General features: G+C 70.6%; 49 protein-coding genes, 1 pseudogene and 2 CRISPR repeat arrays (2 of these 52 cut by a window edge). Of the genes and pseudogenes, 26 read left to right on the top strand and 24 right to left on the bottom strand.

Annotated features, from left to right (window positions below; genetic code table 11):
* From ACIQNU_RS01575 to iolC, 6 genes and pseudogenes are all read right to left on the bottom strand, one after another.
* Positions 1-832, bottom strand: partial view of an ABC transporter permease gene (locus tag ACIQNU_RS01575; protein ID WP_401359618.1) — the 5' portion only. The gene continues 38 nt to the left of window position 1, outside the view; only the first 832 of its 870 coding nucleotides appear in the window; it begins with the start codon at positions 830-832; its stop codon lies off the left edge, out of view.
* A 76-nt stretch (positions 833-908) separates the two neighbouring features.
* Positions 909-3614 (bottom strand): alpha/beta fold hydrolase, encoded by a 2706-nt coding sequence (locus tag ACIQNU_RS01570; protein ID WP_401359616.1) that lies wholly within the window; start codon positions 3612-3614, stop codon positions 909-911.
* 156 nt (positions 3615-3770) lie between these two features.
* Positions 3771-5207, bottom strand: a complete 1437-nt coding sequence (locus ACIQNU_RS01565) for an APC family permease (RefSeq protein ID WP_401359613.1) — start codon at positions 5205-5207, stop codon at positions 3771-3773.
* 298 nt (positions 5208-5505) lie between these two features.
* Positions 5506-7008 (bottom strand): CoA-acylating methylmalonate-semialdehyde dehydrogenase, encoded by a 1503-nt coding sequence (gene mmsA, locus ACIQNU_RS01560; protein WP_401359610.1) that lies wholly within the window; start codon positions 7006-7008, stop codon positions 5506-5508.
* Positions 7009-7285: 277 nt separating this feature from the next.
* A pseudogene (locus ACIQNU_RS01555) lies at positions 7286-7693 on the bottom strand (5-deoxy-glucuronate isomerase); the annotation flags it as partial.
* Positions 7627-8574, bottom strand: coding sequence for a 5-dehydro-2-deoxygluconokinase (gene iolC, locus ACIQNU_RS01550; protein ID WP_401362359.1), 948 nt, complete (start codon positions 8572-8574; stop codon positions 7627-7629). The gene iolC and the pseudogene ACIQNU_RS01555, both read right to left, overlap by 67 nt.
* 450 nt (positions 8575-9024) lie before the next feature.
* Here iolC and ACIQNU_RS01545 point away from each other — a divergent pair, with 450 nt between their 5' ends.
* The 6 genes from ACIQNU_RS01545 to ACIQNU_RS01520 all read left to right on the top strand — a co-directional run bounded on the left by ACIQNU_RS01545 (position 9025) and on the right by ACIQNU_RS01520 (position 12830).
* Positions 9025-9231 carry a helix-turn-helix transcriptional regulator gene (locus ACIQNU_RS01545; protein ID WP_401359607.1) on the top strand — a complete coding sequence of 69 codons (207 nt, stop codon included), beginning with the start codon at positions 9025-9027 and terminating at the stop codon, positions 9229-9231.
* 183 nt (positions 9232-9414) lie between these two features.
* Complete coding sequence (locus ACIQNU_RS01540) at positions 9415-9726, top strand: hypothetical protein (RefSeq protein WP_401359604.1); 312 nt, start codon at positions 9415-9417, stop codon at positions 9724-9726.
* Positions 9723-10919, top strand: coding sequence for a putative T7SS-secreted protein (locus ACIQNU_RS01535; protein WP_401359601.1), 1197 nt, complete (start codon positions 9723-9725; stop codon positions 10917-10919). Before ACIQNU_RS01540 ends, ACIQNU_RS01535 begins: the two co-directional genes overlap by 4 nt.
* A 29-nt stretch (positions 10920-10948) precedes the next feature.
* A complete protein-coding gene (locus ACIQNU_RS01530) occupies positions 10949-11530 on the top strand; it encodes a hypothetical protein (RefSeq protein WP_401359599.1) in 582 nt (193 codons plus the stop codon).
* Positions 11527-12192 carry a hypothetical protein gene (locus tag ACIQNU_RS01525; protein ID WP_401359597.1) on the top strand — a complete coding sequence of 222 codons (666 nt, stop codon included), beginning with the start codon at positions 11527-11529 and terminating at the stop codon, positions 12190-12192. Before ACIQNU_RS01530 ends, ACIQNU_RS01525 begins: the two co-directional genes overlap by 4 nt.
* The gene (locus ACIQNU_RS01520; RefSeq protein WP_401359594.1) at positions 12189-12830 is read left to right on the top strand and encodes a hypothetical protein; all 642 of its coding nucleotides are present in this window, start codon (positions 12189-12191) and stop codon (positions 12828-12830) included. Before ACIQNU_RS01525 ends, ACIQNU_RS01520 begins: the two co-directional genes overlap by 4 nt.
* Before the next feature lie 17 nt (positions 12831-12847).
* Here ACIQNU_RS01520 and ACIQNU_RS01515 read toward each other — a convergent pair whose 3' ends face one another.
* Together ACIQNU_RS01515 and ACIQNU_RS01510 are read right to left on the bottom strand one after the other, a co-directional pair.
* Positions 12848-13888: a zinc-dependent alcohol dehydrogenase family protein gene (locus ACIQNU_RS01515; RefSeq protein ID WP_401359592.1), complete on the bottom strand. Its 1041-nt coding sequence runs from the start codon at positions 13886-13888 to the stop codon at positions 12848-12850.
* 69 nt (positions 13889-13957) lie between these two features.
* Positions 13958-16183 carry an MMPL family transporter gene (locus ACIQNU_RS01510; protein ID WP_401359591.1) on the bottom strand — a complete coding sequence of 742 codons (2226 nt, stop codon included), beginning with the start codon at positions 16181-16183 and terminating at the stop codon, positions 13958-13960.
* Between the two features lie 368 nt (positions 16184-16551).
* On the opposite strand from ACIQNU_RS01510, the gene ACIQNU_RS01505 reads away from it, so the two are divergent.
* Together ACIQNU_RS01505 and ACIQNU_RS01500 are read left to right on the top strand one after the other, a co-directional pair.
* Positions 16552-17346, top strand: a complete 795-nt coding sequence (locus tag ACIQNU_RS01505; RefSeq protein ID WP_401359589.1) for a TetR/AcrR family transcriptional regulator — start codon at positions 16552-16554, stop codon at positions 17344-17346.
* A gap of 197 nt (positions 17347-17543) precedes the next feature.
* Positions 17544-17822 carry a heavy-metal-associated domain-containing protein gene (locus tag ACIQNU_RS01500; RefSeq protein WP_401359586.1) on the top strand — a complete coding sequence of 93 codons (279 nt, stop codon included), beginning with the start codon at positions 17544-17546 and terminating at the stop codon, positions 17820-17822.
* A 637-nt stretch (positions 17823-18459) separates the two neighbouring features.
* On the opposite strand, the gene ACIQNU_RS01495 is transcribed toward ACIQNU_RS01500, so the two are convergent.
* Together ACIQNU_RS01495 and ACIQNU_RS01490 are read right to left on the bottom strand one after the other, a co-directional pair.
* Positions 18460-19758 (bottom strand): citrate synthase, encoded by a 1299-nt coding sequence (locus tag ACIQNU_RS01495; protein ID WP_401359583.1) that lies wholly within the window; start codon positions 19756-19758, stop codon positions 18460-18462.
* Between the two features lie 297 nt (positions 19759-20055).
* Positions 20056-22284 (bottom strand): ATP-dependent RecD-like DNA helicase, encoded by a 2229-nt coding sequence (locus ACIQNU_RS01490; RefSeq protein WP_401359580.1) that lies wholly within the window; start codon positions 22282-22284, stop codon positions 20056-20058.
* Positions 22285-22440: 156 nt separating this feature from the next.
* Between ACIQNU_RS01490 and ACIQNU_RS01485 the strand changes: the two genes are divergently transcribed.
* The 6 genes from ACIQNU_RS01485 to ACIQNU_RS01460 all read left to right on the top strand — a co-directional run bounded on the left by ACIQNU_RS01485 (position 22441) and on the right by ACIQNU_RS01460 (position 29415).
* Positions 22441-23508: a LacI family DNA-binding transcriptional regulator gene (locus ACIQNU_RS01485; protein ID WP_401359578.1), complete on the top strand. Its 1068-nt coding sequence runs from the start codon at positions 22441-22443 to the stop codon at positions 23506-23508.
* Positions 23505-25163, top strand: a complete 1659-nt coding sequence (locus ACIQNU_RS01480) for a sugar ABC transporter ATP-binding protein (RefSeq protein WP_401359576.1) — start codon at positions 23505-23507, stop codon at positions 25161-25163. The genes ACIQNU_RS01485 and ACIQNU_RS01480 overlap by 4 nt, the downstream gene beginning before the upstream one ends.
* Positions 25153-27108, top strand: coding sequence for a substrate-binding domain-containing protein (locus tag ACIQNU_RS01475; RefSeq protein WP_401359574.1), 1956 nt, complete (start codon positions 25153-25155; stop codon positions 27106-27108). The genes ACIQNU_RS01480 and ACIQNU_RS01475 overlap by 11 nt, the downstream gene beginning before the upstream one ends.
* 157 nt (positions 27109-27265) lie before the next feature.
* A complete protein-coding gene (locus ACIQNU_RS01470) occupies positions 27266-28234 on the top strand; it encodes a ribokinase (RefSeq protein ID WP_401359572.1) in 969 nt (322 codons plus the stop codon).
* Positions 28231-28620 (top strand): D-ribose pyranase, encoded by a 390-nt coding sequence (rbsD, locus tag ACIQNU_RS01465; protein WP_401359570.1) that lies wholly within the window; start codon positions 28231-28233, stop codon positions 28618-28620. Before ACIQNU_RS01470 ends, rbsD begins: the two co-directional genes overlap by 4 nt.
* Before the next feature lie 255 nt (positions 28621-28875).
* On the top strand, positions 28876-29415 hold the full coding sequence (locus tag ACIQNU_RS01460; protein WP_401359568.1) for a DUF937 domain-containing protein: 540 nt from the start codon (positions 28876-28878) through the stop codon (positions 29413-29415).
* Positions 29416-29475: 60 nt separating this feature from the next.
* Here ACIQNU_RS01460 and ACIQNU_RS01455 read toward each other — a convergent pair whose 3' ends face one another.
* The 3 genes from ACIQNU_RS01455 to ACIQNU_RS01445 are packed head-to-tail and all read right to left on the bottom strand — an operon-like array spanning position 29476 to position 32662.
* Complete coding sequence (locus tag ACIQNU_RS01455) at positions 29476-30273, bottom strand: sugar phosphate isomerase/epimerase family protein (RefSeq protein WP_401362356.1); 798 nt, start codon at positions 30271-30273, stop codon at positions 29476-29478.
* Positions 30274-30314: 41 nt separating this feature from the next.
* Entirely contained in the window at positions 30315-31499 is a 1185-nt protein-coding gene (locus tag ACIQNU_RS01450) for a dihydrodipicolinate synthase family protein (RefSeq protein WP_401359565.1), read from the bottom strand.
* Positions 31496-32662 carry a Gfo/Idh/MocA family protein gene (locus ACIQNU_RS01445; RefSeq protein WP_401359563.1) on the bottom strand — a complete coding sequence of 389 codons (1167 nt, stop codon included), beginning with the start codon at positions 32660-32662 and terminating at the stop codon, positions 31496-31498. The genes ACIQNU_RS01450 and ACIQNU_RS01445 overlap by 4 nt, the downstream gene beginning before the upstream one ends.
* A gap of 384 nt (positions 32663-33046) precedes the next feature.
* On the opposite strand from ACIQNU_RS01445, the gene ACIQNU_RS01440 reads away from it, so the two are divergent.
* From ACIQNU_RS01440 to ACIQNU_RS01430, 3 genes are all read left to right on the top strand, one after another.
* Complete coding sequence (locus ACIQNU_RS01440) at positions 33047-34159, top strand: LacI family DNA-binding transcriptional regulator (protein ID WP_401359561.1); 1113 nt, start codon at positions 33047-33049, stop codon at positions 34157-34159.
* Positions 34160-34295: 136 nt separating this feature from the next.
* Positions 34296-35258 (top strand): GNAT family N-acetyltransferase, encoded by a 963-nt coding sequence (locus tag ACIQNU_RS01435; RefSeq protein WP_401359559.1) that lies wholly within the window; start codon positions 34296-34298, stop codon positions 35256-35258.
* A 191-nt stretch (positions 35259-35449) separates the two neighbouring features.
* Positions 35450-36250 (top strand): sugar phosphate isomerase/epimerase family protein, encoded by an 801-nt coding sequence (locus ACIQNU_RS01430; protein WP_401359557.1) that lies wholly within the window; start codon positions 35450-35452, stop codon positions 36248-36250.
* A 222-nt stretch (positions 36251-36472) separates the two neighbouring features.
* On the opposite strand, the gene ACIQNU_RS01425 is transcribed toward ACIQNU_RS01430, so the two are convergent.
* Entirely contained in the window at positions 36473-37417 is a 945-nt protein-coding gene (locus ACIQNU_RS01425; RefSeq protein ID WP_401359554.1) for an EamA family transporter, read from the bottom strand.
* Positions 37418-37538: 121 nt separating this feature from the next.
* Here ACIQNU_RS01425 and ACIQNU_RS01420 point away from each other — a divergent pair, with 121 nt between their 5' ends.
* Positions 37539-38447 carry a LysR family transcriptional regulator gene (locus tag ACIQNU_RS01420; protein WP_401359552.1) on the top strand — a complete coding sequence of 303 codons (909 nt, stop codon included), beginning with the start codon at positions 37539-37541 and terminating at the stop codon, positions 38445-38447.
* A gap of 208 nt (positions 38448-38655) precedes the next feature.
* Entirely contained in the window at positions 38656-40542 is a 1887-nt protein-coding gene (locus tag ACIQNU_RS01415) for a glycoside hydrolase family 3 protein (protein ID WP_401362354.1), read from the top strand.
* A 101-nt stretch (positions 40543-40643) separates the two neighbouring features.
* Here the strand turns inward: ACIQNU_RS01415 and ACIQNU_RS01410 are convergent, their stop codons facing one another.
* Together ACIQNU_RS01410 and ACIQNU_RS01405 are read right to left on the bottom strand one after the other, a co-directional pair.
* Entirely contained in the window at positions 40644-42059 is a 1416-nt protein-coding gene (locus ACIQNU_RS01410) for a S28 family serine protease (RefSeq protein ID WP_401359549.1), read from the bottom strand.
* A 92-nt stretch (positions 42060-42151) separates the two neighbouring features.
* On the bottom strand, positions 42152-42523 hold the full coding sequence (locus ACIQNU_RS01405; RefSeq protein ID WP_401362351.1) for a hypothetical protein: 372 nt from the start codon (positions 42521-42523) through the stop codon (positions 42152-42154).
* A 417-nt stretch (positions 42524-42940) separates the two neighbouring features.
* Here ACIQNU_RS01405 and ACIQNU_RS01400 point away from each other — a divergent pair, with 417 nt between their 5' ends.
* Positions 42941-43477, top strand: a complete 537-nt coding sequence (locus ACIQNU_RS01400) for a hypothetical protein (protein ID WP_401359547.1) — start codon at positions 42941-42943, stop codon at positions 43475-43477.
* Positions 43478-43517: 40 nt separating this feature from the next.
* On the opposite strand, the gene ACIQNU_RS01395 is transcribed toward ACIQNU_RS01400, so the two are convergent.
* From ACIQNU_RS01395 to ACIQNU_RS01370, 6 genes are all read right to left on the bottom strand, one after another.
* Entirely contained in the window at positions 43518-47324 is a 3807-nt protein-coding gene (locus ACIQNU_RS01395; RefSeq protein ID WP_401359544.1) for an ABC transporter ATP-binding protein, read from the bottom strand.
* A gap of 63 nt (positions 47325-47387) precedes the next feature.
* On the bottom strand, positions 47388-48329 hold the full coding sequence (locus ACIQNU_RS01390) for a serine hydrolase (RefSeq protein ID WP_401359542.1): 942 nt from the start codon (positions 48327-48329) through the stop codon (positions 47388-47390).
* Positions 48330-48496: 167 nt separating this feature from the next.
* Complete coding sequence (locus ACIQNU_RS01385; protein WP_401359540.1) at positions 48497-48844, bottom strand: hypothetical protein; 348 nt, start codon at positions 48842-48844, stop codon at positions 48497-48499.
* Positions 48841-49395, bottom strand: coding sequence for a DUF6232 family protein (locus ACIQNU_RS01380; RefSeq protein ID WP_401359538.1), 555 nt, complete (start codon positions 49393-49395; stop codon positions 48841-48843). The genes ACIQNU_RS01385 and ACIQNU_RS01380 overlap by 4 nt, the downstream gene beginning before the upstream one ends.
* A gap of 428 nt (positions 49396-49823) precedes the next feature.
* Positions 49824-50279: a CRISPR direct-repeat array (repeat unit 29 nt; unit sequence GTGGTCCCCGCACGCGCGGGGGTGGTCCC).
* A 76-nt stretch (positions 50280-50355) separates the two neighbouring features.
* On the bottom strand, positions 50356-51006 hold the full coding sequence (locus ACIQNU_RS01375) for a response regulator (protein WP_401359535.1): 651 nt from the start codon (positions 51004-51006) through the stop codon (positions 50356-50358).
* Positions 51003-52229 carry a sensor histidine kinase gene (locus ACIQNU_RS01370; protein ID WP_401359533.1) on the bottom strand — a complete coding sequence of 409 codons (1227 nt, stop codon included), beginning with the start codon at positions 52227-52229 and terminating at the stop codon, positions 51003-51005. Before ACIQNU_RS01370 ends, ACIQNU_RS01375 begins: the two co-directional genes overlap by 4 nt.
* Positions 52230-52361: 132 nt before the next feature.
* Here ACIQNU_RS01370 and ACIQNU_RS01365 point away from each other — a divergent pair, with 132 nt between their 5' ends.
* The 3 genes from ACIQNU_RS01365 to ACIQNU_RS01355 all read left to right on the top strand — a co-directional run bounded on the left by ACIQNU_RS01365 (position 52362) and on the right by ACIQNU_RS01355 (position 54720).
* Positions 52362-53282 (top strand): ABC transporter ATP-binding protein, encoded by a 921-nt coding sequence (locus ACIQNU_RS01365; protein WP_401359531.1) that lies wholly within the window; start codon positions 52362-52364, stop codon positions 53280-53282.
* A complete protein-coding gene (locus ACIQNU_RS01360) occupies positions 53279-54133 on the top strand; it encodes an ABC transporter permease (protein WP_401359528.1) in 855 nt (284 codons plus the stop codon). Before ACIQNU_RS01365 ends, ACIQNU_RS01360 begins: the two co-directional genes overlap by 4 nt.
* A 110-nt stretch (positions 54134-54243) precedes the next feature.
* Positions 54244-54720, top strand: coding sequence for a VOC family protein (locus ACIQNU_RS01355; RefSeq protein WP_401359525.1), 477 nt, complete (start codon positions 54244-54246; stop codon positions 54718-54720).
* Here ACIQNU_RS01355 and ACIQNU_RS01350 read toward each other — a convergent pair.
* Together ACIQNU_RS01350 and ACIQNU_RS01345 are read right to left on the bottom strand one after the other, a co-directional pair.
* On the bottom strand, positions 54717-55499 hold the full coding sequence (locus ACIQNU_RS01350; RefSeq protein ID WP_401359522.1) for a hypothetical protein: 783 nt from the start codon (positions 55497-55499) through the stop codon (positions 54717-54719). The genes ACIQNU_RS01355 and ACIQNU_RS01350 overlap by 4 nt on opposite strands.
* Complete coding sequence (locus ACIQNU_RS01345; RefSeq protein ID WP_401359520.1) at positions 55496-55759, bottom strand: hypothetical protein; 264 nt, start codon at positions 55757-55759, stop codon at positions 55496-55498. Before ACIQNU_RS01345 ends, ACIQNU_RS01350 begins: the two co-directional genes overlap by 4 nt.
* Before the next feature lie 326 nt (positions 55760-56085).
* Here ACIQNU_RS01345 and ACIQNU_RS01340 point away from each other — a divergent pair, with 326 nt between their 5' ends.
* Genes ACIQNU_RS01340 through ACIQNU_RS01330 form a run of 3 tightly spaced genes read left to right on the top strand, consistent with a single transcriptional unit; the run spans position 56086 to position 57354 of the window.
* Positions 56086-56922 (top strand): Scr1 family TA system antitoxin-like transcriptional regulator, encoded by an 837-nt coding sequence (locus ACIQNU_RS01340; RefSeq protein ID WP_401359517.1) that lies wholly within the window; start codon positions 56086-56088, stop codon positions 56920-56922.
* Complete coding sequence (locus ACIQNU_RS01335) at positions 56919-57128, top strand: DUF397 domain-containing protein (RefSeq protein ID WP_401359515.1); 210 nt, start codon at positions 56919-56921, stop codon at positions 57126-57128. The genes ACIQNU_RS01340 and ACIQNU_RS01335 overlap by 4 nt, the downstream gene beginning before the upstream one ends.
* Before the next feature lie 16 nt (positions 57129-57144).
* Positions 57145-57354, top strand: coding sequence for a DUF397 domain-containing protein (locus ACIQNU_RS01330; RefSeq protein WP_401359512.1), 210 nt, complete (start codon positions 57145-57147; stop codon positions 57352-57354).
* 59 nt (positions 57355-57413) lie between these two features.
* A CRISPR array of direct repeats spans positions 57414-57671; the repeat unit is 28 nt; unit sequence GGACCATCCCCGCGCGGGCGGGGAGCAC (it continues 320 nt past the right edge of the window).

The raw sequence follows: 57671 nt of genomic DNA, 5'->3' as shown, positions 1-57671 counted from the left end.
CGAGGGCGAACAGGATGACGGCGTACGTGAGCGAGACCGCCGTGCCCTGGATCATGCCGCCCCATTCGGGTCGGGGCTGGATCGCGTCGGCCCAGGCGAACTGCCAGTGCGCGGGCAGGAAGTCGCGCCAGTCCCCGAGCGCGGTGACGGCGTCCAGGACATTGCCGACGATGGTCAGCCCGACCGCGCCGCCGACCGCGCCGAGCGGGGCGTCCGTCTTGGTGGACAGCCAGAACGCGAGGCCGGCCGTGACGAGTTGGGACACGAAGATGTACCCGATCACGACGACCAGCCGCTGCGCCGCCGTGCCCGCCGGCAGCACACCGCCGGTGGGGATCTCCAAGGGCCCCCAGCCGTACGCCGCCGTGCCGACCGCGAGCGCGACCACCGGCAGCATCACCATCGCGGCGAGGCTCATCCCGAGCGCGACGGTCAGTTTCGACGCGAGAAGCCGGGCCCGGGGCACGGGCGCCGCGAGCAGATACCGCAGCGACGACCAACTCGCCTCGGAGGCGACGGTGTCCCCGCAGAACAGCGCGACCGGGATCACCAGGAGGAAACCCGCCGAGACGAACAGACAGGTCGCCGCGAAGTTGGCGCCGGACGCGGTGGCGGTGTCCATCAGGGTCACGCTGCCGTTGCGCCCGCCGGGCTCGCCGCCGATCGCGAAGGCGGCCACCAGGACGAAAGGCAGCAGGCCCAGGACGGCGGCCATCACGAGGGTCCGGCGCCGCTTGAGCTGCCGGACGGCCTCCACGCGCAGGGGCAGGGTGCCCCGGGCCCGGTAGCCGGGCGCCACCTCGGCGCGGTCCTGCCCAACGAGCGTGCTCATACGCCCTCTCCGATCGAGTGCCGTTCCCGTACGCCATCGCTCCCGGCGGTCCAACACCCCGCCGGGTAAACGGAGTTCACTGTTCCCCGCCGATCAGGGTCAGGAACGCGTCCTCCAGCCGTCGGTGGGGTCCCATCGACACCACCGGGACCTCCAGGCGGACCAGGTCCACGAGGAGGCGCTGGGCGCCGGCGGTCGCGGCCGGGTCGAGGCGGACCAGCAGGTCGCCGTCGGCCCGGACGGCCGTGGCCACGCCGGGCAGCGCGCCGACCTTCTCGACCAGCGGATCGGCGACGGGCGCCGCCAGACCGACCAGCAGGGTGTCCCCGGAGCCGATGATCTCGGCGACCGGTCCCGCCTGGACGAGCCGGCCCCGGTCCATGACCACCAGATGCGTACAGGACTGCTCGACCTCCGCGAGGAGGTGGCTGGAGACGATGACGGTGCGGCCCGCCGCCGCGTACCGGATCATCACCTCGCGCATCTCGCGGATCTGCGGCGGGTCCAGGCCGTTGGTCGGCTCGTCGAGGATCAGCAGGTCCGGCAGGCCGAGCATGGCCTGGGCGATGGCGAGCCGCTGCCGCATGCCCTGCGAATACGTGCGCACCGCGCGCTGGAGGGCGTCGCCGAGTCCGGCGATCTCCAGCGCCTCCTCCATGTGGGCGTCCCCGGCGGGCCGTCCGGTGGCCCGCCAGTACAGCTCCAGGTTCTCCCGGCCCGTCAGATGCGGCAGGAAGCCCGCGCCCTCGACGAAGGAGCCGACCCGGGACAGGACGGGCGCACCGGGCCGGATGGCGTGCCCGAAGACGCGGATCTCACCGGCGTCGGGCCGGATGAGGCCCATGAGCATGCGCAGGGTGGTGGTCTTGCCCGCGCCGTTCGGCCCGAGCAGCCCCAGGACCTGGCCCTTCTCCACGCGGAACGAGAGGTCCCGTACGGCATACCGGTCGGTGGACTTGGCGTACCGCTTGCTCAGGTCGGTGATCTGGAGCGGTACCTCGGCGAGTGCCGGGTCCGGCGCCGGGGTCGCGGTGCGGCGGCGGCCGGTGAGGAGCAGGGCGACCGCGACGGCGAGTCCGGCGAGCGGCAGCCACCACACCCAGGACGGCAGGGGCGCGGCGGCGGTGGTGACGCCGGGCGCGGTGGGGACGGCCAGGTCGCCCTGGACGGAGACGGTGTAGGTCGCGGGCGCCATCGGCGACGCGTACCCGAGGTCGGTCGAGGCGAGGACCAGGCGGAGCCGGTGGCCCTTCTGCACCTCGTGGTCGACGGCGGGCAGGGTCAGGTCGACGTCCTTGCCGTTCTTCGCGCCCTCGACGCGGACCGGGGCGACGAGCTGGGACGGCAGCACTTGTTGGGTGCCGCCCGGCCCGACGTCGTACACCTTGCCGAACAGCACGGCGTCGTCGCTGGTGGAGCGGACATGGACGCGGACGGTCGGCGAGCCGGTGATGCGCAGGTCCTCGGCGAGGGGGGCCGAGTCGAACTTCGCGTACTGGCCGGGGAAGTCGAGTGCGAAACCGATGCCGAGGGAGGAGAGCGAGAGGCCCCCGCCGCTGTCGCCTCCGCCGCCGCCCAGCCCGCCGCCTCCGCCCCCGCCGCCCGCGGCGATTCCGCCGAGCCCGGGGACCGTGGAGATCGCGGGCGGGCTGGCGCCCGCCGGGTTGTCGAAGGTCTGCTCACGGCCGCTGAGCGCGAAGGACCGCGGTCCGCTCTCCAGTCCGGGGTACGTGGAGTCGCTGGCGCCGCGCAGCAAGGTCGCGCCGTCCGTGGAGTCGACGCCTCCGGTACGGGTGATCCGGAACGCGGGTCCCGTGTCGGCGCCCTTGTCGTCCTTGAGATAGCGGTCGAACCAGGAACCGATCCGGTCGTACACCCGGGTCTGCTCCATGTCGCCGCCGTCATGTCCGCCGGAGATCCAGTCGACGTCCACGGGCGCGTCGTTCGCACGGATCGCCTTCGCCATGGCGTCGGCCTGGCCGAGCGGGAACAGGGAGTCGGTCTGGCCCTGGAAGATCAGCGTCGGCACCTTGATGCGGTCGCCGACGGCGGACGGGGAGCGCTCGGTGAGGAGGGCTTTCGCCTGCGGGTCGGGGACGCCGGACTCGGCGACCCGGTCGTACATCCGGCACAGCTCCGGTTCGAACCGGTCGCAGCCGCCACCGCTGTTGATGAACAGCCCCGCCCACGTCTTCTTGAACACGCCCTCGGGGAAGAGGGCGTCGGCGAGGTTCCAGTACGTGATCTGCGGGGCGATGGCGTCGACCCGCTGGTCGTGCCCGGCGGCCAGCAGGGAGATCGCCCCGCCGTAGGACGCTCCGGCGACACCCACGCGCGGGTCGCCCGGGGCGTCGAGCCGGACTTCGGGGCGTCCGGCGAGCCAGTCGATGAGCTTCGAGACGTCGGCGACCTCGCCCTGGGGGTCGTTGAGGCCGATCTTCCCGGTGGAGCGGCCGAATCCGCGCGCCGACCAGGTCAACACCGCGTAGCCGTCGCGCGCGAGGGTCTCCGCCTGCCCCCGGACGTCGTCCTTGCTGCCGCCGAAGCCGTGCCCCAGGAGCACCGCCGGGCGCCGTCCGTCGCCGCCCGCCGTGAAGAACGAGGTGTCGATCCGGGCGCCGCCCGTGTCCAGGGTGCGGTCCTGGCGGTCCACGGGCGGCGCGGTGTCGGAGGCCGCGGCCGTCCAGGTGCCGGCGCCCGCGAGGACGACGACGGCGGCGGCGGAGGCGATCCACCTCCGCCGCCGCCGTGGCCGGGGCAGCCTGGGCATTCGGAGATCCATGTCCCCCACGGTACGGGGGGCCACTGACAACCGGGGCAGCCGCCGGGGTGAACCGGCGGACCTCCCACGGGAGTACGGCCCCCGCACGGCGTACCGCACCCGTGGTACGTGACGGAGTGGCCGCCGGGTATGGCACAGGCCGCGCCGCCGTGAAGATCAGTCCCGGACGTCCTCGGGGATCGACACGAGCCACCGTGTCGCGCGGCGCGGACGCAGGTAGAAGGCCCAGTACAGGGTCGCCACGGCGGTGATCCCGCCGGTCCACAGGAGGTACGTGGCCTCCTGTTGGCTCAGGACGTACGCGAGGACGGCGATCAGCAGGACCGGCAGGGCGGGCCACAGGGGCATGCGCCAGGCCGGCCGGTCGCGGTGCGCGCCGCGCCGGGCGAGCAGCGCGGCGACGGCGACCAGGAGGTACATCGCGGTGACGGAGACGCCGGTGACGCCGTAGAGGGTGTCCAGGTTCACGAAGCACAGGAGGGCGCCGGGGATGCCCACCAGGAGCGTGGCGACCCACGGTGAGCCGAAGCGGCCCAGGCGCGCGAGGGCGTGGTTCACGGGGCGGGGCCAGGCCCGGTCGCGGGCGGACGCGAACAGGACGCGGGAGTTCTGGATGACCATGACGATGCCCGCGTTGATGATCGCGAGGGCGACACAGAGGCTGACGAAGGTGCCGACCGCCGAGTTGCTCCAGGCGGCGACCATGCCGCTGATGTCACCGCCGGTGAGGGCGGCGAGGTCGGGGGCGCCCATGGTGATGGCGATGACCGGCACCAGGATGATCACGGCGGAGATCGCGAGCGTCGCGAGGACGGTACGGGCGACATTGCGGCGCGGGTTCTCCAGCTCCTCGGAGAGGTAGACGGCCGTGGAGAAGCCCTGGGTGACGAAGAGGGCGATGGCGAGTCCGGAGATGATCAGCATCGCGGTGACGGTGTCGGGGCGCCCGTCGGATCCGGCCACCGTCAGATCGACCAGGCTGCCCGCGCCGCGCTCGGAGTGGGCGAAGCCGAGGACGGCGACGACGGCCGCCGCGATCACTTCGAGTACGAGGAAGACGCCGGTGATCCAGGCGTTGGCCCGCAGGTCGAGGAGGCCCGCGAGAGTGGCGAGGAGCATCACGCCGGCGCCGGCGAACGCGGGGTCCAGGTGCACGATCGGGGCGAGGTAGTCCGCGGTGCCCATGGCGATCACCGGGGGCACGATCATCACGACGAGCAGCGACAGGACGAAGACCAGCCAGCCCGCGAGGCGTCCGGCGAGCGTGGACACCATGGCGTACTCGCCGCCCGCGCTGGGGATGAGGGTGCCGAGTTCGGAGTAGCAGAACGCGACGGCGATACAGAGCAGCGAGCCGATCGCGATGGTCAGCGCGGTGGCGGTGCCCAGGCTGCCGAACAGGTCGGGCACGACGACGAACAAGGTCGACGCGGGCGTCACGCAGGACAGCGTGAGCAGGGTGCCGCCGACGACACCGATGGAACGCTTGAGCTTCTGGGGACTGTCCGGGCCCGCGTCGACCGGGGCGCCGGGACCGGCCACGAGGGGGTCGGGCAGGGCGTCCGGGGTGGGGGTGCGAAGCGTGTCCGTCATCGGGTGGTTCCGATCGATTCGTGCGGCAGGTGGTGAGGCGGGAGCGGTATCGCCTCCGGAGGCTGTCGTGAAGGGTGGTGCGTGCTCCCGGCGCCGTCATGGAACCTTGCGGATTCCGAATCGTCAACGGTCCTTCACCTGCGGAATCCGTAGTCGAATGCTCACTGGACTGCCGTACATGGCAGGACTCATCAGGCGGCCCGGCCTCTTCCGGCACTACGGGAACCGCAGCGTATTACCGGAAAATGACCGAGGCCGTCCGGAATACGGACGGCCTCGGCGAGGTGGAACGGGGTGGTCAGTGGTTGCGCGGGAAGCCCAGGTCGACGCCCGTGGGGCCGTCGGCCGGGTCGGGCCAGCGGGTGGTGACGACCTTCCCGCGCGTGTAGAAGTGCGTTCCGTCGTTGCCGTAGATGTGGTGGTCGCCGAAGAGCGAGTCCTTCCAGCCACCGAAGGAGTGGTAGCCGACGGGGACCGGGATCGGCACGTTCACGCCGACCATGCCCGCCTCGATCTCCATCTGGAAGCGGCGGGCCGCGCCGCCGTCCCGGGTGAAGATCGCGGTGCCGTTGCCGAACGGCGAGGCGTTCATCAGGGCGACGCCCTCGTCGTACGTCTCCACGCGCAGCACGCACAGCACGGGGCCGAAGATCTCGTCCCGGTAGGCGTCCGCCGTGGTCGGTACGCGGTCGAGGAGGGACAGGCCGATCCAGTGGCCGTCCTCGTACCCCTCGACGGTGTATCCGGTGCCGTCGAGGACGACCTCGGCGCCCTGGGCCGCCGCGCCGTGCACATAGGAGGCGACCTTGTCGCGGTGCGCGGCGGTGATCAGGGGGCCCATCTCGGACGCCGGGTCGTTGCCGGGACCGATCTTGATCTTCTCGGCGCGCTCGCGGATCTTCTCCACCAGCTCGTCGCCGACGGCGCCGACCGCGACGACCGCCGAGATGGCCATGCAGCGCTCTCCGGCGGACCCGTAGGCCGCCGATACGGCCGCGTCGGCCGCCGCGTCCAGGTCGGCGTCCGGCAGGACCAGCATGTGGTTCTTGGCGCCGCCGAGCGCCTGGACGCGCTTGCCGTTCGCGGAGGCGGTGGTGTGGATGTAGCGGGCGATCGGCGTGGAGCCGACGAAGGAGACGGCCGCGACGTCCGGGTGCTCAAGGAGCCGGTCCACGGCCACCTTGTCGCCGTGCACGACATTGAAGACACCGTCCGGAAGCCCGGCCTCCGCCAGCAGCTCGGCGATCTTCATGGCCGCCGACGGGTCCTTCTCGGACGGCTTCAGGACGAAGGTGTTGCCGCAGGCGATGGCCATCGGGAACATCCACATCGGCACCATGGCCGGGAAGTTGAACGGCGTGATGCCGGCCACCACGCCCAGCGGCTGCCGGATCGAGGACACGTCGACCCGGTTGGACACCTGGGTGGACAGCTCGCCCTTGAGCTGCACGGTGATGCCGCAGGCCAGCTCCACGATCTCCAGACCGCGGGCGACCTCGCCGAGCGCGTCCGAGTGGACCTTGCCGTGCTCGGCGGTGATCAGCTCCGCGATGGCGTCACGGTTGGCGTCGAGCAGCGCGCGGAACCGGAACAGGATGGCGGTGCGCTGGGAGAGGGACGAGGTGCCCCAGGTCGCGTAGGCGGCCTTGGCGGCGGCGACGGCCGCGTCGACCTCCTCGACGTCCGCGAAGGCGACCTGCGTGGTGACGGCACCGGTCGCCGGGTCGGTGACCGGTCCGTACGTCCCCGACGCACCCTCGACGGTCTTCCCACCGATCCAGTGGTTGACGGTCTTCGTCATGACAAGATCCCTACTCTCACAGAAGGCGGCGTCGGGCTGTGACGTGCCGGTCGTACTCCTCGCGGGCCTTGACCGCCGACGGCCGTGTCGCCGTCTCGGCCACGGACTCATCCCACCACGCCGGCGCCGGGGGCGCGCCCGACACTGTGTCTGCCGTTTCGGTCTCCGCGTAGACATATGTGGGACGGTCCGGCGCGTGGCCGTCGGCGTACGCTTTCCGCAGGTGGGGACGGGTCGGCAGCAGCGGGCCGGAACCGGGCGGCAGCCGTACATCGGGACCGGTCCCGGGCGAAGCGGGAACCTCCGGCGCGGGGCCGTAGCGGGCGGGGAGTCGGCGCTCGCACTTCGCTCCTGCCAGGGCGAAGCGGCCTCCCGCACCGGAGGCGATCTGTGCGTGGGCATCGGACGGCACGTACGCGAAGTCACTGGCCTCCGCGAACACGCCGTCCCTGCCCCGCAGTTCGATGATGCCGCCCCCGGTGTGGATCGCACAGCCGCCATTCAGCGGGAGCACAGTGCGTTCGCTGTCACCGGAGGGGCTGGTGTCGTTCATGGTGTTGCCGTGCTTGGTGTTCCCGTGCTTGGTGTTCCCGTACCCAACGGTGACTCGCTCGTGTGTCACCGGACCGCCCCGGCGGCCAGGGCCGCGTCGACCTCCGCCGGGGTCGGCATCGCGGACGAGCACTCCAGGCGCGATGCGACGATGGCGCCCGCCGCGTTCGCGTACCGCATCGTCCGCTCCAGGTCCCAACCGGACAGCAGCCCGTGGCACAGGGCGCCGCCGAACGCGTCGCCCGCGCCGAGTCCGTTGAGCACCTCGACCGGCAGCGGCGGCACCTCGACGGACGCCCCAGGCATGCCGGACACGCCGTCCACCGTCATGGCGAGGACGCCTTTGGGCCCCTGTTTGACGACCGCGAGTGAGACGCCCTCGGCGAGGAGCGCGCGGGCGGCGGCGAAGGGTTCCCGCTCGCCGGTGGCGATCTCCACCTCGTCCAGATTGCCGACGGCGACCGTCGCGTACCGCAAGGCCTCGGCGTAGAACGGGCGTGCGGCATCGGGGTCGGACCAGAACATGGGGCGCCAGTCGAGGTCGAAGACCGTGGTGCCGGACCGCGCCCGGTGGGCCAGCGCGGCGAGCGTCGCCGAACGGCTCGGCTCCTCGCTCAGCCCGGTCCCGGTCATCCAGAAGATGCGCGCGGCGGCGATCGCGCCGAGGTCGAGTTCGTCCGGGTGGATCACCAGGTCGGGTGCCTTGGGCTGCCGGTAGAAGTACAGGGGGAAGTCGTCCGGCGGGAACACCTCGCAGAAGGTGACCGGCGTCGGCAGCCCGGCGACGGGCGTGACCCACCGGTCGTCCACGCCGAACTCGCGCAGCGCCCGGTGCAGATACGCGCCGAAGGGGTCGGTGCCCGTCCGTGTGATGACGGCGGTACGGCGGCCGAGCCGCGCCCCGGCCACGGCGACATTGGTCGCGGATCCCCCGAGGAACTTCCCGAAGGTGGTGACGTCGGCGAGCGCCACGCCCGACTGCAGGGGGTAGAGGTCCACGCCGATCCGGCCCATGGTGATGACGTCGTACGGATCGACGGCGTCGTACGCGTTGATGACGTCGTACGGATCGGTCACCCTGCACGTCCCTTCGCCTTCGTCGGGCCCGCCACCGCCTGACCGCACGACGACGCCGCCGCCCGATCCCACCCCAGGTCTAGTGCCGCGCCCGGGGCCCTGTCAATGTTTTGTCCTGACATTCGGATGCCCGCTTGACGTCACCTTCAAGCCACGGAGCAACTCCCTCCCTGATAGGGCAATTGCATCACTCACGTCACAATCACCCATGTCTCGTCACACATGTCTCGTCTACGCGGGTCTTCGGTCACACCCGCTCGACAACCCCTCCCCGCCGATCACTCCGCGTCGTTGACCGGGCACAGGCTGAGTGATCGCCAGCGCAGCGCCCAGCTCCCCCGACGGCTCTCCGGCCGCGACTGCGGCAAGCGCAGGGAGGTACCACCGATGACCGACAAAAGGCTCTGGTCGTACAAGGACATCGCCGCTCACATCCGGGTCCAGCCGGACACGGTCCGCTCGTACCGCAAGCACGGTCTTCTGCCCCCACCGGACCACGTCGAGTCGGGCAAGCCGTACTGGTACGCGGACACGGTGCGGGCCTGGGTCGCCTCCCGCCCCCGCAATCGGGAACGGGGCCGGGACAAGGACTGATCGCCGAGACAGCGGCGCTTCCCCCTTCGCAGCGGTGATGCCCCCTTCGCCCCAGATGCCGAATTCGCCCCCGCGCCAAGGGAGAAGACGCGTCTGGTGCGATCACCCGTTCGGCGGATAGCGTGCCCTTTGCTCATGAGAACGCACGCCTCGCGAGGCGTGGCATCAACGGGGAGAAGCAGCGTGGGCGACAGAACGAGGGCCGACCTTGACATGATCAGGGACTGTTCGGATTCCCTGTTCAGGATCCATCGTGAGTTCAAGGAGAACAGCAACCCGGCCGACGGCTACGACCAGGCACTGGGCAGCGACAAACTCCGCGATGTCTTCGACGACTTCTCGGGAACTTGGAAGAAGACGCGCAAGAAATTGATGGAAGACATCGAGAACCTGGCCAAGTTCACACAGACGGCGGCCGACAAGTACGACGAGATCGATCACGAACTGGCACAGGCGCTCCGTGACGCCCGAGCGCAGTCGAAGGGGAAGAAGTGAGCCGCCCGAAGGAGTGGGAGCCCCTGCACGACGGGGACCCGATACCCGGCGACCCCTACGAGGTGGCCAGGCTCGGCAAGGAACTGCGGGGCATGGCCGACGAGATCGACAAGCAGGCCCGCAACATCAGGGCGCTGTCGTCGGTCGAGGGCTGGGACAGCGACGCCGGACGCGCGTTCCACGAGATCGCCGACGGCGCGTCCGGGCGGCTCAAGCGGTCGTACGAGCGCTACGACGAGGCGTCGAAGGCGCTGGGCACCAGGGTCGTGGACGGCGAATCCCGCGAGTACGCGGGCGAGTTGAACCGTGCGCAGCAGATCGCCGACAAGGCGCTCAGCGACTTCCGCGTGGCCGAGGGCGACCACAAGACGGCGGTCGGCGGCCTGGACGAGTACAGGGGAACCGCCCCCAGCAAGGACGACATCACCGACCGCACGCGCCTGGCGAAGAACCGCGACGCGGCGATGGACACCATCCGCCAGTGCCACAGCGAGATCAGGCGGGCGAAGGACATCCGCGACGACGCGGCATCCGCGGCGGCGAAGCACATCAAGAACGTCATCCACCACGACGGGGTACGTGACCCTGGCGGTTTCATGAACATGCTGGCCGACTGGGCGGACGGGCTCGCCACCCTCTCCAGCATCCTCTCGGTCCTCGCGGTCATCTGCGCGTTCGTCCCGCCACTGACGGCGCTCGCGCCCATCCTCGCCGTTGCCGCGGTACTCGTCAGCGCGCTCGCGCTGGCTGGCCACGCCTACGACATGACGGCGCGCGGCGGCAAACTCGATCTCCTCAAACTGGGACTCGACGTGCTGGGCGTCATCCCCGGCTTCGGCGCCATCAAGGGGTTCTCGGCACTGAAGGGCCTCAAGGGCCTGTCCAAGCTGCGGGGTATCCGGTTCAGCGGGTCGAAGGCCATCGCGGGGGTCGGCGAGAAATTCTTCAACGGCATCGCGGTCAAGGGCACGAACTACATCCTCGGCAAGATCGGGAAGGCGCCGATCCCAGGGCGCGAGATCACCGCTTACATCAAGGGCGCCGGATTCGCGAGCGCGTTGCACAAGATCTTCACCGGGCGCACCGGAGCGAGCACCGGCGACCCGGGCGATCCCGCACCGCAGCCGAAGTTCACTCCTCGTCCGTCGCCGCAGCCGTCCCCCACACCGTTCCACGCCGCCCTTGCGGCCTAGATCCCACGTGACGAAGGAGTTCCACCTCCATGACCGGCGAACAGGAACAGCCGCTCGGGCCCCAGGAGTACAAGGCGCGAGGCGGCATCGTGCGTACGCAGATCCCGGGCGAGGTTCTCACCGCCTCGCCCGCCGCGCGCCAGGCCGCCGAGGAGGCCGGCCGTGAGGTGCGCTTCGACTTCCTCGACGACGCCGCCGTCCTGAAGCTGCTCCGGCTGCGCCACCTCGACGATGTGCAACTCCACAAGACAGGCATGCGCTGGGCCTTTCCGGTTGTCCTGGTCCTGGCCGGCCCCATCCTCTACTGGGGCGCCTACGTCCAGTATTGGGAGTCCTCCCGGTCGCAGACGCTGTACTACGCGGCGTCGGCGGCCGTCATCTGCGTGGTCGTTTGCGGCTACGCCCTCGCGGCCATCCGCCTCTGGAGCCACCGCGGGTGGCAGAAGGTCCGAGCCCGCGCCGCCGCCTACCGGAAGATCGCCCACATCGCGGCCCGCAACGGCACCGAACTCCCCGCTTTCTACCCGCACTACGGCCCCTACCCCTTCGCGGCGAACTTCCACGCCGACGCCGAGGAACTCGACCTGCCCGACGAGGAGACCGCCGCATGACCACCCTGACCTCCCCGGGCTCGGTCGAGATGTCGGCCGGGGACGAACTGGTACGGGTCCGCTGGGTGATGCCGGAAGGCTTCTTCGAACTGCCGCTGGACGTCGAGACCATCGAGGAACTCGGCGACCAGCTCCTCGACCTCGCGGCCCGCGTCCTGAGCAAGGCCGACTTCGAACTCCAGGCGCAGTGGGCCGCGATGTGCGCGGCGAGCTACGACTTCCTCGTGGACGCCGGGGTCCAGTACGCCGGTTTCGTCATGACCGAGGTCGACGAGGTCCGCTGCACCGCCAACGTCCAGATCTCCATGACGGACCTGCCCCCGCAGGCCGCCCCCGATCCCGTCGGCATCCTCGCGAGCGCGGTCCGGGACCTCGACATCGGCGAGGTGACGGAGGTCCTGCTGCCCTGCGGCCCGGCGGTCACCTGTGTCGGCGCCCGGCAGGCCACGGTCGACGGCTCCCTGAGCGAGTCCGGCTCGGACGAACCCTTCTGGACGTCCTTCATCCAGGTCCAGGTACCGCTTCCCAACGCCACCGTCGTCGTCCTGGAGATGACCACCCCCACCCAGGAGGGCTGGGAGGTCTTCTCCTCCATGTTCGCCGGCATCGTGAAGAGCCTGCGCCTGTACGACGTGGAGGGCGCACCGGTGAGGGCGGCGTGACGGTGCCCGACCCTGGGGTTACGGCGGAGGCGGGCGCCGACGTGAGGGTGGGCGCGGGCACGGCGGTGGGGGCCGGGGCGGGGGATGCCCCGAGTGAGGCGCCGTCGGACTATCGGCTCCTCGTCCCGCGCGACTGGTTCCGCCTGGACCTCACCGAGGACCGCTGGCGCGGCCAGTTGAAGACCTTCGTGGACCGCGAGTTCCTGAGGACCCGGACCCCGGCGGAGACCTCGCGCGCCATCTGGTCGGCCTTGCGGAACACCGCCGAGAGCGGTGTGGCTCGGGGCGCCCTTGAGTTCTTCCTCCGCACCGAACCGGCCCACGGACCCGACCGCCCCACCGTCCCCGCCTCCCTCCTGGTCTCCCTGAAGCCACTGCCTCGCGGTCTCGTCCCGGAGCCCACGGATTTCGCCGCGACGCTCTCCGAACGGCGAGGCCCTGAATCCCGCATCGACGTGGTCCGCCTACCCGCCGGCGAGACCGTCCGCGTCATCACGGCCACCACCCTGGACTTCCACATCCGCATGCCGGGCGACGCGGGCTACTTCCTCCTCGCCTTCACCGCACCCGTGAGCGGCACGAAGAGCCCTCTCGGCGACCTGTGCGACGCCATCGCCCACTCCCTTCGGTGGGTCTGACGGCCGACAGATGACGGTCAGGGTTCGATGACCGTCACGCCCCCGGTCCGGCCCGGCGCCCGGCCGCCCGTACCCATCGCCTCCAACGCCCCCGGTGCCTCCTCCAGACCGATGGTCGATGTCACCAGGAGGTCCGGGCGGAGCCGGCCCGAGGTGATCATGTTCAGCATCTCCGGGTAGGCGTGGGCCTGCATACCGTGGCTGCCCAGGAGTTCGAGTTCCAGCCCGATGACCCGGGACATCGGGATCGTCGGGTCGTCGGGCAGTAGTCCGACCTGAACATGCCGCCCCCGTCGCCGCAGCCCCTCGATGGAGGCCACACAGGTCGCCGGTGACCCCAACGCGTCCAACGACACATGCGCCCCACCCCCGGTGATCTCCCGCACCCGCGCCGCCGTGTCCCCTTCCGACGCGTCCACGCACACGGCCGCGCCGAACTCCGCCGCCAGTTCCAGCGCGGCCGGTGACACGTCGACCGCCACTACCCGGGCGCCGCCCGCCGCCGCGATCATCACCGCCGACAGGCCCACTCCCCCGCACCCGTGCACCGCCACCCACTCCCCCGGCGCCACCCGCCCCTGGGCGGTCACCGCCCGGAACGCCGTCGCGAACCGGCACCCCAGGCCCGCCGCCGTCACGAACGACACCTCGTCCGGGAGCCCCACCAGATTCACATCCGCGTGCTCCAGTGCCACGTACTCCGCGAAGGAGCCCCAGTGGGTGAACCCGGGCTGGGTCTGCCGCTCGCACACCTGCTGATCGCCGGCCGCACAGGCGGCGCAGCGTCCGCAGGCGCACACGAAGGGGACCGTGACCCGGTCGCCGGGCCGCCAGTCGACCACGCCCTGCCCCACGGCCTCGACCACACCGGCCAGTTCGTGTCCGGGCACATGCGGGAGGGTGATGTCCGGGTCGTGGCCCATCCAGCCGTGCCAGTCGCTGCGGCACAGACCGGTGGCCCCGACCCGCACCACGACGCCCCCGGGCGACGGCACCGGGTCCGCCACCTCGCGCACCTCGGCCAACTCCCCGTACCGCTCGAACACCACAGCCCGCATACCGCCCGCCCTCCACCCGTCGCTCGCCACCCGCCACCGGTTCGCCGGTTCGCCGGTTCGCGTCGAACGCTAGCTCCGGGTGCCCACGGTGTCCCGCTCCCGGTCCGACCCGGACGTCGGGTCGGCCGGCTCCGGCTCCGGTCCGGGCAGGGACCGCGGCTTCGCCGGCCCGCCCTCGCTGAGGCCGAAACGTGCGTGGAAGCGGCGCAGCGGACCCGGCGCCCACCAGGTGGCCCGGCCGGTCAGCCGCATCACCGCCGGGACCAGCAGGCTCCGCACCACCATGGCGTCCATCACCACGGCCAGCGCGATTCCCAGGCCGAGCATCTTGGTGTTGGTCACCCGCGAGGTACCTATCGCCACCATGACCACGGCGAGGATGACGGCCGCCGCGGTGATCAGGCCTCCGGTGCGCTGCAAGCCGTACCGCACGGAGTGGGCGTGGTCGCCCGTGTGGTCGTACTCCTCCTTGATGCGGGAGAGCAGGAACACGCCGTAGTCCATGGAGAGGCCGAAGGCGACACAGAACATCAGGACCGGCAGCGTCGTCTCGATGTCCCCCGTACTGGTGAAGCCCAGCAGGCCCGACAGATGGCCTTCCTGGAAGACCCAGACGACGGCGCCGAACATCGCGGTGAGGCTGAGGGCGTTGAGGACGACGGCCTGGATCGGTATCAGGACACTCCCCGTGAGCAGGAAGACCAGCAACAGGGTGACCACGGCGATGATGCCCGCGGCCCAGGGCAGCCGGTCGCCGATGGCGTCCTTGGAGTCGACGAGCACAGCGGCCGAACCGGTGACCGAGGTGTCGAACGGCGCGTCCACCGCCCGGACCTGGCCCACGAGCCGCTGTGCGTCCTCCCCGACCGACTCGCCCTTCGGCAGCACCGTGAAGTACGCCGCGTCCCCCCGGACCACGGGACCCTCCACTCCGGCCGCCTCGGGCAGGGCCGCTATCGCGGTGCGGTAGCTCGCGTACTGCGTCTCCGTCGCGGAGCCTTCGGCGAAGACTTCGAGGGCGCCGCCCGGGTTGCCGGGGAAGCCGTCCCTGATGTGCTGCTGGACGACATGGGACTCGGCCGTCGCGGGCAGTTGGCGGTCGTCGGCGGTGCCGAACTTGACGTTCAGGAACGGCAGTCCGAGCAGCACCAGGCCCACGGTGGTGGCCACGGCGAACACCGGAGCACGCCGCATGACGAGGGCCGCCGTACGCGCCCAGCCCCGGCCGCCGGTCTCCCCCTCGGGGTCCCGTGGCGCGCCGCGCCGCACCAGGCGACGCAGGTCGAGGGAGTTGACGCGGTGCCCCAGCAGGACCAGGGCGGCGGGCAGCAGGATCAGCGCGGCGGCGGCGGCGATCAGGACCACGGCGATACCGGCGTACGCGAACGAGCGCAGGAAGTACTGCGGGAAGACGAGCATCGCGGCCAGGGACACGGCGACCGTCAGCGCCGAGAACAGGACCGTGCGCCCCGCCGTCCGCAGGGTGGTGCCGACGGCGGTCAACGGGTCGGCGCCCTCGGCCAGTTCCTCGCGGAATCTGCGGACGATGAACAGTGCGTAGTCGATGGCGAGGCCCAGGCCCAGGGCCGTCGTCAGGTTCAGGGCGAAGACCGACACATCCGTGAAGGAGGTCAGGCCGCGCAGTACGGCGTTGGTGCCGAGGATCGCGACGATGCCGATACCGAGGGGCAGCAGGGCCGCGATCGCGCTGCCGAACACCATCACCAGGAGGACCAGGGTGACCGGGAGGGCGATCATCTCCGCGCGGACCAGGTCTTCCTGGATGGTCGTCTGGATCTGGTGGCGCACGGCGACCGGGCCGCCGACGCTCACGTCGACCGGACCCCGCGTACCGCGCAGCGAGGGCGCGATGCGGTCCAGGGTCTCGGCGGCCGTCTTGTCGTCCCCGGTGAGCCGCGCGGCGATCAGCGCCTCGCGGCCGTCCTCCGCGCGCAGGGCGGGCGATCCGGTCTGCCAGTACGAGCCGACGCCGGTCACTCCCGGCTCGGCAGCGAGCCGCTCGGTGAGCCGCTTCGCCTCGGCGGCGACCGCCGGATCGTCCACGGAGGCTTCTCCGCTGTCGAGGAGGAGCAGCAGATTGGGCTGCGAGGCGGGGAACTCCCGCGCCAGCGCCTTGGTCGCATACGTCGACTCGGCGTCCGGTGCTTCCCAGCCTCCGCTGCCCAGCCGGTCCGCGACCCCGCTCCCGGCCATCACGGCGAGAGCGGTGAGCAGCAGCGCGACGAGCAGCGAGAGCCGGGGCCGCCCGGTCACGAACCGGGTCCACCCACCCATGGCCGCCCGCCCGCCACCGGCGCCCGCCGCGCCCCGCGCCCCCTCGGCACCCCCGGCCGAACCGCCCCCGGCACCTCCTCGCGAAGCCTTTCCCCCGTCTCCCTGCGAAGCCCCGTCCCCGTCCCCCGGCGGAGACCCGGTCCCGTCCCCCGCCGGGGCCCCGTTGACTTCGGTCATGATGCGGTGTCCCCTTCACCGTGACCCGTGTGTCCGCAGGACAGTTCCCGCAGGGCAGCACAGGTCGCCCGTTGCCATAGACTTGGCAAACACGAGTCGTCGCTCGCGTTTCTCTAGAATGCGAGCGAGCGCTCGTGTTTGTCAATGACCTTCAGGATGACCTTTCGCATGACATTCCGAGAGCCGCGGCGATGAACGCCGGAGAAGCCCGAGAGGCCGGAGGGGCCGCCGGCGCGCCCGGAGGAGCCGACGCGCCCGCCACCGCAGCCACAGGAGCCGCAGGGACCACAGGAGCCGCAGGAGCCCCGGAAGCCGCCCCGGGGAAGCCCGAGCGGTCCGCGCCCAAGCGCGTACGCCGCCAGGCCCGCGGCGAGCGCCGTATCGCCCAACTCCTGGAGGCCGCCGCCTCGGTGTTCTGCTCCAGCGGCTACACCTCGGCCAGCACCAACGCCATCGCTCGCGAGGCAGGCGTGTCACCCGGCACGCTGTACCAGTTCTTCCCGAACAAGGAAGCGATCGCGGTCGAGCTGAGCGACCGGCTGCTGGACAGCTGGCGCGAGTCGCACGGCCAGGCCCTGTCGTCCGGGCATCTGGGACTCCCGCTGGACCGGATGCTGGACGCGGTCCTGGATCCGCTGATCGCCTTCAACTGCGAGAACCCGGCGTTCGCCGTCCTGCTGCACGGTCCCGACACACCGGGCGAGATCGCCAAGGAGATCCACACGCTGCACGACAGCGTCCACACCCGCCTTGAGGAGCTGCTCGCCGCCACCCTGCCGGACGTCCCGGCCGCCGAGCGGAGCCGTACGGCCAACATGACCGTCGGCATGTTCAAGTCGGGCCTTCAACTGGTCATGTCCCACGAAGGCGCCGAGCGGGACGCGTACATCGTGGAGATGAAGACCGCCATGTACCGCTATCTCGAACCGCTCACACGGCAGCGGCCCGGCACGGACGACGCCCCGCATCCGGCCGCCACGAGCTGATCCCGCAGCCGCCGCCCACAGGTTCCACCCCGCCAGGCTCCACCCCGCCCGCCTGACCACCCTCGGCCGCCACCGTCGCGGCCGACCCTCCTTGCTTCATACCCCCCAGGGGTATAGCGTGGTGAACGTCGGCACGGCACCGCGCCACCGCACGCGGGCCACCACACGTAGGCCACCACGACCCGAGGAGAACGCAGATGAGCACCCAGACCGAAACCAGCACCACCGCGGAGTCCGCCGGGTCCACCGAGTCCCCCCAGGGAGCCGTGACCACGGTCTACCAGGTCGCCGGGATGACCTGCGGCCACTGCGAAGGCGCCGTGTCCGCCGAGGTGTCCGCGATCGCCGGCGTCGACTCCGTCCAGGCCGTGGCGGCCACCGGCCGGGTCACCGTGGTCTCCGCGGCCCCGCTCGACGACGAGGCCGTCCGCGCGGCGGTCGACGAGGCCGGATACGAACTGACCGGCCGCGCCTGAACCGCCCTCCGGCACCCCCTCGACACCCTCCCCCTGGCGATCGTGGGAACGAGGGCGCCGTTTTCATCCGATTTCGCCGCCCCGAACCGCCTTCCGCCGAGGACATTCAGGTAACTATCCCCGGAGCCCTTCACAAGGCCCACGCAACATCCTTACGCTTGAGCCCCGATCGCCATATCGGGGCTCTTGCGCAGGTAGAGGACATATGCGGGAGACGTAGATCACAGCCATCTCGACGTAACCATCGAGGGGGCTCGTGAGTCTAAGAAGGCGATGCCAGAAACGTCTTGGGGGGCGTTTCTGACATCGGGGATGTCTTGGGGGACGTTCCCGAAATGCGTTGCCGGGGCACGTGCACCGGGGAGCTTTGAGCGGCCCTCCCGTGCGTACGCGTCCCGGCAGATCGCAGCGGCATCACACACCCAACGCAGCAGGCGCTGCCCAAAGGCGCCCGGCCGGATCCCGTGGGGGGAATCCGCACCGGGACACAGGAAAGCGCCCCGACTGCCGGCCCGTGGGGGGACCGGTAGCGGGGCGCTTTCCGCTTGTACCTGAAACCTTTTGTGCCTGAGGCTCTGTTCTGAACCCTTGCTCCGGAAGCTCGGTTCGCCTCCGGAGAGGCCGCCGCGTCAGCGGCTCAACGTGACTCCACCGGGACGAAGTCCCGCTCGACCACACCGGTGTAGATCTGCCGCGGGCGGCCGATACGGGAACCCGGCTCCTTGATCATCTCGTGCCACTGGGCGATCCAGCCGGGCAGCCGGCCGAGCGCGAACAGCACGGTGAACATCTCCGTCGGGAAGCCCATGGCCCGGTAGATCAGGCCGGTGTAGAAGTCGACGTTCGGGTAGAGCTTGCGCGAGACGAAGTAGTCGTCCGCGAGCGCGTGCTCCTCCAGCTTCAGCGCGATGTCGAGCAGCTCGTCGGACTTGCCGAGCGCCGACAGGACATCGTGCGCCGCCGCCTTGATGATCTTCGCCCGGGGGTCGAAGTTCTTGTAGACGCGGTGCCCGAAGCCCATGAGCTTCACGCCGTCTTCCTTGTTCTTCACCTTGCGGATGAAGGTGTCGACATCGCCGCCGCTCGCCTGGATGCCCTCCAGCATCTCCAGGACGGACTGGTTGGCGCCGCCGTGCAGCGGGCCCCACAGCGCGGAGATACCGGCCGAGATCGACGCGAACATGTTCGCCTGCGAGGACCCGACCAGCCGGACCGTCGACGTCGAACAGTTCTGCTCGTGGTCCGCGTGCAGGATCAGCAGCTTGTCCAGGGCGGACACGACGACCGGGTCGAGGTCGTACTCCTGCGCGGGGACCGAGAAGGTCATCCGCAGGAAGTTCTCGACGTAGCCCAGGTCGTTGCGCGGGTAGACGAACGGGTGACCGATCGACTTCTTGTACGCGTACGCCGCGATCGTGGGCAGCTTGGCGAGCAGCCGGATCGTGGAGAGGTCGCGCTGCTTCTCGTCGAAGGGGTTGTGGCTGTCCTGGTAGAACGTCGACAGCGCGCTGACGACGGAGGACAGCATCGCCATGGGATGGGCGTCGCGCGGGAAGCCGTCGAAGAAGCGCTTGACGTCCTCGTGGAGCAGGGTGTGCTGCGTGATCTCGTTCTTGAACGTGGAGAGCTGGTCGACGGTCGGCAGCTCACCGTTGATCAGCAGATACGCCACCTCCACGAAGGTGGAGCGCTCCGCCAGCTGCTCGATGGGATAGCCGCGGTAGCGCAGGATGCCCTGCTCGCCGTCGAGGTAAGTGATCGAGGATTTATAGGCGGCGGTGTTTCCGTATCCGCTGTCCAGTGTCACCAGGCCCGTCTGGGCGCGGAGCTTGCCGATGTCGAAGCCCTTGTCGCCGACGGTGCTGTCGATCACCGGGTAGGTGTACTCGCCGTCGCCGTACCGCAGTACTACCGCATTGTTAGCGTTCTCGCTCACGTCTTCCCTCACCGACGTAGTGCCTCATCTTCGAGGTGCCCTGACTGTTCTCTACCATCCCCCATTTGGCTCAGGAGAGTGCACTCGGGGTCGACCATTAGGCCTATTGGCGGCACTCAGTGCCGCCAACCTGCTCATCCTGCCCCCTTCGCCCTGGTTCCGGAAGGGCTCTGTGAGCTTTCCGACTCGTTTGATCGATCAAACGTGTCACCTCTCGTCCCAGGTCCGCCGAGCCCCTGTCGCGGGGGCGGCCGGACCCTGTCGGAAGGTCCCGTCACAGGCGTCGGAGGGTCCCCGTCACAGAGTGGCCGGGCCTCCGGCGAGCCCGGGTGAGAGCCGGAAATCCAGGGCCGTGCAGCGTCTCCCGGCGGAGACCGTGCGCACCGCCTGCGCGAGAGCCTTGCGCGAACCGACCAGGACGACCAGCTTCTTGGCGCGGGTCACGGCCGTGTAGAGCAGATTGCGTTGCAGCATCATCCAGGCCGAGGTGGTGACCGGGATGACCACGGCCGGGTACTCGCTGCCCTGGGAGCGGTGGATGGTCACGGCGTACGCGTGCGCCAGTTCGTCCAGCTCGTCGAAGTCGTACGGAACCTCCTCGTCCTCGTCCGTCAGGACCGTCAGGCGCTGTTCCTCCGCGTCGAGCGAGGTGACCACGCCGACGGTGCCGTTGAAGACGCCGTTGAGCCCCTTCTCGTAATTGTTGCGAATCTGGGTCACCTTGTCGCCGACGCGGAACACCCGGCCGCCGAACCGCTTCTCGGCGAGGTCCGGGCGGCCCGGGGTGATGGCCTGCTGCAACAGGCCGTTGAGGCTGCCCGCGCCCGCGGGGCCCCGGTGCATGGGCGCGAGGACCTGGATGTCGCGGCGCGGGTCGAGGCCGAATTTGGCCGGAATCCGATGGGCGACGACGTCGACGGTGAGCCGGGCGGTCTCCTCGGTCTCCTCCTCGACGAAGAGGAAGAAGTCGTTCAGGTCGCGGGTGACGGGGGGCAGGCCGGAGTTGATGCGGTGTGCGTTGGTGACGACGCCCGACTCCTGGGCCTGGCGGAAGATCCGGGTCAGCCGGACCGCCGGGACCGGGCCGCCGTCGGCGAGCAGATCGCGCAGCACCTCGCCCGCGCCGACGCTCGGCAACTGGTCGACATCGCCGACGAACAGCAGATGGGCACCGGGCGGGACGGCCTTGACCAGCTTGTTGGCGAGCAGCAGATCCAGCATCGACGCCTCGTCCACGACGACGAGATCCGCGTCCAGCGGCCGGTCCCGGTCGTACGCGGCGTCGCCGCCCGGCTTCAGTTCGAGCAGGCGGTGCACGGTGGACGCCTCGGCGCCCGTCAGTTCGGCCAGGCGCTTGGCGGCGCGGCCCGTGGGCGCGGCGAGGACCACCTTCGCGCGCTTGGCGCGAGCCAGCTCCACGATCGAGCGCACGGTGAAGGACTTGCCGCAGCCGGGGCCGCCGGTCAGTACGGCGACCTTGCGGGTGAGCGCGAGCCGGACCGCCTCCTCCTGCTCGGGCGCCAGTTCGGCGCCGGTGCGGTCGGCGAGCCAGGCCAGTGCCTTGTCCCAGGCGACGTCCCGGAAGGCGGGCATACGGTCGTCGTCGCTGCGCAGCAGGCGCAGGACCTGTGCCGAGAGGGAGAGTTCGGCGCGGTGGAACGGGACGAGATACACGGCGGTGACCGCTTCGCCGTCGGGGCCCGGTACGCGCTCGCGCACCACGCCCTCGTCCTCGCCGGCGAGTTGGGCGAGGCATTCGATGACGAGACCGGTGTCGACCTGGAGGAGTTTCACCGCGTCGGCGATGAGCTGTTCCTCGGGGAGATAGCAGTGGCCCTGGTCGGTGGACTGCGACAGCGCGTACTGGAGGCCCGCCTTGACGCGCTCGGGGCTGTCGTGCGGGATGCCGACGGCCTGCGCGATGCGGTCGGCGGTGAGGAAGCCGATGCCCCAGACGTCGGCCGCGAGGCGGTAGGGCTGGTTCTTGACGATCGAGATGGACGCGTCGCCGTACTTCTTGTAGATGCGGACCGCGACGGACGTGGACACCTCGACGCTCTGCAGGAAGACCATCACCTCTTTGATCGCCTTCTGTTCCTCCCAGGCGTCGGCGATCTTGCGGGTGCGCTTGGGGCCGAGGCCGGGGACCTCGATCAGGCGCTTGGGCTCCTCCTCGATGATCCGGAGGGTGTCGACGCCGAAGTGCGTGGTGATGCGGTCGGCGAAGACCGGGCCGATGCCCTTGACGAGTCCGGAGCCCAGATAGCGGCGGATGCCCTGGACGGTCGCCGGGAGGACCGTCGTGTAGTTCTCGACGGTGAACTGCTTGCCGTACTGCGGGTGGGAGCCCCAACGGCCCTGCAACCGCAGTGACTCGCCCACCTGGGCGCCGAGCAGCGACCCGACGACCGTGAGGAGATCTCCGGCGCCCCGGCCCGTGTCCACGCGCGCGACCGTGTACCCGGTCTCCTCGGAGGCGAAGGTGATCCGCTCCAGCACTCCTTCGACCACCGCCAGATTGGACATGCCCCGACGCTACAGGCGGGGTACGACAACGCGGCCCCCGAGACCGCGGCCCCCGATCATCACGATCCGGTCTCGGGATGGGGTCAGGGGGTTGCCCTACGGCCGTGTAATCGATTCCAATCCTTCGTGTAATCGATTCCACGAGGAGGTGGGCCGGTGGCGGGCATCAAGGACGTCGCCGCCGCGGCGGGTGTGTCCGTCGCGACGGTGTCGCGGGTCCTCAACGGGCATCCGTCCGTCAGCCCCGGCGCGCGCACCCGGGTCCTCGCGGCCGTGGAGAGCCTCGACTACCGGCCCAACGCGGTGGCGCGGTCCCTGCGCACCGATCAGACCCGCACGCTCGGCCTGGTCATCAGCGACGTACTGAACCCGTACTTCACCGAACTGGCCCGCTCCGTCGAGGAGGAGGCACGCGCGCGGGGGTACAGCGTCATCTTCGGGAACGCCGACGAGCGGCCCGAGGTGCAGGACCACCATGTACGCACGCTCCTGGACCGCCGTATCGACGGGCTACTGGTGTCCCCCACGGACGGCGGTTCGCCGCTGATGCTGGAGGCCGCGCGCGCGGGGATCCCGATGGTCTTCGTGGACCGCTGGATCCCGGGCCTGGACGTGCCGGTGGTACGCGCCGACGGCCGTGCGGCGATACGGGACCTGGTCGCCCATCTGCACGGGCTGGGGCACCGCAGGCTCGCCATCATCGCGGGCCCGGCCACGACGACGACCGGCAGCGAGCGCGTCGCGGCGTTCCGGGACGCCCTGCGCGCGTACGGCATCACCTTGCCCGACGCGTACATCGGGCAGGGCGACTTCCAGGCCGAGAGCGGGCGCCGGGCGACGGAGGCGTTCCTGTCGCTGCCGGAGCCGCCGGACGTCGTGTTCGCGGCGGACAACCTGATGGCGCTCGGCGCGCTGGACGCCATCCGCGCGCGGGGGCTGCGGGTTCCCCGGGACATCGCGCTGGCCGCGTTCGACGACATCCCGTGGTTCGTGCACACCGATCCGCCGATCACCGCCGTCGCCCAGCCGACCGCCGAGTTGGGGCGGGCCGCCGTACGGGCCCTGACCGACCGGATCGAGGGCAGAGCCCCTGAGTCCGTGACTTTCGCCGCCCGGCTCGTCGTCCGCCGTTCCTGTGGCGAACCCGTGCCCGCCGGGAGCCCGGAGAGCGCCCGGGAGGCGCCGGAGGACCCCCTGAGCCCCGCAGGAAGGAGCAGGCCGTGAGCGAGCCGGAGGAGACACCGCGCGACCATCCCGGCGAGGTGTTGCGGATCGAAGGGGTCCGTAAGGCGTTTCCGGGGGTGGTCGCCCTCGACGAGGTGGACTTCGATCTGCGCGCCGGTGAGGTGCATGTGCTGCTCGGCGAGAACGGCGCCGGCAAGAGCACCCTCATCAAGATGCTGTCGGGCGCCCATCATCCGGACGCCGGGCGGATCCTGGTCGACGGCGCCGAGGTGCGGATCCCGGACGCGCAGGCGGCCGAACGGCTGGGGATCGCCACCATCCACCAGGAGTTCAACCTGGTGCCGGATCTGACGGTCGCCGAGAACATCTTCCTCGGGCGCCAGCCGCGCCGCTTCGGCTTCATCGACCGCGCGCGCATGGAGGCCGACGCCGCCGTCCTCCTGGAGCGCGTCGGCGTCGAGGTGTCGCCCCGCGCGCGGGTGCGTGAACTGGGCATCGCCCGGCTCCAGATGGTGGAGATCGCCAAGGCGCTCAGTGTCCGGGCGCGCGTCCTGATCATGGACGAGCCGACGGCGGTGCTGACCTCCGGCGAGGTGGACACGCTCTTCGGGATCGTGCGCACCCTTCGCGAAGACGGCGTCGGCATCGTCTTCATCACGCATCACCTGGAGGAGATCGCCGCACTCGGCGACCGGGTCACCGTCATCCGCGACGGCCGCAGTGTCGGCCAGGTACCCGCGTCCACGCCCGAGGACGATCTCGTACGCCTCATGGTGGGCCGTGCCATCGAGCAGCAGTACCCACGCGCGCGGGGTGCCGCCGGTGAGCCGCTGCTGTCCGTCGAAGGGCTCACCCGTGACGGGGTGTTCCACGAGGTCAGCTTCCAGGTGCGGGCCGGTGAGGTGGTCGGGGTCGCCGGGCTCGTCGGAGCGGGCCGTACGGAGGTCGCGCGGGCCGTGTTCGGCGCCGACCCGTACGACGCGGGCACCGTGGAGGTCGCCGGGGTCCGGCTGCCCCGGCACGACGTGAGCGCCGCGCTGGCCGCCGGGATCGGGCTGGTCCCCGAGGACCGCAAGGGCCAGGGGCTGCTGCTGGACGCGTCGGTGGAGGAGAACCTCGGCCTGGTGACGCTGCGTTCGGCCACGCGCGCGGGGCTGGTCGACCGCAAGGGGCAGTACACGGCCGCCGCGCGGATCGCGGAACGGCTCGGCGTGCGGATGGCGGGGCTCGGGCAGACCGTGCGGACGCTGTCCGGCGGCAACCAGCAGAAGGTCGTCATCGGCAAGTGGCTCCTCGCGCACACGCGCGTGCTGATCCTCGACGAACCCACGCGCGGGATCGACGTCGGCGCCAAGGTCGAGATCTATCAGCTCGTCAACGACCTCACGGCCGCCGGGCACGCGGTGCTGATGATCTCCAGCGATCTGCCCGAGGTGCTCGGTATGAGCGACCGCGTCCTGGTGATGGCCCAGGGGCGCCTGGCGGGCGAACTCGCGGCGGCCGAGGCCACGCAGGACGCCGTCATGGCGCTCGCCGTGAGCGCGCCCGCGCGGACCGGTTCGGCAGCGGACGCGAACAAAGGCGATGCCGACACGGGCACAAGGACAGACACAGCCACAGACACGGGTGCCGGCACCGGCACCGGTACCGACATCCCCGGAGGGAAGGAAGAGGAGGGCTCCCGTGGCCACTGACACGCTCCAGAGCACCCCGCGCGCGGGAGGCGCGGCAGCGGTCCGCCGCGTGCTGCTCGACAACGGCGCCCTGAGCGCCTTGGTGGTTCTCCTGGTGGCCCTCTCGCTGCTGTCCGGGGACTTCCTGACCACCCAGAACCTGCTCAACGTCGGTGTCCAGGCCGCCGTGACGGCGATCCTCGCCTTCGGCGTCACCTTCGTCATCGTCGCCGCCGGCATCGACCTGTCGGTCGGCTCGGTGGCCGCCCTGTCGTCGACCGTCCTCGCGTGGACGGCGACCTCGCAGGGCCTTCCCGTATGGCTCGCGATCATCCTCGCCGTGGGCACCGGCATCGCCTGCGGTCTCGTCAACGGCGCCCTGATCTCGTACGGGAAACTGCCCCCGTTCATCGCGACGCTCGCGATGCTGTCGGTCGGGCGTGGACTGTCGCTGGTGATCTCGCAGGGCAGCCCGATCCCGTTCCCCGAATCGGTGACCTTCTTCGGTGACACGCTGGGCGGCTGGCTGCCGGTGCCGGTCCTCGTGATGGTCGCGATGGGCCTGGTGACCGCGGTCGTCCTGGGCCGCACGTACCTGGGCCGTTCGATGTACGCGATCGGCGGCAACGAGGAGGCGGCCCGGCTGTCCGGGCTGCGCGTCAAGCGGCAGAAGCTGGCCATCTACGCGCTGTCGGGCCTGTTCGCGGCCGTGGCGGGCGTCGTCCTCGCGTCCCGCCTCGCCTCCGCGCAGCCGCAGGCGGCCCAGGGCTACGAACTCGACGCGATCGCCGCCGTGGTCATCGGCGGCGCGAGCCTGTCGGGCGGGGTCGGCAAGGCGTCCGGCACGCTCATCGGCGCACTGATCCTCGCGGTGCTGCGCAACGGACTCAATCTGCTGTCCGTGTCGGCGTTCTGGCAGCAGGTCGTCATCGGTGTCGTCATCGCGCTGGCGGTGCTCCTGGACACGCTGCGGCGGCGTACGGGCGCGACCGGTGGCACGGGGGTGACCGGGACGGGTCCGTCCGGTTCCGGCGGGCGCAGAAAAGCGGCCACCTATGCCGTCGCGTTCGTCTGTGTGGCGGCCGTCCTTGGCGGGGTCTCGCTGGTCAACTCCGGCTCGTCGGACGCGCGGACGAAGGTGGGGATGTCGCTGTCCACGCTCAACAACCCGTTCTTCGTGCAGATGAAGGCGGGCGCCCAGAAGGAGGCGAAGGCGGCGGGCATCGACCTGACCGTGACCGACGCGCAGAACGACGCGTCCCAACAGGCCAACCAGTTGCAGAACTTCACCTCCGAGGGCATGAAGTCGATCATCGTCAATCCGGTGGACTCGGACGCCGTCGGTCCTGCGGTGCGCTCCGCGAACCAGGGTGACATCCCGGTGGTCGCGGCGGACCGTGGCGTCAACAAGGCCGACACCGCGACGCTCGTCGCCTCGGACAACGTCGCGGGCGGCAGGCAGGCCGCCAAGACCCTGGCCGACCGGCTCGGCGGACAGGGGAAGATCGTCGTCCTCCAGGGCACCGCGGGTACGTCCGCGAGCCGGGAGCGCGGCCAGGGCTTCACCGAGGGTCTGAAGGCGTACCCGGGCATCCAGGTCGTCGCGAAGCAGCCCGCGGACTTCGACCGCACGAAGGGCCTGGACGTGATGACGAACGTGCTCCAGGGCCACCCCGACGTCGACGGCGTGTTCGCCGAGAACGACGAGATGGCGCTCGGCGCGGTCAAGGCGCTCGGCGCCAAGGCCGGGAAGTCCGTGACGGTCGTCGGCTTCGACGGCACGCCTGACGGGCTGACGGCGGTCGCCGCGGGCACGCTGTACGCGTCGGTCGCCCAGCAGCCCTCGGAACTCGGCCGGATCGCCGTACGGAACGCGGTCGCGGCGGCCGAGGGCAAGAAGGTCGACAGTGTGGTGAAGGTCCCGGTCAAGGTCGTCACGTCGAAGAACGTGGACGACTTCTCCTGATCGGTTTCTCCTCCGATCGGCTCGTAGCCGGTCGAGGGCCGGTGGGCAGTTGGCGGGTGGCTGGTTGACGGCCGGTCGCCGGCCGGCCGACTCCGGTGGGCGAGTTGACGACTTGGCGAGTGGGTCAAGCAGGGCGAGAGACGGGACGTGACGGACGATGGACGAATACGACCTGCTGGTCGTGGGGTCGGCCAACGCCGACCTGGTGGTCGGTGTCGAGCGGCGGCCGGGGCCCGGTGAGACGGTGCTCGGTTCCGACCTCGCGGTGCACCCCGGCGGCAAGGGCGCCAACCAGGCGGTCGCCGCCGCCCGGCTGGGTGCCCGAACGGCCCTCCTCGCGCGCGTGGGTGACGACGCGCACGGGCGGCTGCTGCTCGACTCGCAGCGCACGGCGGGTGTCGACACCTCCGGGGTCCTCGTCGGCGGCGCGCCGACCGGGGTCGCGCTGATCACGGTCGACCCGTCAGGGGACAACAGCATCGTGGTGTCCCCGGGCGCCAACGCCCACCTCACACCCGATGACGTACGCGACGCGCGCGAGCTGCTGGCCGCAGCCCGGGTGGTCTCCACCCAGCTGGAGATCCCACTGGAGACGGTCGCCGAGGTGGTGCGGAATCTGGCGCCCGGTGCGCGGTTCGCGCTGAACCCTTCGCCGCCGGCACCGCTGCCGCCCGACGTGCTGGCGGCGTGCGATCCGCTGGTCGTGAACGAGCACGAGGCACGGGTCGTGCTCGGGGCGGAGGGTGGTGGCGCGTCGGGGGACCGGCCGGAGGCCTCTGACGCGCCGGAAGGCCAGGATGCGCCGGAGGACTGGGCGCGGGGGCTCTTGGCGCTCGGTCCTCGGTCGGTGGTGATCACGCTCGGCGCCCGGGGCGCGCTGGTGGCCGAGGCGCCGTCGGATGCGGGCGGCGACGTGGTGACGCGCCGGGTCGAGTCCCTGCCGGTCGCCGCCGTGGACACCACCGGGGCCGGAGACGCCTTCACAGCGGCTCTGGCGTGGCGTCTGGGCTCCGGTGAGGATCTGGCGTCTGCAGCCGCCTACGCGGCCCGTGTGGGCGCCGCGGCGGTCACCAGGAAGGGCGCGCAGGTGTCCTTCCCGACGGCGGACGAGGTCGCCGCCCTGTGAAGAAGGCCGGAATCCTGAACCGCGGGTTGTCGGGCGCGCTGGCCGAGCTGGGGCACGGCGACGAGGTCCTGGTGTGCGACGCCGGGATGCCGATTCCGCGCGGACCGGGCGTGGTCGACCTGGCGTTCCGGGCCGGGGTGCCGTCGTTCGCCGAGGTCCTCGACGGTCTGCTGGCCGAGCTGGTCGTCGAGGGCGCCACGGCGGCGCGTGAGGTGCGGGACGCCAATCCGGCGGCGGCAGCGCTGCTCGGGGACCGATTTCCGGGGCTGGAACTGGTGCCGCACGCCGAGGTGAAGGCCCGGTCGGCGGGGGCGCGGCTGGTGGTCCGCACCGGTGAGGCCCGGCCGTACGCGAATGTGCTGCTGCGCTGCGGGGTCTTCTTCTGACCGGTCCGGGCACCTTCGGGAGCGGTCCGGATACTCCTGGACATCTGGATATCTGGGCATCGACGAGGGGGTCCGGTCTGCCCGACCGGACCCCCTCGGATTCCCCTCCCCATCAGGAACTGCCGAGATCCCCCCGGATCCACCCCCTGGAAGTCCTGATGCCACGTAGGACCCGCGGCGGTGCCCGACGGTTGTACGCGCGCGGTGGTCCCTCTCGACATGCCGATGAACCGACCCGGTCGTAGCGTTTCCGGCATGACGGACGAGACGCCCCAGGACCGGAAGCCCCAGGAATCACCGGAGCCCGCACGGGAGCCCCTGGAACAGGACGTGATCGGGGAACTCGGCGACGACCGGCTCCAGGAGATCGCCGGGCTCCTGGGCACGGACGCGGCGGGCGCCCGGACCGTGGTCGGCACCACGGTGTCGGCACTCTCCGGCGGTCTGCGCGACGAGGCGGACTCCGATCCGGAGACGGTACGGCAGGCGTTCGCCGAGGCGGGTGAGCAGGAGCGGCGCGGCGGGGGCGGGGGCGGGGGCGAAAGCGGGGACCGGGCCGGTGAAGGCGAGCGCGCCGGCGCGCCGTTGCAGGGGGTCGCGGCCTTCGGTGGCGGGCTCGGCAATCTCGCGGCCGGTGGCCTGATGGGCAGCATCCTCGGCAAGGTGAGCAGGCCCGTCGCCAACGCGGTGGCGAAGAAGACGGGCATCCCGGCGCCGACTGTGTCACGGGTGATCGAACTCGTGATCCCGGTCGTGGTGGCGGTGCTCGGCAAGCGGGCGGCGGGCCGCAAGTAAGCCCTTCCCGCTGCGGTTCGTCATGGACCCTTCCTGCGTCGGCGGCCTGTCGACGGACTGTCAGCAGGCGTGTCGGAGGAAGCGGTCCACCGTCTCCGTCAGCACCTCCCGCCCGTCCCGGGCCCACAGCTCGTCGTTGAACAGCTCCACCTCGATCGGGCCCGTGTACCCGGCTGTCTCGACGCGGGTGCGCCACGCGCGCAGGTCGACCGCTCCGTCGCCGAGTTGGCCCCGGCCGTTGAGCACACCCTCCGGCAGCGGTGTGGTCCAGTCGGCGAGCTGGAAGGAGTGGATCCGGCCGTCGCGCCCGGCCCGCTCGATCTGCGCGGGCGCCCGGTCGTCCCACCAGATGTGGTACGTGTCCACGCAGACGCCGACCTGGTCCGCGGGGAAACGTTCCGCGAGGTCGAGGGCCTGTTCCAGTGTGGAGACCACACAGCGGTCGGACGCGAACATGGGGTGCAGGGGTTCGATCGCGAGCCGTACGCCGCGCTCCGCCGCGTAGGGCGCGAGGTCGGTGAGGGCGTCGGCGACGCGCTCCCGGGCGCCGTGCAGATCGCGGCTGCCGGCCGGCAGGCCGCCCGAGACGAGGACCAGCGTGTCGGTGCCGAGCGTGGCGGCCTCGTCCAGCGCGCGCTGGTTGTCGGCGATGGCGGCGGCCCGCTCGGCGGGGTCCTCTGCGGTGAAGAAGCCGCCCCGGCACAGGGTGGTGACGGTGAGCCCGGCGTCCCGTACGAGTGTGGCGGTGGCCTCGACGCCGTACGCGCGCGTGGGTTCGCGCCACAGCCCGACGCCCGGGACACCGGACTCGACGCAGGCGGCGACGAGTTCGGGCAGGGAGAGCTGTTTGACGGTCATCTGGTTGACGCTGAAACGCGACAGGGCCTGGGGGTGATCGGTCACTGGGCGACTCCGTACACGGTCAGCAGGGATGACATCCGGGCCTCGGCGAGCGCCGGGTCGGGGAACAGGCCGAGCCCGTCGGCGAGTTCATAGGCACGGGCGAGGTGCGGGAGGGAGCGGGCGGACTGGAGGCCGCCGACCATCGTGAAGTGGCTCTGATGGCCCGCGAGCCACGCCAGGAACACCACGCCGGTCTTGTAGTAACGCGTGGGCGCCCGGAAAAGGTGCCGGGACAGCTCCACAGTCGGGTCGAGGAGTTCCCGGAAGCCCTTCGTGTCGCCGGTGTCGAGGACCCGTACGGCGTCGGCGGCGAGCGGTCCCAGCGGGTCGAAGATGCCGAGCAAAGCGTGGCTGAAGCCGTGGTCGTCGCCCGCGATCAGCTCCGGGTAGTGGAAGTCGTCGCCGGTGTAGCAGCGCACTCCGTCGGGCAGCCGGCGGCGCAGCGTGATCTCGCGGCCCGCGTCGAGCAGCGACACCTTGATGCCGTCGACCTTGTCGGGGTGGGCCGCGATGACGTCGAGGAAGGTCTCCGTGGCGGCGTCCAGGTCCCGGGAGCCCCAGTAGCCCTCCAGCGCCGGGTCGAACATCGGGCCGAGCCAGTGCAGGATCACCGGTTCGGCCGCCTGGCGCAGGAGATGGCCGTAGACCGCGAGATAGTCCTCGGGGCCCCTGGCCGCCGCCGTGAGCGCGCGGGAGGCCATCAGGATGGTCTGCGCGCCCGACTCCTCGACGACGGCGAGCTGGGCCTCGTAGGCGGCCCTGACGTCCGCGAGCGTCGCGGGCCCGGTCAGCTGGTCGGTGCCGACACCGCAGGCGATCCGGCCGCCCACGGACCTGGCCTCGGCGGCCGAGCGGCGGATCAGCTCGGCCGCGCCCGCCCAGTCGAGGCCCATCCCGCGCTGGGCGGTGTCCATGGCCTCCGCGACCCCCAGACCGTGCGCCCACAGATGGCGCCGGAAGGCGAGGGTCGCGTCCCAGTCGACGGCGGCGGGCCCCTCGGGCGGCACGTCGGCGTACGGGTCGGCGACGACATGGGCGGCGGAGAAGACCGTACGGGAGACGAGGGGTGCGGCAAGTGTCCCGCGCGCGGGGGTGACGGCTGTCCCGCGCGCGGGGAGGTGGTCCACGCGCGGGGTGTACGTACGCAGCGCGCCGTTGGCGTCAGGGAGTCGGAGGGTCACAGCGCGATCTCCGGCACCTCGATACGGCGGCCCTGCGCGGCGGACTTCAGGCCGAGTTCGGCGAGTTGCACACCGCGCGCGCCGGCGGCGAGGTCCCAGTGGTACGGGGCGTCCGCGTAGACGTGCCTGAGGAACAGCTCCCACTGGGCCTTGAAGCCGTTGTCGAAGGTCTCGTTGTCGGGGACCTCCTGCCACTGGTCGCGGAACGCGTGCGTGGCGGGCAGGTCCGGATTCCATACGGGCTTCGGAGTGACGCCCCGGTGCTGGACGCGGCAGGTGCGCAGACCCGCAACGGCGGAGCCCTCGGTGCCGTCGACCTGGAACTCGACCAGCTCGTCGCGGTGGACCCGTACCGCCCAGGAGGAGTTGATCTGGGCGATGGCACCGCCTTCCAGCTCGAAGATGCCGTACGCGGCGTCGTCCGCGGTGGCCTGGTAGGGCTTGCCCCGCTCGTCCCAGCGCTCCGGGATGTGCGTCGCGGCCAGCGCCTGTACGGACCGGACGCGGCCGAACAGTTCGTGCATGACGTACTCCCAGTGCGGGAACATGTCGACGACGATGCCGCCACCGTCCTGCGAGCGGTAGTTCCAGGAGGGGCGCTGGGCCTCCTGCCAGTCGCCCTCGAAGACCCAGTAGCCGAACTCGCCGCGCACGGACAGGATCCGCCCGAAGAAGCCGCCGTCCACCAGCCGCTTCAGTTTCAGCAGGCCCGGCAGGAACAGCTTGTCCTGGACGACGCCGTGCCTGATGCCGGCGGCCCGCGCGAGCCGGGCAAGCTCCAGGGCTCCCGCGAGGTCGGTCGCCGTCGGCTTCTCCGTGTAGATGTGCTTGCCGGCCGCGATGGCCTTCTTGAGCGCCTCCACGCGCGCGGAGGTGACCTGCGCGTCGAAGTAGATGTCGACGGCCTTCTCGGATCGGTCCGCGAGAACGGCGTCCAGGTCGGTGGAGATGTTCTCCGGGTCCAGTCCGTGCTCCCGTGCCATCGCCTCCAGGGCGTACGCGCGGCGGCCGACCAGCACCGGTTCGGGCCACAGGATGGTGCCGTCGCCCAGGTCGAGGCCGCCCTGCTCGCGGATCGCGAGGAGCGAGCGGACCAGGTGCTGCCGATGCCCCATCCGACCGGTCACACCGTTCATGGCGATACGCACTGTCTTGCGTGTCACGACTCTTCCTCCGTACCCCGAGACTCCGTAGCAAGCGCTTTCTATCGCCTGAACGCTAGCCTGCGAAAGGACGACCGGACAAGGGCGCGGACGCTCGGGACAAGGAATGGCGCACTTTGGCGGGTGGTGGGCGGGGTGCGCTCGGGCCGTGGGTGGAGTGCGTTCAGGCCCTGGGTGGAGTGCGCTCGGGCTGTGAGTGGGGTGCGCTCGGGCCGCGTGCGGGGTGCGCTGTACGAGCATTCGGCTGCGGGATCGGTCCGGCGCGGGTGACACTCCGCCTGACCCTGGTGACACTCCGGTGAAGCCGGGGTGGGAGGTTGATGGTGCTCCAAGAGGATCGGAGCACCACGCCCACAAGATCGGACAGGACCGGAGGACGACGAGATGACCGTGACACTGGCGGACGTGGCGGCTCGGGCGCGGGTCTCCCCCGCGACCGTCTCCCGCGTGCTGAACGGCAACTACCCGGTTGCCGCCGCCACGCGCGAGCGCGTACTGCGGGCCGTCGACGAGCTGGACTACGTCCTGAACGGACCCGCCAGCGCGCTGGCCGCCGCCACGTCGGATCTCGTCGGCATCCTCGTCAACGACATAGCCGACCCCTTCTTCGGGATCATGGCCGGCGCCGTGCAGTCCGAGATCGTCGGGCCCGGTGGGCGCGCGGGCGGTGAACGGCTCGCCGTCGTGTGCAACACCGGCGGATCCCCCGAGCGCGAACTGACCTATCTGACGCTGCTGCAACGCCAGCGTGCCGCCGCCGTGGTGCTGACCGGCGGTGCGGTGGAGGACCCGGTCCACGTGGCGGCGATGACGGCGAAGCTGCGGCGGCTCGGCGACGCGGGCACGCGGGTGGTTCTGTGCGGGCGTCCGCCGGTGCCCGGTACCGACGCGGTGGCGCTCGCCTTCGACAACCGCGGGGGCGGCCAGCGCCTCACGGAGCATCTGTTGTCGCTCGGGCACCGCAGGATCGGGTACATCGCGGGTCCGGAGGAGCGGACGACGACGCGGGACCGGCTGGAGGGGCATCGGGCGGCGATGGCTGCGGCGGCCGAGGTGACCGGTTCGGCGGGTTCGGTCGGTTCGGCCGGGGCGGTCGGTTCGGCCGGGGCCGAGATCGCGCGTGCCGCGGAGTCCCTGGTCGTGCACGGGCCCTACGACCGGCAGTCCGGGTTCGACGCGACACTCGAACTGCTGCGGCGGGAGCCCGGGGTGACGGCCGTGGTCGCCGCGAACGACACGGTGGCGCTGGGCGCCTGCGCGGCGCTGCGGGATCGGGGGCTGCGTATTCCGGAGGACGTGTCGGTGGCGGGCTTCGACGATCTGCCGTTCAGCGTGGACGCGATGCCGGCGCTCACGACGGTGCGGCTGCCGCTGTTCGATGCCGGAGCCCGAGCGGGCCGGATCGCGATGTCCCGCGAGAACCCTCCGCCGGGCGGGATCGCCACGGTGCGGGGGGAGTTGATGGTGCGGGGGTCGACGGGCCGGCCGCGGAATTAGCCCTGGCCGACTCCCCTCCCCCGAGGCGGTCGGCGCCGGGCTCCGGAGGAAGTTATCCACAGGGCTTTCCCGGCGGCGACGCCCGGCGTACCTTTGACTCAGTCAAAGAAAACCAGCGGAGCCGCCGGAGCCGACCATGCCGAATCACCAGACCGCACGACCTGACCAGCCCGTGCATGAAATGCGGGCATTCAACCGCTTCTACACCAATCTCGTGGGTGCCTTGGACTACGGCCGCCACCTGCACACCCCGTACACACTCACCGAGTCGCGGGTGCTGTACGAGCTGGCGCATTCGCCGCGGACGGACGCCGCCGACCTGCGGTCCGAGCTGTCCCTGGACGCGGGGTATCTGAGCCGGATGCTGGGGAAGTTCGAGAAGGACGGGCTGGTGTCGCGCGCCCCCTCCCAGCAGGACGCGCGCCGCCAGCACATCACGCTGACCGCACATGGCCGGGAGACGGCGGATCTGCTCGACGAGCGGACGCGGGAGTCCGTGGGCTCGCTCCTCTCGACCATCCCGGCCGCCGACCGGCCCCGGCTCGCCGAGGCGATGCGCACCGTCCAGGAGGTCCTGTCGGCGGGCCGGCCCCCTCGCGGCGAGGACGTCCTGCTGCGCGAGCCGGGCCCGGGAGACCTGGGCTGGATCGTCCAGCGGAACGCCGCGCTGTACACCGCGGAGTACGGCTGGAACACGGACTACGAGGGGCTGGTCGCCCGTATCGTCGCGGACTTCGCCGAGGATCACGACCCGCATCTGGAGCGGGTGTGGATAGCCGAGCTGGACGGCCGCCCGGTGGGCTGCGTGATGTGTGTGCGGGACGAGGCGCCCGGCACCGCGAGGCTGCGGCTGCTTCTCGTCGAACCGGACGCGCGGGGCCTGGGCATAGGGGACCGGCTGGTCGGGGCGTGCATCGACTTCGCGCGGGGGGTGGGGTACCGGGAGATGGTCCTGTGGACGAACGACGTGCTGAAGTCGGCGCGTTCGATCTACCAGCGGCACGGCTTCGTCCTGGTCTCCGAGAAACCTCATCGATCCTTCGGCGCGGACCTCATAGGCCAGGACTGGCGGCTGCCGCTCCAGGGCGGACCGCGATAAGGCGGGCGTGGGGTGCGGCCGGGGTGAGGTGCGGGCGCGGTCGTCGTCACCCACGACCGCCGTATGCGCACTCCCCTCACCGGCACGCACAGGAGGTCGCAGTGGACTGAACGCCAAAGCTTCACCTTGGACACGAGGGCCCGCGGCGACGGGTGGTTGACCGGCGTCGGAGGGTGGATAGGGTCCGGCTCATGAAGTTGGCCTTCTCCACACTCGGGGTGCCCGGACTTCCGGTCCCGGAGGTTGTGGCACTCGCGACCAGGTACGGATACCACGGTGTCGAACTGCGCGCCCACCCGGAGGAACCCGTACACCTGGGGCTGCCCCTGGGTGAACGGGCCGATGTCGCCGCCGCGTTCAAGACGGACGGCATCGAGATCCTCGGCATCGCCGGGTATGTGAAGGTGGCGGCGCCCGGGGAGGACGGGCCGGTGCTGCACGAGCTGCGGAGCCTTCTGGAGCTGGCGCGCGACCTGGGCACCCGTTTCGTGCGGGTCTTCCCGGGCGGCGGGACCGAGCAGAGCGCCGAAGAGGCCGACGCGACGGCGGCCCGGCGCCTGGGCACGGCCGCCGAGTACGCGGCGGACCTCGGCGTACGGATCCTGCTGGAGACCCACGACTCGCACCGCACGGGCGCCGACGCCGGTCGGGTACTGGGCACGGTGGGGCACCATCAGGCCGGCGCCCTGTGGGACGTGATGCACACGTGGCTCGGCGGTGAGCAGCCCGCGCAGACGTATGCGGCGCTGGCCCCGTTCCTCGGGTATGTCCAGGTGAAAGACATCGCGTCGGCCGAGGACACGACGCCGTTGGCGCTGGGCGCGGGGGTGCTGCCGCTCACGGAGTGCGTGGACGTGCTCAGCCGGAATGGCTGGGACGGCTGGCTGTGCTGGGAGTACGAGAAGCGCTGGTACCCCGACGCGGCACCGCTCCCGGAGCTACTGGCCGCGGGCCGCGACCACCTGGCACGACTGCTGAACGACGCGGCGTAGGGGCCGGACGAGTGCCTTGTCCCGGGCCGCCGCGAGCACGGAGGCGTGCGGGTGGAAGCCCGGCTTGAACAAGCTGGACGATTTTGGTCCGGGTACTGAAGGGGCCTCCGGCCAGCTTGATACCGACGGTGTTGTTGACCACTTCGCCGTCCAGCCAGCGGCGGATGAGTCTCAGGTGCTCGGAGGAGGCGTCACCGTTGGTTACCGGTCGCGGAATCGGGCTCACCTCCATGTCGTCACCGTAGGGGTCGTCGCGAGCGGGTCGGTGTGGCCGACCGCGTCACCAGCCCCGCCACCGCCACCAACCTTCCCGCCCCCCGGGGCCAAAGAAGTGAGCGCTACGCCTGCCACCAGCAGTGCGGCGGCGCACCATCTCAGGGGGCTCACTGATTCGTTCAGGAACAGGGCTGCGGACGACATGCCGAAGACGGGGACCAGGAGGGAGAAGGGGGCGACGGTGGAGGCGGGGTGGGTGCGCAGGAGCCAGCCCCAGATGCCGAAGCCGATGACTGTGGTGATCCAGGCGACGTAGACGACGGTGCCTATGCCTGCCCAGTCGAGGCCGCGCAGTGCCGCGAGGTCCTTCGACGGGCCTTCGAAGAGGAGGGAGAGGAGGAGCAGGGGGAGTACGGGGACGGTGCTGACCCAGACCATGAAGTTGAGGGAGTCGGGCGGGGCGGCCTTGCGGGTGAGGACGTTGGAGACTCCCCAGCACGCGGCGGCGGCGATGACCAGGCCGAAGGCGAGCAGTGGACCCGAGGTGCCCTCGTCGACGGCGGCCACGGCGATGCCCGCGAGGGCGACGGTCATCCCGGCGATCCGGACGGGGCCGGGGCGTTCCCGGAGGGCGAAGGCGGCGAACAGGGCCGTGAAGACCGCCTGCACCTGGAGGACCAGGGAGGAGAGCCCCGCGGGCATGCCGTGGTCCATGCCGATGAACAGCAGGCCGAACTTGGCGACGCCCAGCACGAGTCCGACGCCGACGATCCACTTCCACGCGACCTTGGGCCGCCCGACGAAGAAGACGGCCGGCAGCGCGGCCACGAGGAACCGCAGGGCCGAGAAGAGGAGCGGCGGGAAGTGGGCGAGGCCGATGTCGATGACGACGAAGTTGACGCCCCAGATGGCGGCGACGAGTACGGCGAGGCAGAGGTGCAGGGGGCGCATGGACCGAGCATCGCCTCCCCTGACCATGTAGCACCAGCGATGTTTACTGCATGATTGGATGAAGCATCGCTAATCACTCACCATCCGGCGAGGTCACCGACCCGCCACCGAAGGAGCCCCCGTGCTCGACCTGCAACGGCTCCGTGCTCTCCATGCCGTCTCCGTGCACGGCACCGTCGGTGCCGCCGCGCTCGCGCTCGGGTACACCCCCTCCGCCGTCTCCCAGCAGATCGCCAAGCTGGAGCGGGAGACCAGGACGGTCCTGCTCGAACGGCACGGGCGCGGCGTGCGGCTCACCGATGAGGCGCGGCGGCTCTCGGCGACGGCTCAGGAGCTGCTGTCGATCGTGGAGCGCGCGGAGACCGAGTTGGAGGAGCGGCGGGGGCGGCCGACGGGGCGGCTGACGGTCGCGGCGTTCGCGTCGGCGGCGCGCGGGCTGCTGCCGGGGGTGCTCGCCGATCTGGCCGCGCGCCATCCGACGCTGGACGCGCGGCTGTCGGAGGTGGATCCGCACCGTTCGATCGGGCTGGTCGAGAAGGGGGCCGTGGATCTGGCGGTGGCGCACGACTGGGACATCGCGCCGCTGCCCGCGCCGCCGGGTGTCGAGCAGGCCGTGATCGGTGACGACCTGTGCGATCTGCTGGTGCCGGAGGGGCATCCGCTGGCGGGGCGTACGTCGGTACGGCGGGCGGAGCTGAAGGAGGAGCGGTGGATCTGCCAGCCGCCGGGGCGGGTGTGCCACGACTGGCTGGTACGGACGTTGCGGGCGGCGGGGTGCGAGCCGGACATCGCGCATCACGCGGAGGAGAACCCGACGCTGGTGGCGCTGGTCGCGGCGGGGCTCGGCGTCGCGCTGATCCCGCGGCTCGGGCGGGGCCCGTTGCCGGAGGGGGTGGTGGCGGTGCGCCTCGACCCGTTGCCGGTACGGAGGCTGTACGCGCTGTGGCGTACGGGGGCGTCGCGGCGCCCCGCCATCGCCGAGACGGTCCGCACCCTCCAGGCCCACTGGCCCGGGGTCGCCGACATCTGACGATCACGGAGATCTGACAGCCCCCATGCCCTCGCCAGTACTTGACTGGCAGTTATTTTCCGGATATCCGTGAGGCTCGGAAGTTTCCTTCAATGCGCAGAGGAAGCACGGGTGTTGTCCGGCCCCACCGGTCAGCCCCGGCGCTTGTCACTCCCCTCGGGACCCCTTCGGTACCTCTTCCAAAGGAGCGCAAGTGCACGAACCCCAGATCGGCACCGGCACCGGCACCGAGACCGACCCCCGCACCGACCTCCGCACCGGCACCTCCAGACGCACCCTCCTCGCCGCCACCGCAGCGGCAGCCGCAGCCGCAGCCGCAGCCGTCACAGCCACCACAGGCGGCACCGCCCACGCAGCCCCCGGCGCCCCCGCCGCCCCCGACCACTCCTCCACCTCCCGCCTCCGCAAGCTCATCTCCCGTATGAGCATCGAGGAGAAGATCGGCCAGCTCTTCGTGATGCGGGTGTACGGGCACTCGGCGACCGACCCCGACCAGGCCGACATCGACGCCAACCTCAAAGAGATCGGGGTGCGCACGGCCGCCGAGCTGATCTCCACGTACCACGTCGGCGGCATCATCTACTTCGCCTGGGCGCACAACACCCGCGACCCGCATCAGATCGCCGCCCTGTCCAACGGCATCCAGCGCGCCGGGCTCGCCCAGCGGACGCCGGTCCCGTTGCTGATCTCCACCGACCAGGAGCACGGCATCGTCTGCCGCGTCGGCTATCCGGCGACGCTCTTCCCGGGCGCGATGGCGATCGGAGCGGGCGGTTCCACGCGGGACGCCCGGTCGCTGGGCCGGATCGCCGGCGCCGAGCTGGGCGCCCTCGGCATCCGGCAGAACTACTCGCCGGACGCCGACGTCAACGTCAACCCGGCCAACCCTGTCATCGGTGTCCGTTCCTTCGGCTCGGACCCGGCCGCCGTGGCCCGTATGGTGGCCGCCGAGGTCAAGGGCTATCAGAGCGCCGGAGTCGCCGCGACCGCCAAGCACTTCCCGGGGCACGGGGACACGAGCGTCGACAGCCACACCGGCATCCCGGTGATCACGCACACGCGCGACGAGTGGGAGCGGCTGGACGCGCCGCCGTTCAAGGCGGCCATCGCGGCGGGCATCGACTCGATCATGACCGCGCACATCCAGTTCCCCGCGCTCGACCCGACGAACGACCCCGCGACCCTCTCCCATCCGATCCTCACCGGCATCCTGCGCGAACAGCTCGGCTTCCGGGGCGTCATCGTCACGGACTCGCTCGGTATGCAGGGCGTGCGTGACAAGTACGGCGACGACCGGGTGCCCGTGCTCGCGCTGAAGGCGGGCGTCGACCAGCTCCTGAACCCGCCGAGCCTGGAGGTCGCGTGGAAGGGCGTGCAGGCGGCCGTACAGAGCGGCGAGATCACCGAACAGAGACTCGACGAATCCATTCTGCGGATTCTGGCGCTGAAGGAGCGACGCGGGCTGTTCAGTGACCCGTACGTCACCGACCGGGGCGTCGACCGCACCGTCGGAACCCGCGCGCATCTCGCGGAGGCCGACCGTATCGCCGAGGCCACCACGACCCTGCTCGTCAACGAGCGGCGGCTGCTTCCGCTGTCCCGGCGCACCCACAAGAACGTCCTGGTGGTGGGCGCCGACCCGGCGTCCCCTTCCGGTACGACAGGTCCGCCGACGACCGTCCTGGCCAAGGCCCTGACAGAGCTGGGTTTCGCGGCCACGGCCCTGTCCACGGGGACCGCCCCTTCGCGGGCGCTGATCGACGCGGCGGTGGCGGCGGCGCAGGGCAAGGACGCCGTGGTCGTGGGCACGTACAACATGACGGCGACGAACAGTCAGCGGACGCTCGTGGACGCGCTCATGGCGACCGGCGTGCCCGTGGTGGCGGTGGCGATCCGCAATCCGTACGACGCGGCGCGGCTGCCGGGGGTCGGGGCGGTGCTCGCCGCGTACTCGTGGACGGATGTCGAACTGCGGGCCGCCGTACGCGTGATCGCGGGCCGCGCCCGGCCGCGCGGCAAACTCCCGGTACCGGTCCCGACGGCGGCCGACCCGACCAAGGAGCTGTATCCGGTCGGGTACGGGCTCTCGTACTGAGACGTATTCACGTACCCACGTACGGAGCGGGGCCCCGGTCGGACGCGTCACGCGCCTGCGACCGGGGCCCCGCCCCTATCTGTATCTGTACGAACCGCCGGCTACGGGCGCAGCGTCCGATCGTGCTTCGTGTTGGCGCGGTCCAGCTTCGCGTCGTAGGACGCGAGCGGCTTCGCCTCGGAGACCGCCGCCGGGGCGACGCCCGCCCACGCGAGGATCCGCTCGGTCGCCTTGGCCTTCTCGTCGGCGACGAGACCGGCGACGTTCGCACCGTGGTTGGCGCCGGGTGCGGTGAAGACGTAGGAGTCCTTGGCGCCCTTGCCGAGGCGGAAGCGTTCGGCGCCCCACGGGTCGTTCTGGCCGTAGACGTACAGCATCCGGGTGGCGTTGTGCTTCACCCAGGTGTCGACGTCGCGCATGGCGAACGGCTGGAACTTCATCGGGATGGAGCGGGGCACGAAGTTCCGCGGCGGCTGGTAGCCGTACTTGGTCAGGCCCTTGAGGTGCGGGAGCTTGATGCTGGGGGCGCCCATCTGGGTGCCGGCCTGGTAGTAGTACGGCGTGTACGGGTCGAGGCCCTGGTCGGTGTAGAAGGACCAGCCGGAGATGGCGTCCACGTAGGCGTACAGGTCCGCGTCGGACACCGTCTTCGCGTCCGGGACGTCCGCGCAGTCGGCTTCGAGGTGGTACTGCCAGAAGCCCCACACCAGGTCGAGCACGACGGCCTCGTACGCCTTGTCGAGGCTGCCGACGGTGGTGAAGGTGGCGCCGCTCGCCTCGGAGTCGGCGGCGTACATCTTCTGCAGCGGCGCGCGGCGGACGAGCGCTTCGCGCTGGACGGCGTTGAGCCGGTCGCGGCACTCCTTGGTACCGACCGTCTCGAAGAACCGGTCGTAGGCCGAGTCCTCGTTGTTCACGACGTCGTTGGGCGCGACGTACGCGACGATGCCGTCCATGTCACGCGGGTAGAAACGCTCGTAGTACGTGGCGGTCATGCCGCCCTTCGAGCCGCCGGTGGCCAGCCAGTTCTTGTCGTAGACCGGCTTGAGCGCCTGGAAGATGCGGTGCTGGTCGCTGGCGGCCTGCCAGATGTCCAGCTTGGACCAGTCGGCGGGCGCGGGCCGCGACGGCGTGAAGTAGCGGTACTCCAGGGAGACCTGGTTGCCGTCCACGATGCGGGTCGGCTCGCTGCGGCCGGGGTTCGTGGAGACGTTGTAGCCGCTGGTGTAGAAGACGGTGGGCCGGTTGGTGTCCTTGTGCAGCACGGTGAGGCGCTGCTTGAAGGTGCCCTTGGACGGGTGCCGGTGATCGACCGGCTGGACGTAGTCGAGGACGAAGTAGCGGTATCCGCTGTAGGGCTTCTCCTCGATGAGGCTCATGCCCGGTACGGACAGCAACCGGTCCTTGATGTCGGTTGCGGCTGCCTCCGGCCCGGCCGCGGCGGTGGCCGCGCCTGCCGCACTCACGGTGCCTATGAGCACTACGAGCGAGAGCAGCCATCTGAGCGCCTTGCGCATGCACCCTCCCCTGGGTTCGCTGATGCCTGCGCGAACCTACTGGAGCAACTCGCCGTTCACTAGTGCCCCTTGGGTACCGGACGCCGCTCTTCTCAGCAGAGGATCCATCCGGAGCTGACGGATTTCGACGCGATGGCGCCCCTGACCCAGACGCAGCGGCTGCCCGCGTGCACCTTCACCGGGCCCGCGTGCTGCGTGTACTGGCCCTTGTCGCGGGCCGGCCGGCTGCCGCGCGCCTGCACGCTGACGGACATGGTGCGACGGTTTCCGACCTTGGCTGCGACGGTCACGGCGCACACGTAACCGGACTTCTTGAAGACCTGGACCTCGCCGGTGGAGAAGGGCAGGGTGCGGACCTTGCGGCCGGCGCAGAGCGCGGCGGTGCCGGAGGAGGCGGCGTCGGTGGAGGCGGCGTCAGTGGAGGCGGCAGAGGCGACGCCGGGTCCCGCGAGGGAGAGCACCACGGACGCGAGGGCCGCGGCGACGGCCGACGTCCAGGAGACGCGGAGCCGTTGACGACTGGACTGTGTCCCGCGCCGTCCGCCGAGCCGGCGTATCGCGCCCGCGCTCTCCCCTACGTCCTCGCCCACAGCCGTCCCCTCCGGTCACAGGTGCCTCAGTCGCCCCGATCGTCCCAGGTATCCCGGTAGCCCCAGGTGCCCCGGTCGCCCCATCGGCTCCGTCAGCGTACTGATGTACGGACGCCGTACGGGTGCCGGAAGGTTGCACGGCGGGCGGCGCGCGCCCCCGGGGCGGCGACATCCCGCCACGGCCACCTCATGCCCTTACCGTGTGGTTTGCCCGGGTCTTTGCCGGATCGGGGCGAACTCTTGAGGGGCACCCGTCGTCCCTCACGACAGAAAGCGAAAGGCGGGTCGACGATGACTCAGAACACCTTCAGGCGGCACCTGTCGCACCCTCTCACCGGCCGGGTCCTCCTGACGGCGGCCCTGCTCACGGCCGTCGCGGCCGTCCCTTCGGCGGCTGTGACGGCCGCCCCGACCTCCACCGAGCCGACGGCCGCGACGGCCGCCGCCGCCCCGGCCTCGACCCGGGCCGCCCACACCGGCACCCCCGCCTCCGCGGCGGACCGCGTCGCCGACTTCTACGGCGCCTACATCGACGTCGTCGCGGACTCGGGCCGCAGCCGTACCGCGTCCGACCTGCGGACCTTCTACCTCACCTCGCCGCTGCGCGCACGCCTGGCCACCTGGGAGAACCGCAACCACGCCGACGGGGTGCTGCGCGCGCAGGACGTGCCGAGCGCCTGGCGGGTGACCCCGGGCGACAGCGGCGCGGGGCACACCTGGTCCACGGTCCGGCTGACCTGGGGCAGCGCGAAGCACCCGACGTACACCTATCTGACCGTGCAGTCCGACCTCGCGACGAAGAAGATCTCCGACATCAAGGAGAGGTGACCGCCTCCCCCGCCTCCCCCGGATGGAAGTTGACGTCGCGTCAGGGAGCCCCGGCGCCCACGGTCTCCCCCTGCTCCTCCCCAGGCTCCTCTGCCTCCACCGTCTCCCCCACGAACGTCCGCCACAGCGCCGCGTAATGACCGTCCCGCGCGAGGAGTTCGTCGTGGGTGCCGTCCTCGGCGACCGTGCCGTGGTCCATGACCACGACGCGGTCGGCGCGGGCGGCGGTGGTGAGGCGGTGGGCGACGACGAGGGTGGTACGGCGGCCCGCGAGCCGGTCGGTGGCCCGGTTGACCTGCGCCTCGGACGCGAGGTCGAGCGCGGCGGTCGCCTCGTCGAGGAGCAGGATGTCCGGGTCGACGAGTTCGGCGCGGGCCAGCGCGATGAGCTGCCGCTGCCCGGCGGAGAGGTTGCGCCCCCGCTCGGCGACCTCGTGGAGGTAGCCGCCGTCCAGGGTCGCGATCATCTCGTGCGCGCCGACCGCGCGGGCCGCGGCCTCCACTTCGGCGTCGGTGGCGTCGGGCCGCCCGTAGGCGACGGCGTCCCGGACGGTGCCCGCGAAGAGGTACGCCTCCTGCGGGACGACGCCGAGGCGGCGCCGGTACGCGGTGAGGTCGAGCGCGCGCAGATCGGTGCCGTCGACGGTGACCCGGCCGCCGGTCGGGTCGTAGAACCGCGCGACCAGCTTGACCAGTGTCGACTTCCCCGCCCCTGTCTCGCCGACGAACGCGACGGTCTGCCCCGCCGGTATCCGCAGCGCGACGTCGCTGACGGCGGCCTCGGTCCGGTCGGTCGACGCGTACGCGAACCGGACGTCCTCGAAGGCGATCTCCCCGCGCAGCGACAGCACGTCCATCGGCTCGTCGGGCGCCTTGGTCGACGTCGACTCGCGCAGGAGTTCCTGGATGCGGCCGAGCGACACGGTGGCCTGCTGGTAGCCGTCGAAGACCTGCGACAACTGCTGGACGGGCGCGAAGAACAGGTCGATGTAGAGGAGGTACGCGACGAGCGCGCCGGTCGTCAGCGTCGCCGCCTCGATCCGGCCCGCGCCGACCATCAGCACGGCAGCCGCCGCGACCGATGACAGGAGCTGTACGAACGGGAAGTACACGGAGATCAGCCACTGGCCGCGGATACGGGCCGACCGGTAGTCGGCGCTGCGTCCCGTGAACCGCTCCCGGCCCGACGCCTCGCGCCGGAACGCCTGCACGATCCGCAGCCCGGTGACGGTCTCCTGGAGGTCGGCGTTGACGACGGAGACCCGCTCACGGGCGAGTTCGTACGCCTTCACGCTCTGCTTGCGGAAGAAGTACGTGCCGATGATCAGCGGCGGCAGGGTCGCGAAGACGACGAGGGCGAGCTGGATGTCGATGACGACGAGGACGCCCATGATGCCGAAGAAGGTGACGACGGAGACGAAGGCGGTGACGAGTCCGGTCTGGAGGAAGGTCGCCAGCGCGTCGACGTCCGTCGTCATGCGGGTCATGATGCGGCCGGTCAGCTCGCGCTCGTAGTAGTCGAGTCCGAGCCGCTGGAGCTGCGCGAAGATCTTCAGACGCAGGGAGTAGAGGACGCGTTCGCCGGTGCGGCCGGTCATCCGGGTCTCGCCGATCTGGGCGGCCCACTGGACGATCACGGAGATCAGGGCGAGCGCGGACGCGGCCCAGACGGCGCCGAGGGCGAGTTGGGTGACGCCGGAGTCGATGCCGTGTCGGATGAGGACCGGGAGCAGGAGTCCGACGCCCGCGTCGACGGCGACGAGGGCCAGGGAGAGTCCGAGGGCGCCGCCGAATCCGCGCAGCAGCCTGCGCAGCCCGTACGACTCCTCGGCGGCGACGGCGCGTGCCTCGTCGACGTGGGGGCGGTCGGCGGCCGGGGGCAGCGCGTCGACCTGGGCGAGGAGTTCGGGGGTCGCGGGCATGCCGGCGAGCGCGGTGTCCTTCGGCGCGCGGTCGCCGGTCCACAGGCGGGGGGTGATGCCGTTCTCGGCGTCGAACTCGGCGTCCAGTTCGGCGCGGACGGATGCCGCGTCGGGCCCGTCCTCGGCGGTCGGGGCAGGGATGGCGGTGTGTCCGGGTGAGACGCCGCCGAGTTCGTCGGGGTCGGTGAGGAGTTCGCGGTAGAGGGCGGAGCGTTCGGTCAGCTCCTCGTGGGTGCCGAGGTCGGAGAGCCGGCCGCCGTCGAGGACGGCGATGCGGTCGGCGAGGGCGAGGGTGGACCTGCGGTGCGCGATGAGAAGAGTGGTCCGCCCCGCCATGACGTGTCGCAGCGCCTCATGGATTTCATGCTCCACGCGCGCGTCGACCGCCGATGTGGCGTCGTCCAGGACGAGCAGGCGGGGGTCGGCGAGGATGGCGCGGGCGAGGGCGACGCGCTGGCGCTGGCCGCCGGAGAGGGTGAGCCCCTGCTCGCCGACCTTGGTGTCGTACCCGGCGGGCAGTTCGGCGATGAACCGGTCGGCCTGCGCGGCCCGCGCGGCGGTCTCGATCTCGTCCTGCGTGGCGCCCGGCCTTCCATAGGCGATATTGGCGCCGACGGTGTCGGAGAACAGGAAGGAATCCTCGGGTACGAGGCCGATGGCGGCGCGCAGCGAGTCGAGGGTCAGTTCGCGGACGTCGTGGCCGCCGACGAGGACGGCGCCGTGCGTGACGTCGTAGAAGCGGGGCAGCAGCAGCGAGACGGTGGACTTGCCGGAGCCGGACGAGCCGACGACGGCCAGGGTCTCACCGGGGCGTATCTCGAAGCTGAGGCCGTCGAGGACGGGGCGCCCGTTCTCGTACGCGAAGGAGACGCCGTCGAACTCGACGGTGGCCGGGGCGTCGGCGGGGAGTTCCTTGGTGCCGTCCTGCATGGACGGCTCGGTGTCGATCAGCTCCAGGACGCGTTCGACACCGGCGCGGGCCTGCTGGCCGACGGTGAGGACCATGGCGAGCATCCGGACCGGGCCGATGAGCTGGGCGAGGTAGGTGGAGAAGGCGACGAACGTACCGAGCGTGATCTGTCCGCGTACGGCGAGCCAGCCGCCGGCGGCGAGCATCGCGACCTGACCGAGCGCGGGTACGGCCTGGAGCGCGGGGGTGTACTTGGAGTTGAGCCGGATGGTACGGAGCCGGCCCGCGTAGAGCTTGCGGCCGACCTCGCGCAGCTTGCCGGTCTCCTGGTCCTCCTGCCCGAACCCCTTGACGACCCGGACCCCCGACACGGCGCCGTCCACGACGCCCGCGACGGCCGCCGCCTGCGCCTGCGCGTACCAGGTGGCGGGGTGCAGACGGGAGCGGCTGCGGCGGGCGATGTACCAGAGCGCGGGGGCGACGGCGAGCGCGACGAGGGTGAGCGGCGGCGACAGCCAGGCCATGATGCCGAGCGAGATGACGAACAGCAGCACATTGCCGACGGTCATCGGCAGCATGAAGAGAAGGCCCTGGATGAGCTGGAGGTCGCTGGTGGCGCGGCCGACGACCTGGCCGGTGGACAGCTCGTCCTGGCGGCGGCCGTCGAGGCGGGTGATCGTGCCGTACATGTCGGTACGGAGGTCGTGCTGGACGTCGAGGGCGAGACGGCCGCCGTAGTAGCGGCGGATGTAGGTGAGGACGTACACGACGAGGGCGGCGGCGACCAGGACGCCGGCCCAGACCGTCATGGAGCGGCTGTGCGCGCCGATCACGTCGTCGATGATGACCTTGGTGATGAGCGGGACGAGGGCCATGACGGCCATGCCGGCGAGGGAGGCGCCGAGGGAGAGGATGACGTCTTTGGGGTAGCGCCAGGCGTAGGCGGTGAGGCGGCGGACCCAGCCGGGGGTGGGGGTGGGGGTTTCTATGCCACCTGGACCGTTCTCCGCTGCCACCCTCTGCCTCCCGATTTACTCACTGGTCCTGTGCATCGGGAGGAACGCGGAATGGTGCGGATTTCATCCCTCCGCAACATTACGTGTGGGCAAAGGCGGCAGCACTTCCTTGGGGGCGGTGGTCGGCGCGTAACGTTGCGTAGCGACGGTGGTGGGCGTGAGGTCCTTGTGGATGGCCTTGGCGACGGCCTGGATGGTGGCGACGCCGTAGTTCATGGAGCTGTTGCCGTGGGTGAGCACCGACATGTAGTAGTCGTGGCCGCCGCCCTGGAAGGCGCCGATGCTGTGGACGCGCCAGCCGTGGGTGGAGCGCGAGAGCCACCCGTTCTTGACGTGCACCTTGACGGAGGTGGGGGCGCCGGCCGGGGTGCCCCAGCGCTGGGAGCTGACGACCTTGTTCATGAGCTTGAGGATGTAGGCGCGGGAGTTGTCGCTGAGGACGGTGTTCTTGGCGGTGAACAGGGCGAGGAGTTTCTGCTCGTCCTGGACATTGATCTGGGTGAGCCCCCAGTACCCGCCCGACCCCGGCACCGTCTTGGTCATCTTGGCGGCGGCGAGGAAGTTCTTGACCTTGGTCACGCCGAGCTGACGCCAGAGGGTGGTGGTGGCGTTGTTGTCGGACTTGGTGATCATGGCGGTGGTGAGGTCGATCTCACGCTGGGTGAGGTACCGGTTGTGCTTCTTGTTGTCCCAGAGAAGCGTGGCGAGAACGGTCGCTTTTACGACGCTGGCGGAGTCGTAGGCGGAGGTGCTCCGCAGCGAACAGGTGGTCTTGGTGGCGCGGTCGTAGAGGCCGACGGCGACGGTGCCCTTGCGGTTCTTGAGGGCGGTGGTGATGTCCTTCTGCAATTTGGCGGCGAGGCCGGATTTGGCGGAGGTGCAGGTCACCGTCGGCGTGGCGGCCGAGGCGGGCGCGGCGGCGACGACGGCGCCGAGCGGCGCGAGAACGCCCACGGCGAGACCCGCAGCCGCGACACGACCGGACCGCCCTATTCGGTAAGACATAAGAAATTTCCCATTCCCCTGAGACGAAGAGCACGCCCCCCGCGCACTCGCCTCACTGGACTGAGGAACCACCCCGAACGGTTGTACCGTTTACGAAAACTTGCCCAGACCTCCGGGAGAAACCCACCGCGAAGGCGGCGCGCACGCTCATGTCACGCGCCGGCTGTCTAAAGGGCGCCCATGAGCCCCAGGACTTTGTTGACCGCCTCGGCGACCGGCTGGCCGAGCGCTCCGACCGTCGCGGCGATGGTGGCCATGGCGATCAGGGCTCGGTGCCGGTCCTGCGGAGGGGTTGCGCCGGAGGCGATCACCGGCAGGGAGTCGTCGATGACCTGCGCGCTTCCGGGAGCGACCGCGCCGCGCAACTCCCCGAGCAGCCGCACCAGCTCCTCGGTCGCCTCGCGCAGAGCGGGGGACTGTTGTTTGACGATGCCGGTGTTCCCTGTCCCGCCGTACATGTTGACGTTGTCGCCGTGGATGTTGTCGCCGTAGTGGTACGAGTCGCCGCCACTCACTTGCTCACCCCCGTGTTGAACAGACCGCCGTACATATTGACGTTGTCGCCGAAGTGGTAGTTCTTGGGATTGACGAGCACCCGCTCCACGCGTACCTGGAACTCGGTCTCCGGGTTCTCGATGGCGTTGACGAGGTAGTGGACGAGCTGGCGCAACTGGTCGGGGTTGGGCAGCGTCACCAGCGCGGTGGAAGAGCTGGACGTCTCGACGGCCAGCACCTGCTCGGGCTTCGCTCCCAACTCCTTCACGAGCCCCACGACCAGGCCGACCACCACCGCGACGCCGAGGATCCACACCGCGCCGGCGGTGTCACTCGCACTCGCGCTGGTGCCTTCCGAACTCCGATTGACCGCCTGGACCAGGACGACCACCACGACCGTGACACCGAGCCACTTCAGGAAGCTCATGAAGGCTTCCATGCGTTTGGGCCTCAGCTCGAAGGTATGGACCCGGGTGATGTTGTGCAGCGGATAGGCGGCCTCCCCCACCCACAGCATCCGCCTGCCGACCTTGAGGTCTACGACGGTCCCGCCGGGGGGAGTTGGGGGCATCGGCGGTGGGGGCCCTACGATCCCGGTCGTCTCCACAAGCCCTCAGCCCCCTGCAGGTATCCGACTCGGCGGCCGGGTGGGGACCATTAACTACGCGAACTTCCCACCCAGCAAGAGGCCAAAAGCAGCCAATTGGCGTGGGGGGCAGGGTAGTTGCGGATGTGGGGTGTCTGCCCAGAAGAGCGGAGAGGGTTACGGGGGGGCGGCTGACACGTTCGACTCCTCGCGGTACGCGGGGCTACGCCGCTGTTGATTCCGAGTAGGCCGAACGGAAGCCCCCGCCCCGACGAGCAACCCATGCCAGAGAAGCGAAAGTTGTAGCCTCGACACAACACGGCACCTACGAGACCCAAATTTCCTTTATGCCGGAATCTGAAGAAGTAAGCAAAAACGGCCCGCCGCCGAAGTAAACCCCCAGCTCACGAACGGTGGTCCCCGCACGCGCGGGGGTGGTCCCCCGGCCGAGAATCCGCACGAACCACAGCCTCGGTGGTCCCCGCACGCGCGGGGGTGGTCCCTCTGACCGAATGACCAGATCGGCAACCGCTCGGTGGTCCCCGCACGCGCGGGGGTGGTCCCCACCAGTGCGACTCTGTCGGGGGCGTATCGCGGTGGTCCCCGCACGCGCGGGGGTGGTCCCAGCGGTGGTGTCGGTGGGGCCCTGATACAGGAGTGGTCCCCGCACGCGCGGGGGTGGTCCCGTCACTGCGAGATCAGCATGTCCCGCGAGCCGGTGGTCCCCGCACGCGCGGGGGTGGTCCCTCCAGCGCGGCCGTCCCGGTGCGCCAGAGGTTGTGGTCCCCGCACGCGCGGGGGTGGTCCCCAGGCGCTGTTCGAGGTCGTCTACGACTCGGCGTGGTCCCCGCAACACGGGGATAGTCTCGCCCCCGCACGAATTGCGGGCCGGTTCATCTGATCCCCACAGACGCGCGGAGCGCCTCGCGTCGAGCCCGCCCCCGTCTACGGAACCACCAACCCAGCCTCATAAGCCATGATCACCAAATGAACCCTGTCCCTGGCATCCAGCTTGGACAGCAGCCGCGTCACATACGTCTTCACCGTCGCCGTCGTAATGTTCAAGCTCACCGCTATCTCCGGATTCGCCTGGCCCTGGGCCAGCAGCGTCAGGACCTCCCGTTCGCGGTCCGTTATGGACGGCAGGGGGCGACGCGTCGGGGTCGGGTGGGACGTGAAGTCGGATATCAAGCGGCGCGTCACCGTGGGGGCGATCAACGCCTCGCCCGCCGCCACGACCCGGATCGCCGCGAGGATGTCGTCCAGCGCCATGTCCTTCACCAGGAACCCGGAGGCGCCCGCACGCAGCGCCCCGTACACATACGCGTCGTCGTCGAACGTCGTCAGCACCACCACCCGCGTCGGACCCCCGGCACCCGTGATCAGCCGGGTCGCCTCGATCCCGTCCATCCCCGGCATCCGGATGTCCATGACCACCGCGTCGGGGCGCAGTTCCTCCGTGAGGCGCACCGCCTCCGCCCCCGTACCCGCCTCCCCCACCACCTCCACATCCGCCGTGTCCGTGATGACCATCTGGAGCGCCGCCCGTACGAGTGGCTGATCGTCGGCCAGGACGACCCGAATCCGTGACGTCATCGCACCCCCACCCCCACCGCCACCGGCAGCCGCACCCTCACCACGAAGCCGCCCCCAACCCGCGGCACCGCCGAGAATTCGCCCCGCAGCAGCGCCACCCGCTCCCGCATCCCCACCAGGCCAAACCCACACCCCGGAACCGGAGGAACCGCAACCCCCCTCCCCCTGTCCCCCACCTCGATCACCACCGCCTCCTCACCCGAGTCGATCACCACCTCACACGACCCCACCCCCGCATGCCGCACCACATTCGTCACCGACTCCTGAATGATCCGATACGCCGACACATCGATCTCCGGCGGCAACGGCCGCCGCTCCCCCCGCCACGACACATCCACCCGCACCCCGGCCGCCGTGGTCACCGCAGCAAGCCGCTCGACGTCCCCCAAACCCGGCACCACCCCGGACTCGTACGGCGACGTACCACCCCCAACCTCCCCCTCCCGCAACGCCCCCAACATCCGCCGCAACCCCGACAACGTCTCCCGCCCCGCCATCTCCACCTCCCTCAACGCCTCCCGCGCCCGCACCGGCTGCGTCTCGATGACCCGTGTCGCCGCCCCCGCCTGAAGCGCGATGATGCCGATGCTGTGGGCCACCATGTCGTGCAACTCCCGTGCGATCCGCAGCCGTTCGGCGGTCACGGCCTGTGTCGCGGCCTGCGCGCCCAGCGCTGAGGCGTACGCACGCGACTGCCGCGCCGAGTTCCCGACCAGCCACGCGACGACGGCCGTCAGCGCCATCGCGAGCAGCGTCGACGTACCGATACCGAACCCGAGCAGCAGCCGAGTGACCGCGTACCCGACGAGCACCCCGAGAGTCAGCGCGAGCGCGGCGACCGAGGTACGGCGGGCCCGCCTCGCCGCGACGAAGCAGAGCGCGACATCGGCGGCGAGGATCTGGAGGAGGTTGATCTCCGACGAGTTCAGCGCCATCGCGCCCGCGACCGACGCCGTGAGCAGCAGCGCGACGGCCGTCAGGGGCCGGCGGCGGAGCAGACAGCTACCGGCGAGGGCGAGCGCCGTGCCGAGGGCGAGGTTCAGCTGATTCCCGTACGGCATGCCTCCCCACCCGCGCCTCGTCGGCGACAGTCCGCCCACCGCCTCGCCGGGCAGGACGACCATCGTCAGGAACGAGTACGCGGTAGCCGCACACCACGCGAGCGCCGTCCAGACGCCCGGCGGCACGCGCTTGAGCAGCGGAAGAGGCGGGGTGACATGCATGCCGCGAGCGTAACCACGGCCCCGGCACCGGGCATCGGACCGTGGTCGTAAGCCCCAGGACGACATTGCCCGCCCCGATTGCCACCGGCGGGCCGATGACGCCCGCCGCCCCCTCCCGGCAGCGTGGACCGCATGATCGAGGTCAACGAACTCACCAAACGGTACGGAAGGACCACGGCCGTCAACCGGCTCTCCTTCACCGTGCGCCCCGGCCACGTCACCGGCTTCCTCGGCCCGAACGGCGCCGGCAAGAGCACCACCCTCCGCATGACCATCGGCCTGGACGAGCCGACCGCCGGGTCCGTCACCGTCGACGGACACCGCTTCCGCGACCACCCGCGCGGACTCCGCCAGGTCGGCGCCCTCCTCGACGCGGGCGACGTGCACGGCGGACGCACCGCCGCCGCCCACCTGGCGGTCCTGGCCCGCAGCAACGCGATCCCGCGCAGCCGGGTGGGCGAGGTACTGGAGGAGGTCGGCCTCGCCGACGCGGCCCGCCGCCGTATCGGCGGGTACTCGCTCGGGATGAAGCAGCGCCTCGGTATCGCCACCGCGCTGCTCGGCGACCCACCCGTCCTCCTCTTCGACGAACCCCTCAACGGCCTTGATCCGGAAGGGGTGTTGTGGGTACGCAAGCTCTTCCGGCGGCTGGCCGCCGAAGGCCGGACGGTGTTCGTCTCCAGCCACCTGATGAGCGAGATGGAGAACACCGCGGACCGGCTCATCGTCATCGGCCGCGGCGAACTGATCGCGGACGAGCCCCTGTCCGAGTTCGCGGCCCGGGGCAAACGGATCAGCGTGACGGTACGGACCGCCGACGCGGCGGGCCTGAGCAAGCTGACCGCGCTGGTGGCGGCGGAGGGGGCGACGGTCCTCGCGGAGGACGACGGCACCCTCTCGGTGACGGGCCTCACCGCACCCCGTATCGGCGAACTCGCCTTCCAGCACCGCGTGATGCTGCACGAACTGGCGACCCGCTCGGCCTCACTGGAGGAAGCGTTCATGGAACTGACGGCGCAGAGCGTGGAGTACGCGGCGGGAGGCACCCGATGAGCGCGACGACGGCGGTACGAGCACGAGCGGTCGCCGCTCACCCCGCCCGCTTCCGTGACCTCCTCGCCTCGGAGTGGCTGAAACTCTGGTCCCTGCGGTCGATGCGCTGGGCCCTCGTCGTCACCGCCCTGGCGATCATCCTGCTGAACGCGAACGCGGCCTACGCCGACTACGTCAACTGGTCGCGCTACGACGAGGGAATCCGCGCCCACTTCGTACCGGACTGGTCCCTGCGCGACGCCTTCAGCAACAACTCCGGCATCACGCTCATGCTCATCGCGGCGAGCCTGGGCTCGATGGCGGTGGTGAGCGAGTACGCGACGGGGATGGTACGGACGACCTTCGCGGCGGTTCCGGCGCGCCGCGCGCTGATGACGGCGAAGGTGGCCGTGCTGACGGCGGTCATGACGGTGTACGGGGTGGTGATCGCGGGCGGTTCCTTCTGGTTGACGCAGGCGATTCTCTCCGGCCGGGGCGTCGGCATCTCGATCACGTACCCCGGTGTGGTGTGGGGCGTACTGGCCTCCGCCCTCCTCGCCCCGGTGAGCGCGCTCGTCGGCTTCGGGCTGGGCGCCCTGATCCGGCACAGCGCGACGACGATCGTGGCGAATGTGGTCGTACTCCTCCTGATCCCGAACTTCCTGAACGACGACCGCTACTGGTCGGCGACCCTGAACCACGCCCTCCCCTTCCGCGCCTGGCAGCGCCTGCTCCAGTTGGAGGCACCCTTGCCGACCCCCTCGCTCCCGTACCCGGCGACGGGCGCCACGGGTTCGTGGCTGGTGTTCGCGCTGTGGGGGGTGGTGGCGGCGGTGGTCGCGGTGGGGGTCGTGGAGCGGAGGGACGCGTAGACGCGCGAGCGGGTCGGAGGTCGGAGGTGGTTTCTAGGTCAGTGAGTGACCTAGAAGGCGTCTAGCGTCACCACCTCGTTCGACGCACTCGTACCCCAGGAGGCAGTCAGATGTCCGTCAAGCCGGTTCCGCAGGGCTACCACACCGTGACGCCGTGGATCATCTCGCGCGACACGGTGCGGCTCATCGACTACATGAAGCGGGCCTTCGGTGCGGAGGAGCTGGCGTGCCTCGCGGGCAGGGACGGGGCCATCGAGCACGCGGAGGTACGGATCGGTGATTCCGTGGTGATGATGTTCGACGCGCGGCCGGAGTGGCCGCCGACCCCCGGCTTCCTCCGTCTTTACGTCGAGGACGCCGACGCCGTGCACCGTCAGGCCGTCGCTGCCGGCGGCACTTCGGTCACCGAGGTCACCCACCTGTTCTTCGGCGACCGGGTCGGGCGGGTACGCGATCCGCTGGGCAACCTGTACTGGATCCAGACCCGCGTCGAGGACCTGAGCCCGGACGAAATGGAACGCCGCCTCGACGACCCGGAGTTCACCAGGGCCATGGAGTACGTCCAGAGCGCCGACCTGTTCGACTAGACGTCCGCAGGGTCGCGGTTGGGGTCGGGGTCGGGGTCGGGGTCGTCGGTCACGGCCCAGGAGTGGGGGTGGGGGTGGTCGCGGTAGAGGGTGCAGGCGTCGGCGTCCGGCCCGCCGGCGGTCTCACACCAGGGGAGGTTTTCGTAACGGGGGGTGCCATGGGTGTCCCACCGGGCCCAGAGTGCGTGGGACGGGTTGTGGTCCCAGTCCCATACGTGGTCGGCGTGTTCGCCGGGGTGTCCGTGGGCGAGTTCGCAGTGCGTGTGGGTGGGGGTGAGGTGGAGGTCGTTGCCGAGGACGCGGCCTTGTCCGGCGAGGATGGCGAAGAGGAGGGGGGCGGGGGTGAGGGGGGTGGTTGCTTGGCAGGGGTACATGGCTGGTCCTGGGGGTTGTGGGGGGTGGGGTGGTTGGACGGTGAGGGTGTAGGCGCAGTCGGTGTCCGGGATGAGGATGAGGAGGGGGTGGCCGGCTTTGATACGGAGGCGGGCGGCGTGTTGGCGGGCGGGGTTGTGGGCCCATGTGCGGAGGTGGGTGGGGGTGTCGGGCTCGGGGGTGGTGTTCTGGCGCATGCCGGGTGTCACCCAGGGGGAGTGGGCGGGGTCGGGGTCGAGGCGGTCGGCGATACGGAGGGCTTGGCTGCGGAGCCAGCGGATGGCGAGTATCGGGGAGATGGTGTCGTGGGTGCCGAGGATGTGGTGGGCGGTGTGTCCGGTGCCGTAGACGAGCCCTTCGGCGTGGACCTCGCACCGGTAACTGGGTTGGTGGGGAGGGCAGTTCATACGGGCCCCTGGCGCCACATCACCCAGGGACGCTCGATGACTTCGGCGTAGCTGGTGTGCTCGGGGTGGTCGCGGAGGTGGGCGAAGGCCCAGGTCTGGGGTTCGGTGGGGTCGGTACTCACCGGAGACTTGGCGTCGCACTCGCGGTCGTCGCCGTCGCCCTCGATGAGGGTGAGACAGCGGAAGGCGTACGTGCGCGGTGGGGCGTCATCGTCAAGATCCGGCCGTAATAGCCAGCGGATGTAGCCGTAGGTGCTCACAGGTACTCACCGCGACTCCGGGCGTTCATACGGGAGTTCTCGGCGCGTAAGCGCTGTTCGGGGGTGGCCGGCCGTACGTCTTGTGGGTCGACGGACCATTCCCTACCGCCAGTTACAGGGCGCAGAGACCATAGTCCGCACCACTCACCCCGGAACTCACCGATCCGGTTCTGCGCGTCGACCATGAGCGTGCCGGGCGCCGGAAGGTTCTTTTCGGACACCGCAACTCCTCTCCGTAGCGAAGCCACTACCAAGAGCGCTTAGAGTTGCCTAGAGTCGAGACTCGATCAACCTGTGACGCGCGAAAGAAAAGTCGGTGAGGGCCGTTGAATCGCAAGGAGTTGAACCCTGACAGCAGCCCGGAAGCTGCGTTCGGGGCACGTATCCGCAGCTCACGGGAGGCGCGTGGATGGAAACAAGAAGACCTTGCCGAAGCGATGGGATATTCCAGCACGCATATTTCGGCCGTGGAAACTGGTCGCAAGGTGCCGACTCTTCGCTTTTCGCGCAGGGCTGACGTTGCCTTCGGCACTGGCGGCACAGCGGACACGTTCGAACGTCAGTGGCGCGAGATCCGCACCGGCAGCCTGCTGGAGGGCTTCTCCGAGTACGTGGGGCACGAGGGGCGAGCAGCGGAAATCCGACTATTCGAAGTGGGCGTGATTCCTGGTCCGCTCCAGACGCGTGAGTACGCGGCAGCCATTGAGGCAGGCCACGTGCAGCGAGGTTCCATCACGGCTGAACAGGCCACTGAGCGAGTCGACTTCCTCATAGAGCGGCAAGCCGCGCTGGTACGAACCCATCCGCCCATGGTGATCGCGGTGCTGGACGAGAGTTGCATCCGCCGAGAGATCGGTGGACCCGAAGTCATGGACCGGCAGTTACGCCACCTGCTTGAGTTCGCCGAGCAGCCGAACACGTCGCTACAGATCGCTCCGTTCACCATGGGAGAGCGGCGGCCCTTCAACAGATTGGTGCACTTGCTGACGCTGACGGATCGGTCCGTCATGGCGTACGTCGAGTCCCAGACCCAGGGTTACCTAGACCGTGAGAGCACTGCCGTACTGCCGTTGGTGAGGGCCTACCATCAGCTACAGACAGAAGCGCTGTCGCAGGCGGAATCCGTTGCCATGATCGAACAGGTACGAAAGGGCGCCCCGTGACGAACGAACCCCTCAACTGGATCAAGTCCTCCTACAGCGGCAGCGGCGGGTCCTGCGTCGAGTGGGCCCCCACGAACGCCGCCGCTACCGGCATAGTCCCCGTCAGGGACTCCAAGAACCCGACCGGCCCGACCCTGAACGTCCCGGCCGATGCGTTCACGTCCTTGGTATCGGGCATCAAGGCGGGAGAGTTCGACACCATCTGACCAAAGGGGCAACCCCGTGACGAACGAAACCCCCCGCTGGCTCAAGTCCTCCTACAGCGGCAACGGCGGGTCCTGCGTTGAGGTGGCCGCCAACCTCGCCACCTCCCACGGCGTGATCCCGGTCCGCGACTCAAAGAACCCGCGCGGCCCGGTCCTGAACGTCCCCACCGAGGCATTCACCACCTTCATCTCGGCCGCCAAGGCAGGAGAGTTCACCCCCACCTGACGCCAAGCCCCCGCCCCCCGAAAGGACCGGGCCGGGCATAAGTCCGCCACGACACCACCTCCCTCCCTATGCGCGGGCGGGGAGCACGGGCCTGCAATGGTGCGTGACCTCGCCAACGACGGACCGTCCCCGCGCAGGCGGGGAGCACGGGACATTCGACGCGGTGATCGGGAACGCGCCGGGACCATCCCCGCACGCGCGGGGAGCACGGGTGACGTCCTTGGTCGCGTAGTACGACATCGGGACCATCCCCGCGCGGGCGGGGAGCACCTTTTCGGCAGTTCGGCGAGGGCCTGGCCCTGAGGACCATCCCCGCG

The sequence above is a fragment of the Streptomyces sp. NPDC091292 genome (genome assembly GCF_044757265.1).
In the GTDB taxonomy this organism is placed as follows: Bacteria; Actinomycetota; Actinomycetes; order Streptomycetales; family Streptomycetaceae; genus Streptomyces.
The sequence above is the reverse complement of the archived record's forward strand: the minus strand, read 5'-3'. Positions and strand labels throughout refer to the sequence as shown.

Bases quoted from the DNA above. Each gene is read 5' to 3' on its own strand.
- ACIQNU_RS01570 (WP_401359616.1), bottom strand. From the start codon at position 3,614: ATGGATCTCCGAATGCCCAGGCTGCCCCGGCCACGGCGGCGGCGGAGG.
- ACIQNU_RS01565 (WP_401359613.1), bottom strand. From the start codon at position 5,207: ATGACGGACACGCTTCGCACCCCCACCCCGGACGCCCTGCCCGACCCC.
- mmsA (WP_401359610.1), bottom strand. From the start codon at position 7,008: ATGACGAAGACCGTCAACCACTGGATCGGTGGGAAGACCGTCGAGGGT.
- iolC (WP_401362359.1), bottom strand. From the start codon at position 8,574: ATGGGCCGGATCGGCGTGGACCTCTACCCCCTGCAGTCGGGCGTGGCG.
- ACIQNU_RS01545 (WP_401359607.1), top strand. From the start codon at position 9,025: ATGACCGACAAAAGGCTCTGGTCGTACAAGGACATCGCCGCTCACATC.
- ACIQNU_RS01530 (WP_401359599.1), top strand. From the start codon at position 10,949: ATGACCGGCGAACAGGAACAGCCGCTCGGGCCCCAGGAGTACAAGGCG.
- ACIQNU_RS01525 (WP_401359597.1), top strand. From the start codon at position 11,527: ATGACCACCCTGACCTCCCCGGGCTCGGTCGAGATGTCGGCCGGGGAC.
- ACIQNU_RS01515 (WP_401359592.1), bottom strand. From the start codon at position 13,888: ATGCGGGCTGTGGTGTTCGAGCGGTACGGGGAGTTGGCCGAGGTGCGC.
- ACIQNU_RS01510 (WP_401359591.1), bottom strand. From the start codon at position 16,183: ATGGGTGGGTGGACCCGGTTCGTGACCGGGCGGCCCCGGCTCTCGCTG.
- ACIQNU_RS01505 (WP_401359589.1), top strand. From the start codon at position 16,552: ATGAACGCCGGAGAAGCCCGAGAGGCCGGAGGGGCCGCCGGCGCGCCC.
- ACIQNU_RS01500 (WP_401359586.1), top strand. From the start codon at position 17,544: ATGAGCACCCAGACCGAAACCAGCACCACCGCGGAGTCCGCCGGGTCC.
- ACIQNU_RS01490 (WP_401359580.1), bottom strand. From the start codon at position 22,284: ATGTCCAATCTGGCGGTGGTCGAAGGAGTGCTGGAGCGGATCACCTTC.
- ACIQNU_RS01470 (WP_401359572.1), top strand. From the start codon at position 27,266: ATGGACGAATACGACCTGCTGGTCGTGGGGTCGGCCAACGCCGACCTG.
- ACIQNU_RS01460 (WP_401359568.1), top strand. From the start codon at position 28,876: ATGACGGACGAGACGCCCCAGGACCGGAAGCCCCAGGAATCACCGGAG.
- ACIQNU_RS01455 (WP_401362356.1), bottom strand. From the start codon at position 30,273: ATGACCGTCAAACAGCTCTCCCTGCCCGAACTCGTCGCCGCCTGCGTC.
- ACIQNU_RS01440 (WP_401359561.1), top strand. From the start codon at position 33,047: ATGACCGTGACACTGGCGGACGTGGCGGCTCGGGCGCGGGTCTCCCCC.
- ACIQNU_RS01435 (WP_401359559.1), top strand. From the start codon at position 34,296: ATGCCGAATCACCAGACCGCACGACCTGACCAGCCCGTGCATGAAATG.
- ACIQNU_RS01430 (WP_401359557.1), top strand. From the start codon at position 35,450: ATGAAGTTGGCCTTCTCCACACTCGGGGTGCCCGGACTTCCGGTCCCG.
- ACIQNU_RS01425 (WP_401359554.1), bottom strand. From the start codon at position 37,417: ATGCGCCCCCTGCACCTCTGCCTCGCCGTACTCGTCGCCGCCATCTGG.
- ACIQNU_RS01410 (WP_401359549.1), bottom strand. From the start codon at position 42,059: ATGCGCAAGGCGCTCAGATGGCTGCTCTCGCTCGTAGTGCTCATAGGC.
- ACIQNU_RS01400 (WP_401359547.1), top strand. From the start codon at position 42,941: ATGACTCAGAACACCTTCAGGCGGCACCTGTCGCACCCTCTCACCGGC.
- ACIQNU_RS01390 (WP_401359542.1), bottom strand. From the start codon at position 48,329: ATGTCTTACCGAATAGGGCGGTCCGGTCGTGTCGCGGCTGCGGGTCTC.
- ACIQNU_RS01380 (WP_401359538.1), bottom strand. From the start codon at position 49,395: ATGCCCCCAACTCCCCCCGGCGGGACCGTCGTAGACCTCAAGGTCGGC.
- ACIQNU_RS01375 (WP_401359535.1), bottom strand. From the start codon at position 51,006: ATGACGTCACGGATTCGGGTCGTCCTGGCCGACGATCAGCCACTCGTA.
- ACIQNU_RS01370 (WP_401359533.1), bottom strand. From the start codon at position 52,229: ATGCATGTCACCCCGCCTCTTCCGCTGCTCAAGCGCGTGCCGCCGGGC.
- ACIQNU_RS01365 (WP_401359531.1), top strand. From the start codon at position 52,362: ATGATCGAGGTCAACGAACTCACCAAACGGTACGGAAGGACCACGGCC.
- ACIQNU_RS01360 (WP_401359528.1), top strand. From the start codon at position 53,279: ATGAGCGCGACGACGGCGGTACGAGCACGAGCGGTCGCCGCTCACCCC.
- ACIQNU_RS01355 (WP_401359525.1), top strand. From the start codon at position 54,244: ATGTCCGTCAAGCCGGTTCCGCAGGGCTACCACACCGTGACGCCGTGG.
- ACIQNU_RS01350 (WP_401359522.1), bottom strand. From the start codon at position 55,499: ATGAACTGCCCTCCCCACCAACCCAGTTACCGGTGCGAGGTCCACGCC.